Raw genomic sequence first — 57,422 nt, forward strand, 5'->3', positions numbered from 1 at the left:
CGCCGCCCCGACGCTCGGGGCAGCGGCGTGTCGTGCACCCACAGCGAAAGGCGAGGTGGGAAGGGTCAGTGGGTGGCGTGGCCGGCGGCGCCCTGGAGCGGCCCGGGCGTGGCGTCGGAGCCCGGTTCGACCACCACGAACTGGCCCATCATGCCCTCGTCCTCGTGCCGCAGCATGTGGCAGTGGTACATGTACGGCACCGTGCCATCGGTGTAGTCCTCGAAGCGCATGAGGAGCCGGTACGTGCGCCGCGGCTCCAGGTAGACGGTGTCCTTCCGGCCGGCCAGCTCCTCCGGCGGCGGCCCGCCGTCGATCGACAGCACGCGGAACTGCACGTCGTGGACGTGGAAGCTGTGCGGCATCGGGACGGTGCTGCGGACCTCCCAGATCTCGGTGTCGCCGACGGTCGCGACCTCGTCGATGCGTCCGGGGTCCATCCGCTCACCGTTGATCCGGCGCTCGTCGAGCTCGAAGGTGCGGGTCACCGTCGCGTCGGCCGCGTCGAGGGCGTCGCCGTCCGCGTGCTGCGACGGCTCCCACGCGGGCTCCGGCGACGGCGTCAGCTCGTCGGCCGCCCGGAGCTCGAGGACGTCGAACGCGTCGTCGCCACCCATCGCGAACGGCACGGCCACGCTCCCGAGGTCCGTCTCGGTGGAGGCCAGGCGCGTCGTCTCCCCCGCCGCCATGGTCACGACGATCTCGGCCCGCTCGCCGGGTGCGAGCCGCACCTGGTCGAGCTCCAGCGGCGCCTCGAGCAGGCCACCGTCGCTCGCCACGAGGTCGAACGACCGGTCGGGGAACCCGAAGGTGTAGGTCCGCGCCGTCGACCCGTTGAGCAAGCGCAGGCGCACGCGCTCGGTGGTCACCTCGTGGTAGGCGCCCACGGTGCCGTTCGCCATGACCACGCCACCGAGCGTCCCGGGCTCCCCGCCGTCGTCGGTCAGGTCGAGCTGCCCTGCGTCGTCGAACACCTTGTCCTGGACGATCACCGGGACGTCGTCGACGCCGTACCCGGACGGCAGGTCGGCGGCGCGGGTCGCGTCGTCGTCGAGGATGAACATCCCGGCCAGCCCGCGGTAGACGTGCTCCTCGGTCTCGCCGTGCGGGTGCGGGTGGTACCAGAGCGTGGCGGCGGGCTGGTCGACCTCCCACGTCGGGCGCCAGGTGCCGCCGGGCTCGATCTCCTGGTGCGGTCCGCCGTCCATCGCGGGCGGCAGGTGCATGCCGTGCCAGTGCACGCTGGTGGCCTCGTCCAGGTCGTTGGCGACGTCGACGGCGACGCGCTCGCCACGCTCGGCGCGGAGCGTCGGGCCGAGATGCGCCCCGTCGAACCCCCATGTCTCGGTCTGGGTGCCGGGCTCCGTGGCCGGCGCGAACGACGTCGTGCCCTCCTGCGCCGTCAGGGAGAAGGTGCGCACGCCGTCGACCACCTCGGACTCCGCGAGCGGCGGGATCGCCAGCTCCTGGTCGAACGTGACGGCGTCCACGGACGTCACCGAGCCGGGCAGCGCCCCGCACGCCGCGGTGAGCAGCACCACGGTCGCGACGCCGGCGACGACGGCGCGGTTCCGCGCCCCCGCCCCGACGTTGTGGGTGCACGACGCGCCGTGGCCCCGGGCGACGTCACGGCGTGTCGTGCACCCACAGCGACGGGCGGTCATCGGTCCGTCCCGGCCAGCCCGCGCTGGACAGCGAGCGCCAGCAAGCCGGCGACGAACCCCCAGAAGGCGTCCATCGCGAGCGCCGGGACCACCATCCACGGCGCGGCGCCGTCGCCGAGCAGGCCGGGGTCGCCGAGGAACATCGACGTCACGGTCGCGACGATGCCGAAGGCCACCCCGGTGAGGGTCAGCGTCAGCACCGGGCGGGGGACGCGGCCGAACCCGACCACGCCGACCCACACGACGGCGGTGATGCCGATGATCGCGAACGCCCGGCCGGGACCGCCGCCGCCGACGCCGGTGAGCCCGGTCAGCGGCCACAGGAGCGCCATCGCGGCGAGGCCGGCCACGAGGGGCCATCGGACACCGGCCGACTGGTGCGACGCCGGCCGAGGAGAGTGCTGAGAAGGATGCTGTGCTGTCATGGCTCCCACGCTCCCCGGTGCCCCCGGCCGGCCACATCGGCCCCGGAGCGTCACCTGGTGTCGCCCCGGGGCGACATCTCACCCCGACCGACCCCGAGAGACCCCCGGCGGGAAGGGCGAGGCGCACGACGCAGCCCTACGCTGGGGCTCGTGCCCAGGACCGCCCCTGCCGTCGACGACGACGCCGGTGCCCACGCCGCGACGCCGTCGCCCTGGGTGACCGACGTCGTCCTCGCGCTCGCGATGGCCCTCGTCCTCGCGGTCGTGGTGGCGGCCGACGCCGCCGGGACGGAAGGCTCCGGGACGGCCGTCGGCGGGCTCGACCCCCACGGGCCGGGCGCGTACCTCTTCGCCGCCGGGTTCGGGGCGCTGGTGCTGCTGCGCCGTCGTGCACCCGTGGTGATGCTCGTGGCGACGGTGCTGGCGATCTTCGCGTACTACGCGCTCGGCTTCGCCCCGATCGGGATGGCGCTGCCCGCCGTGGCCGCCCTCTACGCGGCGGCGGAGCGCGACCGCACGCGCTGGGCCGTCGGGGCCGGGGCCGTCCTCATCGTGGTGGCCACGTTCTTCCGTGTGACGGACGAGGCCGACCCGTCCGCCGACCTGACGGTCTACGACCTGGTCACCAACATCGCGCTGGTGGCTGCGGCGGTCGCGCTCGGGGTGGCGGTGCGGCTGGCGCGGGTCGCGCGCGGCCACACCGAGGTGGTGCGCGCCCTGACGGCGGCCGAGCAGGCCCGCGCCGCCGACCAACGGCTCCAGGCCGAGCGCATGCGCATCGCCCGCGACCTGCACGACGTCGTGGGGCACAACCTCTCCGTCGTCGCCCTGCACACCAGCGTCGCGACCGAGGCCGTCGGTCGCGACGACGACGCCGCCCGGACGGCGTTGCGGCACGTCCGCGACGCGACGTCGGGCACCCTGCACGAGCTGCGCGCCACGGTGAAGGTGCTGCGGCGACCGCTGCGGCCGGGCGGTGGGCCCGGCGGCGAGCGCGACGAACGGCCGGGCACCCACCACCGGGACGTCCTGCCCGCGGCGACCGGGCCCGCGGGGCTGGCCGCGCTCGTGGAGCCGGCGCGGGCGAGCGGCCTGGCCGTGTCGACGCGCGTCGAGGTCCCCGCCGGTTCGATCGACGCCACCGTGGACGCCGCCGCCTACCGGATCGTGCAGGAGGCGCTGACGAACGTGCTGCGGCACTCCGGGGCGCGGTCGGCGCACGTGCGGCTCGTCGTCACCGACGGGCGCCTGCGGATCACGGTGTCCGACGACGGCACGGGCTCGGGCGCGGCGGCCGGGGCCGGCCGGGGCACCGGCGCCGGGATCGCCGGGATGGCCGAGCGGGCGGCGCTCCTCGGCGGTACCTTCAGCGCCGGTGACACGCCGACGGGCGGGTTCCGGGTGCTGGCAGAGCTCCCCGCCCGCCTGGAGGGCTAGGCCGCTGCCCGTCCAGGTGCGTCGCGGTAGGTCCACCGTCCTGACAGCCTCACACGGCGGGGCCGGAGGTCCCGGTGAGCAGCACGAGCAGGGGCAGTGCGGCGTTGTTGACCGCGTGGACGATCACCGCGGGCCAGATGGACCCGCTACGGCGCATGACCTCGGCGGCGATGACGCCCACCACGAACGCCGAGGGCAGCGCGATGTTGATGCCGTGGACGAGGGCGAAGAAGACCGAGCTGGACAGGACGCCGACGACCGGCCCGTAGCGCAGCAGTGCGTTGGTCACGACGCCGCGGAAGAAGAACTCCTCGCCGACGGGGGTGAGCACGGTCAGGAAGACGAAGGTCAGGATCAGGGGCAGCACACCGCCGCCGGCCGCGTCGTAGTAGTCGCCCTGCGGGTCGGCGCTGAACCCGGTCACCGCGATGATCCCGGTGTTGACCAGGCCCTTGAGCACGAGCGCGGCGACGCCGGCCGCCACGCCGAGCAGCACCCAGCGCCCGCTGGTGCGACGCACGCTGAAGGCACCCCAGGACCGGATCCGGACGAGGGCCGCGACCGTGAAGCCGACCAGGCCGGCGACTCCCGACCACGCGGTCAGGACCAGTCCGTGGACCACCGGGTCCTCGTCGATGCCGAGGAGGCCGAACAGCCGGATCGCCAGCAGGGCGACGACCGCGGCGAGCGTGCCGACGATGATCTCGGGCCAGCCTGGTCGAGCAGGTGACGCGAGACCGGTCGAGGTCGGCTTCGAGCGGTCATCGTGATCGATCGACATGCGAGGGAACTCCCTGAACTGGTTGGTCGGCGCTGCCCGACCAGTGGACACGGTGTTCCTGGGACAGGCTCAAGGAGGCGTCCGCCACACTGGATACGTGATCCGCATCGTGCTCGTCGACGACCAGGAGCTCGTGCGCGCCGGGCTGCGCCCGCTCGCGGAGCGCGACGGCGACATCGAGGTGGTCGGCGAGGCGGCGGACGGTCGCGCCGGGCTCGCCCTCGTGCGTGGGGAGCGCCCGGACGTGGTGCTCATGGACGTCCGCATGCCGCACGTGGACGGCATCGAGGCCACCCGCGAGATCGTGGCCGACCCGGCGCTGCGGGACGTGCGGGTCCTCGTGCTGACCACCTTCGACGAGGACGACCACGTGTTCGCGGCGATCCGCGCCGGGGCCGCCGGCTACCTGCTCAAGGACGTGACGCCGTCGGACCTGCGTGCCGCGGTGCGGACGGTGCACGCCGGTGACTCGCTGCTCTCGCCGGCGGTGACGGCGAGCGTCCTGCGGGCGGTCGCGGTCGGGGCACCGCCGTCGGACGGCGGAGCGCTCGACGCCCTGACGGGGCGCGAGCGCGAGGTGCTCGGCGCCGTCGGGCGGGGGCTGACGAACGCCGAGATCGCTGCGGAGCTGTTCCTGTCGCCGGCCACGGCGCGGACCTACGTGAGCCGGTTGCTGACCAAGCTCGACGCCCGCGACCGGGCCGCGCTGGTGGTGCTCGCGTACGAGACGGGGCTGGTGCGCCCCGGGACCTGAGCGTCCCGGGGCGCACCGGTGCCTCAGGCCCGGACGAAGCGGAGCAGCGCCTCGTTCACCTCGGCGGCGTGGGTCCACAGCAGCCCGTGGGGCGCACCGTCGACCTCGACGTACTCGGCCTCCGGGAAGGCCTCGTGGAACGGCCGTCCCGTCGCGTCGATCGGCAGGATCTTGTCGGCCGTCCCGTGCAGGATCAGCGACGGCTTGCCCGCGGCGCGGACCGACCGCACGTCCTCACGGAAGTCCTCGATCCACGCCGGGACGACGGCGTAGGCGGCGACGGGCGCGCTGCCCGTCGCGGTGTTCCAGCTGGCCGTGACGACCTCCTGGCTGATGCGCGACCCGAGCGTCTCGTCGAGGTTGTAGAAGTCCTGGTAGAACTGCGTGAACCAGGCGTACCGGTCCTCGCGGGCGGCGGTGGCGATGCCGTCGAACACGGACTGCGGGACACCGTCGGGGTTGTCGTCGGCCGCGACGAGGAACGGCTCGAGCGAGGCGAGGAACGCGAGCTTGGCGACGCGCTCGTGCCCGTGGTTGCGCACGTAGCGGGCCAGCTCGCCGGTGCCCATGGAGAAGCCGACGAGGATGACGTCACGCAGGTCGAGGGTCTCGAGGACGGCGTCCAGGTCCGCGGCGAAGGTGTCGTAGTCGTAGCCGGTGCCGACCTTGCTGGACCTGCCGAAGCCGCGGCGGTCGTAGGTGATGACGCGGTACCCCGCGTCGAGGAGCTCACGGGCCTGCAGCTCCCAGCTGTTGCCGTCGAGCGGGTAGCCGTGGATCAGGACGACGGGCTGCCCGCTGCCGTGGTCCTCGTAGTAGATCTCGATGTCGGTGGTGTTCTCGCGGCCGACGTTGACGTAGCCCATGGTCCGAACCTTTCGACGGTGGGAGAACGGTCGTTCTCCCGCTGTCCGCTACAGTAGAGAACGATCGTTCTCCGCGCAAGTGGTGCGGAGCGAACTGTGGGAGGCGTTGACATGACCGACGAGCGAACGGCGCGCGAGCGCGTGGTGACCGCGGCGGACGAGCTGTTCTACGCCCGTGGGGTCCGGGCCGTGGGCATGGACGCCGTGCGCGCGGCGGCGGGGGTCCCGCTCAAGCGCATCTACGCGATGTTCGCCTCCAAGGAGGACCTGCTCGTCGCCGTCCTCGAGCAGCGCCGCACGACGTGGGACGCGGGCATCGCCTCCGTGACCGATCCGGCGGCCACGGCCCGCGAGCAGCTCCTCGCGATCTTCGACTTCCTCGACGACTGGTTCCGCGAGCCCACCTTCCGCGGCTGCGCCTTCATCAACACCTACGGCGAGATGGGCCCCGGCTCGGCCGCGGCGTCCGCCGTCGTCCGCGAGCAGAAGACGGCGTTCGGCGAGCACGTCGCCCGCCTGGTGGCCGACGCCGGCGCCCCGGCCTGGCTGGCACCGCAGATCGTCCTCCTCGCCGAGGGCGCGCAGACGGTGGCCGCCGTCTCGGGCGACGCGGACGCGGCCCGGCACGCGCGGGCGGCGGCCGAGACCCTGCTGGACGCCGCGACGCGCACGACCGTCCCGGCCTGAGCGTCCGGCCGGCGCACGGCCCGGCGGCCGGCCGGCGCGAACCGATCCGCGCCGGCCGGACATCCGTGAGCATGGGGAACTGGCGAGAGGTCGCACCGTGAGCGCGCCGGAGGGTGGCGCGACGGCGGCCGGCGGCATCCAGGTGGGGGGCCCGACGGCGGCCGGCACAGACAGGTGGCACCTGCCGGTGCGGATCCTGGCGAGACCGGGACCACCGCCCGGCGTCACCGCCCCGTTCCTCACGGGCCTCGAGGTGGTGCGGCAGGTCGGCGTGGTCCTGGCGCGGCAGGGCCTCGAGGTGCCGCCGGACCACCACCTGAGCATGCGCCGGGTCGCGTTCCGGTGGAGCGGCCGGCCACCGCGGCTCCCGGACACCGGGGCGCTCGCGGCCACCGCGTTCGCCCAGGTGCACGCTCGGCGTCGGCGACGCGGCGCGACCGGCGCCTTCGAGGCCTCCCTCACGCTGCGCGTGGGCTCCCGGGAGATCGCCCACGGCAGCGGTGCCGTGCAGTGCATCGACCCCGAGACCTACCCCGTGGTGCGGGGCGAGGCCCCCGCGCCGGGATCCGCGCCGGTCCGCCACGACGCGTCGCCGCTCGACGTGCTGCAGCAGCGCGGGGACCGCCTGCTCGGCCGGATCGGCTGGGACTCGGACGACCCGGCGCAGGTGGACCCCACCCTGGACCGGGTGTCGGGCCACACGCTGGTCGCGGCGGCGCTGCGGGCGGCCGCGCTGCTGCGCCCGGGGCGGACGGCGGTCGGGGCCTCGATGGCGATCGACCGGTTCGTCGAGTACACACCGCGTCCGGAGGTCTATGCCACGGCCGACGGCGACACCGTCGAGGTCTCCGTCCTGCAGGACCGCCTGGTCGCGGCCCGCGGCGAGATCCACCTCGGTGATTGACTGACCTTCTGTTGGGTCAGTGAATTCTGCCCATTCACCCCGGTAGGTCCGACAATGCGGGACCGGCGGCCGGGCGTTCCGCGAAATCGTCCCGCGCGCCACGAGGAGCGACCATTCCGATCGCGCTACGGTCCGGGGAGGAACGCCGCCATTCCAGGCGTCCCCGCACCGGCCGGCAGCGAAGGAAATATCGGTGGCCGCAACATCACGACAACGACAGAAGGCAGCGACCCGCGCGGCGATCTTGCAGACCGCCGCGGAGGAGTTCGACGCCCACGGCTATTCCGCGACCTCTGTCGCTCGCATTGCCGACCGCTTGCGGCTCACCAAGGGATCGGTCTACTTCCACTTCGCGTCGAAGGCGGAGCTGGCCGCCGAGGTGGCACGTGCCGGCGCCGACGTCTGGGAGCCCATCCTGCGGTCGCTCGACGAGGACGGCTTGACCGGCCTGGACGCCCTGCAGCAGCTCTCCGTGGAGGTGGTGGGCCGGTTCCGCGACGACGTCGTGCTGCGGGCGGCCGTCCGGCTGACCCGCCAGGGCCCGGAGACCGAGCTCCCGGACCCCTTCACGAGCTGGATCGCCGTGGTCCGCCGCTGCCTCGACCGTGCGGTCGGGGCGGGCGAGGTCCGCGCCGGGATCGACGTCGACGCCCTCGCCTGGCAGCTCGTCGCCACGTTCCTGGGCATGCAGGAGCTCGCGCGGCGCGTGGCCGACCCGGTCGACCCGGTCGACCGGCTCGACGACCTCTGGCGCACCCTGCTCGACGGCGTCCGGGCGCGGTGAGCCCGCCGCGTCGGACTGACTGACCTACCGGAAGGTCAGCGAGACCCTTGCGGTCCGGCGCCGAGCGCTGCACGCTGGGTGTGCGCGCCGCACCGGGCGGCCGCCGCGACATCCCCGCAGGAGGCCCGCCATGCGCCCCGACGCGACGGACCCCGAGCTCTGGGCACGGGTGCGCGCCGACGACCAGCACGCCTTCTCCCTGCTCTTCCGCCGCTACCACGAGCGGGTCCTGCGCACCGCTGCTGCCCGTCTGCGGGGCGTCGCGCGGGCAGACCCCGGCGGTGTCGCCGCCGACGTCTTCGCCATCCTGTGGCGACGGCGCGCGAGCGTGCGGGTCGAGACCACCGTGTGGCCCTGGCTCCGGGGCGTCGCGAGCCGGCTCTGCGCGAACGAGCGGCGCCGCTGCCTGCGTCAGGACCGCCTCGTCGTGCACGCCGCGTCCACCGCCTCGGCTGACGTGCACGTGGTGCCCGACCACGCACCAGGGGTCGCGGACCGGCTGGCGCTCGTCGACGCGCTGGCCCGCCTCGGCCCTGTCGAGAGCCAGGTGGCGCACCTCGCCCTGGTCGACGACCTGCCCGAGGCCGAGGTCGCCGCGGCGCTGCGGGTCCCTGTCGGCACCGTCAAGTCGCGCCTGCACCGCGCCCGCCGGGAGCTGCGCCACCACCTGCAGCGTCACGGTAGCGTCGGGCCGTGACCATCGACGCTCCACCGCCCACCGTCGCCGACGTCGCCTACGCCGCCGACTCCCCCAGCCAGCGGCTCGACCTGTGGCTGCCCGACGCGCCCACCGGGCCCGCACCGGTGGTCGTGTTCGTGCACGGTGGCGGCTGGTACTACGGCTCGCGCGAGATGGTGGCCCCCAAGGTCGCGGCGCTGCTCGCCGCCGGGTTCGCCGTCGCGAGCATCGACTACCGGATGTCCGGCGAGGCGCCGTTCCCGGCCGCCGTCGACGACACCCGTGCCGCCGTCGGCCACCTGCGGCGGCACGCTGCCGAGGCGCGGATCGACCCGGACCGGATCGTGCTCTGGGGCGAGTCCGCCGGGGCGAACATCGCCTGCGTCGTCGGGGCGCTCTCCGGACGCCTCGCACCCTGGGACGCCCCGGCCGCTCCGGACGCGCCCGGGCCGACGGCGCCGATCGCCGCGGTGGTCGACTGGTTCGGCCCGACCGACTTCCTGGCGATGGACGACCAGGCGGCCCAGATCGGCTGCGCCCCGTCGTCGCACTCCGCCGACGACTCGCCCGAGTCGCGCTACGTGGGCTCGCCCGTGCGCACCGCGCCCGACCTCGCCGCGCTCGCCGGTCCGCTGCCGCACCTCGCCGCGGACGGCGACGGCGACGGCGACGGCGACGGCGACGGCGACGGCGACGGCGGTGCCGGAGGTGACGACGGCGCCCCGCCGTTGCCTGCGGTGGCGATCGCGCACGGCACGGCCGACTGCACCGTCGCGCCCGGGCAGTCGCACCTGCTCGTCGACGCGCTGCGCGCCCGCGGGGTCGAGCCGTGGGTGACGTGGCTGGAGGGCGCGGAGCACTCCGACCCGCGGTTCGACGCCGAGCTCCTGGCGCCCACGATCGACTGGCTGGCCGAGGTGCTCGCTCGATAGCTGTGCGGTACACGCTTCCCTGAATACATGAGTGGCTGTACTGTCGTCCTCATGGAGACCGTGACGCTGACCCACACCGCTGCGCTCGCCCGCCTCGGGCACGCGCTCGGCGACCCGACCCGGACGCGCATCCTCCTCGCGCTCCGTGACGGACCGGGCTACCCCGCCGACCTCGCCGACGGGCTCGGCGTGTCGCGTCAGGTGATGTCCAACCAGCTCGCCTGCCTGCGCGGCTGCGGGCTCGTCACCACCCGGCGCGACGGCCGCCGGACCGAGTACCGGCTGTGCGACCCGGCCCTCGCCCACGCGCTCGGCGACCTCCTGCGCCTCACCCTCGCCGTCGACCCCGACTGCTGCGGGCCGGACTGCACCTGTGCGAGCGGGGCGCCGTCGCACGAGGAGCGCGAGACCGCGGCATGAGCGCCACCGCCACGCCGACGACGACGGCCCTCACCCGGCGCGGCCTGCGCCTGGCACGTCTGACCATCGCCTACAACGTGGTCGAGGGCGTCGTCGCGATCGGCGCCGGCGTCGCGACCGGTCTGGTCTCCGTCATCGGGTTCGGCATCGACTCCGGGATCGAGACCGCCGCCGCCGTGCTCGTCGCGATGCGGCTGGCCGCGCGGCTCCGGCGCGGCGCTGCCGGGCGGGACTCCGCCGGGGCCGGCGAGCCCGACCCGAGCGAGCCCGACCCGGCCGAGCTCCGCCGCGAGCACCGCACGCTGCGCGCCGTCGCCGCCACGTTCTTCCTGCTCGCGGCCTGGGTCACCGCCGAGGGCATCCGCGCGCTCGTCACCGGGGCCGTGCCGGAGACCTCGCCGCTCGCGCTCGGCGTGCTCGTCGCCTCGCTCGTGATCATGCCGGTGCTGGCTGCCGCCAAGTACCGCGTCGGCCGGGCGCTCGGCGATCCGCTCGTGCTCGCGGACGCCGCCGAGACCCGCGTCTGCGTCTGGCTGTCGGTGGCGACGCTGGCCGGCCTGCTCGCGTTCTGGTGGACGGGTCAGGCCTGGTTCGACCCGCTCGCCGGGTTCGTCGTGGCCGCGTTCGCGGTGCACGAGGGCCTGGAGGCCTGGGAGGGCGAGCTCGTCGAGGACCACGACTGATGGGGCACGCGGGTCACAGCCACGCGCCACCCGAGGGCGGCCACCGCGGCCGGCTCGCCGTCGCGTTCGGCATCACCGCCGCGATCGTCGTCGCCCAGGTCGTCGGCGCCGTCCTGACCGGCAGCCTGGCGCTGCTCGTCGACACGGCGCACCTGCTCGTCGACGCGGGCGGGCTGGGCATCGCGCTCTTCGCCGCGCACGTCGCCCTGCGCCCGCCGACGCCGCGGCGCACCTGGGGCTACCGGCGTGCGGAGGCGCTGGCGGCCCTCGCGCAGGCGGCGGTGCTGCTCGCCGTCGGCGTCTTCGTGCTCGTCGAGGCGGTGCAGCGGCTGCAGGACCCGCCCGAGATCCCCGGCGACGAGCTCGTGGTCTTCGGTGTGATCGGGCTGCTCGGCAACGTCGCGGCGCTCGCCGTGCTGGCCTCGCGCCGCAACGCCAACCTCAACCTGCGGGCCGCGTTCCTGGAGGTGCTCAACGACGCCCTCGGCTCGCTGGCGGTCATCGTCGCCGCCGTCGTCATCACCACGACCGGCTGGCTGTACGCCGACACCGTGGCGGCGCTCGTGATCGGTGCGCTCATCGTGCCGCGCGCCGTGCGCCTGCTGCGCGAGACCGGGGCCGTGCTGCTGGAGTCCACCCCGGCGGGGCTCGACCTCGACGAGGTGCGGACCCACCTGCTGCGGGTCGACCACGTCCGCGAGATCCACGACGTGCACGCCTCCCTCATCGCGACGGGGCTGCCCCAGCTCTCGGCGCACGTGGTGGTGGACACGGGGTGCTTCCGCGACGGGCACGCCGGGCGCATCCTCGACGAGCTGCAGGACTGCGTCCGCGACCACTTCGGCGTGGAGCACACGACGTTCCAGGTGGAGCCGGACACGCACCCGGACCACGAGCACCCCACCCACGCGTGAGAAGACACCCGCGAGGCGGCGGCGCAGCGAAGGGTGGCGCCGCAGCGGGGCCGCAGACTCAGGGCGCCGAGCCGCGGACCACCAGCTCCGGCGGGAAGACGACGTCGCGGGGCTCGCGGCCGGGCTCGGCGATCTCGTCGAGCAGCAACCGCGCCGCGGCCCGGCCCATCGCGGCGATCGGCTGCCGCACCGTCGTCAGCGGGACGGCCGCGCGCGCAGCGAACGGGATGTCGTCGTAGCCGACCACCGCGACGTCGTCGGGCACGCGCACCCCGCCGCCGACCAGGGCGTTCACCAGGCCGATGGCGTGCAGGTCGTTGCCGGCGAACACCGCGTCCGGGCGCTCCGCCGGCTCGAGCCCTGCGATCCACCGGCCCATCTCCTCACCGTCGGTGAGGTCGAGGTCCGCCGACCGGGCGACCTCGAGATGGGTGCCCGCGATGCCGGTGACCACCTCGCGGCAGCCCTCGAGGCGGCGGGCGACCTGGCGCACGCCCTCCGGCCCGCCCGCGAACAGCAGCCGCGTGCGCCCGGCCGTGACCAGGTGCTCGGCGGCGATCCGCCCGCCCTCTCGGTGGTCCAGGGACACCGAGGACAACCGTCCGTCCGGGTCCTCGTGGTCCACCAGCACCACCGGGGTGCCGCGGTCGCGGCGCTGTCGCAGCGGTTCCAGCTCGTCGTCCGACGGCGCCACCACCACGCCGTCGAACCGGAGCTGCTCGAACAGGGTCAGGAACTTCTCCTGGCGGTCCGCCGACTCGTGGGAGGAGCCCACCACCACGGAGAGGCCGGCCTCCTCCGCGACCTGCTCCACCGCCGTCGCGATCCCCGCGAAGAAGGGGTTGGAGGCGTTGACGACGCTCAGGCCGACGATCCCGCTGCGCTGCCGGCGCAGCTGGCGCGCAGGCATGTTGGGCACGAACCCGAGCTGGGTGACGGCGTCGTCGACGCGGGCCTTCATCCGCTCCGACAGCTTGTCCGGCCAGTTGAAGAAGTTCGAGACCGTCGCGGCCGAGACGCCCGCGTGCCGTGCGACGTCGTGGATCGTCACCGTCGACTCACGCATGGCTCATCACACCCGGAGATTATCAGCGCCGGTCAGCCCGGGGACCTGTCTCCCGTGCGCCGTGCCCGGGACCCGACGGCGCGGACGAGCAGCAGGATGCCCGCGGCCGACCCCGCACCGACGAGGGTGAGTCCCACCCGCGCCTCCGCCCCCGCCACCGGCGCCCCGCCGGCCGAGAGGCCGACCACGGTGAGCGTGAGAAAGGCGGTGTAGACCCAGTACGGCGCCACCAGATAGGCCACGACGCCCCCGACGGCACCGGCGACGACGGCGACCGTCAGCGCCTCCCCGGACGCGTCCAGGGCGACCAGCGTCACGATCACCAGCCCGCCGAGCACCGTGCCCGCGGCGCGGGCGAGAGCGCGCGCCGTGATGTCTGCCGTGCGCGGCACCATCACCATGTAGAAGGTCAGCAGCAGCCACCAGGAGTGGGTGCCGGGGAAGTACGTCATGGCCCACCAGGTCCCCACGGCGGTGAAGCCCACGAGCGCGGCGGTGTACCAGGCGGTCTCCGGCCCGCTCATCGGCGCCCGCGGACGCCGCTCCACGGAGCGGGTCAGGACCGTGGTCGTCGCCACCGTCCACAGCCCGCCGGCGAGGACCAGCGCGGCGATCGGCAGCGCGCCCTCCAGGGTGCGAGGGTCTGCCGTCGTGAGGGCGGGGGGCGCGACGGTCAGCGCGGCCAGCGTCGCGGCTGCCGGCGCCCCACCGGACGACCATCCCCGACCCGCCGCCAGCCCGAGGCCCGCAGCGACCACGGACATGAGGACCGTCGCCGACCACACCTGCGACCCGGCCAGCGGCGCCACCAGCGCGAGCGTCCCCGTCAGGGTGGCGACCACCGCGGCACGCCGCAGGGAGGCGATGCCCGCCACGAGGGCCGGCAGCATCCCCAGGAACCAGGGCATCACCGTGGCCGGGGCGACGATCGCCAGGACCACGACCGGCGCGACCCCGACGAGCGCCGCGACGACGAGACGGCGACGTGCCGCACTCGTGCGCGACGCACCGGCCCCGTCCACGGCAGGACCCGGCGCGGGGTCGTCCACAGCCCGTGACATGGCGCCACCTTGCCGTGTCGGGGGCGGATCTGCACGGCGACGGGGCGGCGGGAGCCAGGCTCAAGCCTCCGGTCAGAGATACATGCGGTCGACCACGTGCTCCGCGATCGCCAGGCTCGAGGTCGCGGCGGGCGACGGTGCGTTACGCACGCTCGTGACGCCGTCGGACGTCTCGATGACGAAGTCGTCCACGAGGGAACCGTCGCGCTCGACGGCCTGGGCGCGCAGGCCGGTCCGCCCCCGCACGACGTCGGCGCTGCCGATCGCGGGGACGTACCGCTGCGCGGTCCGCAGGTAGGCGGACGCCACGGCGGAGCCGTACATCTCCCGCACGCCGGTGCGCCAGTGCCGGGCCGCCATCCGCCAGAAGCCGGGCCACCCCAGCACGGCTGCCGTGTCCCGCGGGCTCATCGCGAGCCGTCGGTAGGCGCCCCGGTCCAGGGCGAGGACGGCGTTGGGACCGACCTCCAGCTCGCCGGCCACGGTGCGGGTGAAGTGCACGCCCAGGAACGGGTAGCGCGGGTCGGGCACCGGGTAGACCATGCCGCGCACCAGGTCGCGCTTGGCCGGGCGGACCGTCATGTACTCGCCGCGGAACGGGACGATCACCGGGCCCCGCGCGCCGCCGACCAGCCCGGCCAGGCGGTCGGACTGCAAGCCACCGCACACCACGAGGCGGTCCACCGGGTGGCGGGCGTCCCCGCAGGAGACGACGACGCGGGGCCCCTCGCGCCGGACGCCGGTCACCCGCGCACCGAGCAGCACCTGTCCGCCGGCCGCTTCCACGTCCCGGGCGAGCCGGGCGCACACGGCCACGAAGTCCGTGATCGCGGTCCGGGGCGAGTGCAGGGCCGCGGCGCCGACGGCGTGCGGCTCGACGTCAGCGATCTCCGCCGCCTCGAGGCGGCGCAGGCCGGGCACCTCGTTCTCCCGGGCGGTCCGCTCCAGGGCGTCGAACCGGCCGCGCTCCGCGGCGTCGACCGCCACGACGAGCTTGCCGACCTCGTCGTACGGCAGGTCGTGCTCGGTGCAGTACTCCCGCAGCAGGTCACGGCCCCGCGTGCACAGGCGCGCCTTGAGGCTGCCCGGCCGGTAGTAGATCCCGGCGTGCACGACGCCGGAGTTGTGGCCCGTCTGGTGCGCGCCCAGGCGGTCCTCGGCCTCCAGGACGACCACCCGGGTGCCGGGCCGCCGCCGCAGGAGCTCCCGGGCGACGGCGAGACCCACGATGCCGCCACCCACGACCCCGACGGTCTCGTCAGCACTCATCGCTACCCTCCGGCCGCCGTCGTCCCGCCCCGCGGGAACGTGCGGCCCACGCTAGCGCCGCGCCGGGCGCGGGGTCGTGCCGAACGCGCCGAGGTAGCCCTACCTCGGCGCGTTCGGCCCTACCTCGGCGGGTTCGGCACTACCTCGGCGCCCAGGGGCCGTGCGGGTCGCCGGGCTCCTGGTTGCGGGTCCACCACTGCGCGACGTACGTCTCGCCGTCGTGCACGACGACGTCGCCGGCGATGAAGACGCGTGACGGCGTCCACAGGGCCTCGCCCGACGCGGCGCGGACCGTCTCCTGCCACGAGCCCCAGACGCTGCTGCCCGGCTCGTCGCGGGTCCACCACTGCGCCGCGTGGTACGAGCCGTCGTGGAACACCGCGTCGCCGGCGGTGTAGGTCGCGTCGGCGTCCCACACGGGTGACGGGTCCCCGGGCACCTTGGCCAGCACCTCGATCTCGCTGACCACCAGGTGCGTGGCCTCGTGGGCCGTCATGACCACCCGCACGGCATCGGTGCGCACGTCGGCGTCGACCGCCACCGGCTCCGCGCCGGACGCCGGTTCGGCCGGGTCCCCGACGGCCTGCCACGCGCCGTCGACACGGGCCTCGACCTGGACGGTCCGTGCCCAGCTCCGGTGCGAGCCGTCGACGTAGAAGTGCACGTCCACGCCGGTGACGTCGCGCGGCTCGGGCAGGGTCAACGTCAGGGTGTCGGTCGGGTTCTTGTCGCCCGAGCGCCAGTTGGACCAGCCCTTGTCGTCCACGTCGCCGTTCACCACGCGCTCGGCCGGGTAGCCCGGCTCGGTGTACGTCGCCTCGACCGTGGTGCCGTCCGCCGTCGCGGCGTTGGCCTCGCCCGGCTCGGTGACCAGCACGCGCACCGTGGCGGGCAGGGTGTCGCCCGCCCCGGCGTCGGCGGTCCCGGAGAGCTGCACGACGCCGATCTCGTCGTACACGCCGTCGGCCGCCTGCTCCCAGGTGACCGCGCGCTCCACGTCGACACCGCCGGCCGTCACGGCCGTCACCGTGGCGGGCAGCTCCGGCACGCCACCGGCGTACGTGGACGCCGAGGCCGTGCGGGTGGAGGCGAGCACGTCGACGGTGACCGTCGCGGTCGCGGCGACCGTGCCACCGGCCGGGTTCGTCACCGTGCCGGTGACCTCCACGGTGCCAGGCTCGGCCCACGCGGAGTCCTCCGGGACGTCCCACGTGACGGGCAGGGCGTCGCCCGCGCCGCCCGGGTACACCGGCGTCACCGACTCCGGCAGCTCCGGGGCCGCGCCCGGCGTGGTGAAGGCGTCGACGGGCTCGGTCCCGAGCAGCGTCTCGTCGAGGATCTCCCAGCGCTGGTTCGCGCCGGAGTTCGCCAGGTAGGTGCCCACCGGCGAGCCGTCGGCGGTGGCCTGGCCACCCACCTCGAGCAGCGTGCCCGACGACGCGTTGACCAGCGTGTACGTGCCGTCGCCCGTGGTCGACAGGATCCAGCGTGCGGCCTCCGGAGTGTCGGCCGGGTCCGCCGGCGCCTCGACCAGCACGGCGGAGGTGTCGGCGTCCACGGCGAGCTGCTCGCCGGTGGCCGTGTTCGTCACGGCGTACCGCGTGCGGTGCGAGCCCGAGCCCTCCGGGGCGCCCAGGTCCGTGAGCGTCCACAGCTGGTCGGCCGCGGCGGGGTCGTCGGTGACGATCTGCACGCCGTCGCCGGCCGGGGCCAGCGAGCGGTCGGACTGCACGCCGTCGATCCGGTAGACGTGCCCGTCCTGAGCCAGCGGGGCGTCGTCGGCCACGCCGGAGACGCCGTCGACGACGAACGTCGTCACGGACTCGGCCGGCACGGTGAGCGTGGCGCGCGCCGCGCCGTCGGTCTCGACCGGGACGGGGTCGCCCTCGACGAGGTAGCCGCCGGAGTCGGTGACCACCGGCGTGACGGTGGCGCCGTCGGCCAGCTCACCGAAGCCGGAGAGGTCCAGAGCGACCGTGCGCGCGGACGTCTCGTCGTTGACGTGCACGACGACGGCCTGGTCGCCGGAGGCGGAGACGGCGGCGGTGCTGCTCGGGTCGTCCACCCCGACCAGGCGGTCGCCGGGCGCGATGAAGTGCGTGAAGTTCTGGGTGACCCAGTACTTCGTGTTGGTGTAGATCGGGCAGGTCTCCAGCGTGTCCTCGGCCGTGCAGGAGAACGGGATCTGGATCTCGCCCCAGTTGCCGCCCTCGGGGCTCTCGCCGCCGGGCGCCATGTTGTCGTAGTCCTCGACCGGCTGCCAGAACACCCAGGCGGACGGCTCGAGCTCACGCAGGTCGTCGACGATGTGCTGGGCGCTGCCCAGGCCGGACTCCATGGACTCGAAGTCCTGGCCCGTGCTGCTCCACGACCCGCCGACCTCGCTCATCCACAGCGGCTTGTCCTCGCCCTTGGCGATGTCGCGCACGGTGGTGCGCTGGCCGGTGCCGTACGTGTGGACGTTGAGCTGGTCCACCAGGTCCCGGACCTCGGGCGCGTAGGCGTTCCAGTTGCTCGCGAACCGGCCGGGGTTGGTCTCGTCCATCGCCGAGATCACGGCGTCCGTCCCGGAGCCCTGCAGGGCCGAGGCCAGCGCCGGGAGCACCTGCTGCTGCAGCGCGGGGCCCATGTGGGCGCCCTCCTGCCGGCCGCCGGTGGGGTTGCCGTCCGCGCCGAGCTGGGTGCCCCAGTAGTCGGTGTTGGGTTCGTTGAACGGGTCGATCGTGTCCACGTCGATGCCGTGCGCGTCTTCGAGCCGCTCGGTGACGCCCACCAGGTACCGCGCGAAGTCGTCGATGCTCTCCGGCTTGAGCTGGTCCTCGTCCGCGTCGAAGTTGCCCGAGACGTAGCCGGACTCCGTCATGAACCACGGCGGGGAGTTGGAGAACGTCTCCCAGTGCGTCACGTCGTCCTTGATGCGGTCCACCCACCAGCGCTGCGTGGCGTCGGCGTCGGGGTCCCAGTCGGCGGGGTCCTCGGCGTCCCACCAGTCGACGTCCTCGCGGGTGGTGCCCTCAGGGGCGTTCCACCAGCCGTCGACGGCGCCGCCCGCCCGCAGATAGTCCGGCACGTCCGGGGCGTTGCCGCCGCCCACGTTGTACCGGGCGATGTTGAGGTTCAGCCCCTCGTCGCCGAACACCATGTCCGCGAGCCGGTCCCGGATCTCGTCCGGGTAGTCACCGGTGGCGTTCGCGAACCAGACGAGGCTGGTCCCCCAGCCCTCGAACGGTTGGCCCGCGTACGACGGGTCCGGACGGACGGTGACGTCCGCAGCCGGAGCCGCGGTCGTCGCGCTCGGGACCGCCGTCGTCGCGGCCGTGCCGGGAGCGGCCAGGGCCGTGCCGGGAGCGGCCAGGGCCGTGCCGGGAGCGGCCGTCGCGGGCGCCGTCGCCAGACCGGCGACCAGGAGGCCGCCGGTCAGCGACGCGACCGCGCGCCGGGTGCGGACCGCTCGCAGCGGTGGTGTCGTGTCCTGCCAGGTGCTCATCGGTGAGCCTTCCTCTCGCGTCGGTGCGATGGTCCGAGATCCTGCGGTCGTGCGGTCGGGTGGACGGGTGGTTGTCAGGCGCGGGGACGGCGCAGCACCACGACGCCGCGGGGCGCCAGCGTGTCGGCCGGGACCTCGCCGGACGGACGAGCGTCCGCGACCTCGCCGTCGTGCGGCGTGGTGCTGACGAGGGCCTTGCCGTCGAGGCCGGCGAGGCCCAGCGCCTCGTCGGTCCGGTTCACGAGGAACCAGAACTCCTCGTCGGCGGTGCGGCGCACGGTCAGCTCCACCCGGCCGCGCAGCGGCTCGGGCAGCTCGGAGCGCACGCCGGCGGCGTCGAGGAGCCGCTCGAGCAGCGGGCGGAGGCCCGCGGCACCGAGCCGGGTCGACACGTAGGCGGCCGACCCGCGTTCCACCGCCCGCCGGGTGACGGCCGGGCGCCCGGCCTGCTGCCCGTCGAGGTAGGTCGCCAGCACGTCCGTGCCCGGCAGCACGTCGATGCGGTCCGTCCACAGCGTGCCCGTCGAGCCGTCGTCGAGCCGCACGCGCTCGCCGTCGCGCAACGGGTTGAGCTCCTCGATGCGGAGCCCGAGCAGGTCGCGCAGGGCGCCCGGGTAGCCGCCGAGCCACACGTGGTCGTCGGCGTCGACGATGCCGGAGAAGTACGTGGTGACGAGGTGGCCGCCGGCCTCCACCCAACGGGTCAGCCGGTCCGCGAGCGCCGCCGGGACGACGTGCAGCACCGGCGCGACGACGACGTCGTAGTCGGCGAGGTCCGTGCGGCCGTCGTCGAGGCCGGCCACGGGGACGACGTCGGCGCGCACGCCCGCGTCGAGGAACGCGTGGTACCAGTCCAGCGCCTCGGCGCGGTAGCGCAGCGCCTCGGTGGGGTGCGAGTCCAGCTCGGAGGCCCACCAGGAGTCCCAGTCGAACAGGATCGCGGCGCGGGCCGGTGCCCGCTCCGCCCCGACGACGGGGGCGAGGTCGGCGAGCGTCCGGCCGAGGGCGACGACGTCGCGGAACAGCGCCGAGTCCTCCCCGGCGTGGGGCACCATCGCCGAGTGGTACTTCTCCGCGCCCGCGGCGGACTGGCGCCACTGGAAGAAGCAGACGGCGTCGGCGCCGTGGGCCACGTGCGTCAGCGAGTCCCGGGCGAGCTCGCCCGGCCGCTTCGGCACGTTGACCGGCTGCCAGTTCACGGCGCTGGTGGAGTGCTCCATGAGGAACCAGGGGCGGCCGCCCGCGACGCCGCTGGTCAGGTTCGCGGAGAACGACATCTCCTCGCGGCCCTGCGGACCGGGCTGCAGGTAGTGGTCGTTGGAGACGAAGTCGATCTCGGGAGCCCAGGCGGCGTAGTCCATGCCCTTGGTCTCACCCATGACCATGAAGTTCGTGGTGACCGGGACGTCCGGCGTGATGCGGCGCAGCACGTCCCGCTCGGCGCGCAGGTGCTCCACCAGGGCGTCCGAGGAGAACCGCTTGAAGTCGAGCTGCTGCGTCGGGTTCGGGTACGACGCCGCGAGCCGCGGCGGCAGGATCTGCTCCCAGTCGGTGTAGCGCTGCGACCAGAACGCCGTGCCCCACGCCTCGTTGAGCCGGTCGAGCGTGCCGTAGCGCGCCGTGAGCCAGGTACGGAACGCCCGTGCGGCGTCGTCGGAGTAGTCCTCGACGTTGTGGCAGCCGAGCTCGTTGCTGACGTGCCAGGCCGCGAGCGCCGGGTGCGCGGCGTACCGCTCGGCCATCTTCTCGACCAGGGCGAGCGCGTGCTCGCGGAAGACGGGCGAGGTGGGCCGCCACTGCTGGCGGCCGCCGGGCCACAGGGTCTCCCCCGTGCGGGTCACCGGCAGGATCTCCGGGTGCGCGGTGGTGAGCCACGGCGGCGGGGACGCGGTGGCGGTGGCGAGGTCCACGGAGATGCCGTGCGCGTGCATGAGGTCCATGACCTCGTCGAGCCAGCCGAAGTCCCAGCGGTCGGGTGCCGGCTGGATCCGGGCCCAGGAGAAGATCGCGACGGAGACGACGGTGACGCCCGCGGCCTGCATGAGCCGCGCGTCCTCGGCCCACACCTCGCGCGGCCACTGGTCCGGGTTGTAGTCGGCGCCGTACCCGAGGCGTGCGGGGCGGGTCGTCTCGGGGCCCGCGAGCAGGCGGGGGACGTCGGTCATGGAGGCTCCTGGACGTGCGGGGTGTGCGGGGTCTGCGGGGAGGGCGCCGTGGCGGCGCCGGTGGGGACGGCGGCTCGCCGTCCCCACCGGCGCTCACGGGCGGGCCGTCACTGGTTGACGGTGAAGCCCTGGTCGTTGCCGTAGGTGGTCGACTGCTCCTGCCAGGTGGCCAGGCCGTCGGTCAGGGTGGTGTCGGAGACGTACGCCTGGCCCACCGTGTCGTTGAAGATCGAGTTGGCGTACACCTGGAACGGCAGGTACTGCCAGCCCTCGGCGACGTTCGCCGACGAGTCGGCCAGGACCTCGTTGACCTGCTGGCCGCCGAAGTACTCAAACTCCTGCTCGCGGAACGCGGGGTCCTCCAGCTCGGCGACGGTCGCCGGGAAGGCGCCCTCGTCGACGCGCGTGGCGATGCCGTCCCCGACGGTCGCGTACTCGAGGAACGCCCAGGCGAGGTCGGCGTTCTCGCTCGCGGCCGGGATCGCCAGCGAGCTGCCGCCGTTCTCCGAGGTGACCTCCTCGCCGCTCTCCCACTGCGGCATCGGTGCGACGGCCCAGTCGCCGGACGCGTCCGGCACCGAGGACTCCAGGTTGCCGCGCATCCAGGCGCCGATGACGAGCGAGGCGATGGAGCCGTCGGACAGGCCCTGGTACCACTCGTCGCTCCAGGAGCCGACCGGGGCCACGAGCTCCTCGTCGAGCATGGTCTGCCACGTGGAGGTGAACTGCTGGGTGCCCTCGTCGGTGAAGTCGATCGTGACGTCGGTGCCCTCGACCTGGTAGGGGCGCCCCCCGGCCTGCCAGATCATCGAGGTGGTGAAGCCGGCGTCGCCGACGTCGTTGGTGAGGTAGGCGTCCGGGTCGGCCTCGTGCAGGGTGCGGGCCGCCTCGACGTACTCCTCCCACGTGGTGGGGACCTCGATGCCGTGCTCGTCGAAGACGCGCTTGTTGTAGAACAGCGCCATCGGCCCGGAGTCGGTGGGCAGGGCGTAGACGCCGCCCTCCTGCTGCACCGCACCCCACGGGCCGGGCGTGAAGGTGCCGTCGAGCTCGTCGGCCCCGTAGGCCGTGAGGTCCGCGAGGGCCTCGGAGAGCGCGAACTGCGGCAGCGCGTAGAACTCGATCTGCGCGACGTCGGGCACGCCGTCACCGGCGGCGATCGCGTTCTGCAGCGCCGTGTACTGGTCGTTGCCGGTCCCGACGTTCTCCAGGTTCACGGTGACGTTCGGGTGCTCCGCCTCGAAGTCGGCGGCCACCGACTCGAGCGTGGGGTCCCAGGCCCAGACGGTGATCTCGCCGCCCTCCTCCAGCGCCGAGTCGGCGTCCTGGGTGGCCTCGCCGGAGTCGGTCTCGCCGCTCGCGCAGGCCGTCAGGCCCAGGGCCAGGACGCCGGCGACGGCGGTGCCGCGCAGCCACCGGGTGGTCCGGGTGGTCGTTCGTGCAGTCATGTCGGTCCTCACTTCGTTGTCGGAACAGTCGGTCGGGCGGTCGGCGGCGCCATCGGTGGCGCCGCCGGCCCGGCGTCGGTCAGGTCATTCCTTGACGCTCCCGGCGGCGAGCCCGGACTGCCAGTAGCGCTGCAGCACCAGGAACGCCGCGACGAGCGGCAGGATCGTCAGGAGGGAGCCGGTGATGACGAGGTGGAAGATCGCCTCGCCGCCGGCGGTGGCGGCCTGCGCGTTCCACGCGTTCAGGCCGAGGGTCAGCGGGTACCAGTCGCTGTCGCGCAGCATGATCAGCGGCAGGAAGTAGTTGTTCCAGGTGGCCACCATGGTGAACAGCAGCACGGTGACGATCCCCGGCGCGAGCAGCGGCAGGCTGACCCGGAAGAAGGTGCGGAACTCCCCCGCCCCGTCGATCCGGGCGGCCTCGAGCAGCTCGGTGGGGATCGCCTCGGCCGCGAACGTCCACATGAGGTAGAGGCCGAACGGAGAGATCAGGGACGGGATGATCACGGCCCAGGGCGTGTTGGTCAGCCCCATCTGGCTGAACATGAGGAACGTCGGCACGGCGAGGGCGGTGCCGGGCACCGCCACGGCCCCGATGACGACGGCGAACACGCCGCGCTTGCCGGGGAAGTCGAACTTGGCCAGGGCGTACCCGCCCAGGATGGCGAGGAACGTGGCCCCGCCGGCGCCCAGCACGACGTAGAGCACGGTGTTGCCGAGCCACCGGACGAACACGCCGTCGTCGTAGGTGAGCGTGGCGACGACGTTGTCCCAGAGGGCGAACGAGTCGCCGAACCAGAGCCCGAACGAGGAGAACAGGTCTCCCTGGGTCTTGGTGGAGTTGACGAGCAGCCACACGAGCGGCACGAGCGAGTACACGAGCACGACGGCGGTGAGCACCGTGAGCAGCGGGCTGCGGCGGGGCCGGTCGACGCTGTGCTTGTTGACGGTCCGGGTCCGCAGGCGCGGCCCCCGGGAGGACGGGGCGGTCGCGGTGAGGGCGGTGGTCACGTCACGCCTCCTTGCGCATGCCGCGCAGCTGCACCACGTAGGCGATCACCATGGTGATCAGGCCCATGATGATGGCGACGGTCGCGGAGTAGTTGTACTGCTGGCCGGAGAAGGACAGCGAGTAGGCGTACAGGTTCGGGGTGTAGGACGTGGTGATGGCGTTGGGCGCCAGCGACTGCAGGATGCTGGGCTCGTTGAAGAGCTGGAAGCTGCCGATGATCGAGAAGATCGTCGCGATCACCAGGGCACCGCGGATCGCGGGGATCTTGATCGACCGGACCACCTGCCACTGCGTCGCCCCGTCGATCTCCGCGGCCTCGTAGAGCGAGTGCGGGACGACGCGCAGCGCCGCGTAGAAGATCAGCATGTTGTAGCCCACGAACTCCCAGGTGACGATGTTGCCGATCGACGCCAGCACGAGGTCGGGAGACAGCGGGTCGGGCAGGGAGACGCCGAGCGCGTCGTTGAGGTTGCCGACCAGGCCGAACCGGGTGCCGTACATGAAGCCCCACATGAGCGAGGCGACGACGGCGGGGACCGCGTACGGCATGAAGATCGAGATGCGGAAGAAGCTCTTGCCGTAGAGCCGGCCGGAGTCGATGGCCAGCGCCACGAGCAGGGCGATGCCGAGCATGATCGGCACCTGCACCACGAGGAACAGGCTCACGCGGGCCAGGCCCTCCCAGAACTGGGGGTCCTGCATGGCGCGGGCGTAGTTGTCCAGGCCCACGAACGTGGTGCCGCCGACCATCTGGGTGCGGAACACCGACAGGTACAGCGAGTAGACGATGGGCGCCAGGAACACCAGCGCGAACACGAGCATGAAGGGGCCGACGAACATCCAGCCGGTCCATCGCCGTCGGCTGGGTCGCCGGGTGGCCGGAGCGGGCGGTGCGGCCGCCACCGGTGGGGACGTCGTCGTCATGCGGGTCTTCCTCGGGGTCACGGGGATGTTCACGTCAACATCAGGCGCCACGAGGACGGATGTTTACGTAAACATGGACTAAGGTGATCGTGCATCGCGGGACGCGGTACGTCAACCCCGACGGCCGGCGAGACCGAACTGTGACCGAGCGGAGGACCCTTGCCCGACCCGAGCCCGACCGGGCGACCTCAGCGCGTCTCGATGGCCGACGTCGCGCGGCGCGCCGGCGTCTCGTCGCAGACCGTCTCGCGCGTCTCGAACGGCCACCCCGGCGTGGTCGACCGCACGCGCGAGCAGGTGCTGGCGGCCATGCGTGAGCTCGGCTACCGGCCCAACAGCGCGGCCCGCGCCCTGCGCTCCGGCCGGTTCCGCACCATCGGGGTCATCCTGTTCTCGCTGTCCACCACCGGCAACGTCCGCACCCTGGACGCGATCGCGACGTCGGCCGCGGCCGAGGGCTACGCCATCACCGTGATCCCCGTCGAGGCCCCCACGCAGGACGGGGTCAACGGCGCCTTCACCCGCATGGGCGAGCTCGCCGTCGACGCCGTGATCCTCCTGATGGAGGTCCACCTGCTCGACGCCGCCAGCATCTCCCTGCCCACCGACGTGCCGGTCGTCGTCGCCGACTCCGACGCCGGGGACCGCTACCCCGTGGTGGACACCGACCAGGCCGCCGGGTCGCGCACCGCGGTGGAGCACCTGCTCGGTCTCGGGCACCGGACCGTGGTGCACCTGGCCGGACCGTCCGAGTCCTTCTCCGCCCAGCGACGCGAGGACGCCTGGCGCCGGACGCTGCACGAGGCCGGCCGGGACGTCCCCCCGGTGTACCGCGGGGACTGGTCCGCGGCCTCCGGGTACGCGGCCGGGCAGGAGATCGCCCGCACCGACGCGACCGCCGTCTTCGCGGCCAACGACCAGATGGCGCTCGGGCTGCTGCGCGCCCTGGCCGAGGCCGGGCGCAAGGTGCCGCAGGACGTCAGCGTGGTCGGGTTCGACGACCTCCCCGACGCCGTCGCCTACCTCCCGCCGCTGACCACGGTGCACCAGGACTTCGCGGAGGTCGGACGGCGCTGCGTCGCCGGGGTGCTGCGTCAGATGGCCGACCGCACCATCCCGCACGGACGCACGCTCGTGCCGACGCGCCTGGTCGAGCGGGCGAGCACCGCGGCGCCCTGACCTGGCCCGGCGCCCCCGCCGTTGTGGGGCACCACGAGATCGTGTTGTGTGATCCGATGAGCGAACCTTCCGCACCGCGCGACCGGCAGAGCGAACAGCTGCAGATGACGCGCATCGTGCTGCGCCCGAGCGGCAACCCCCTCCCCCTGGGCTTCATGGCGCTGGCCCTGGGCACGGTCGGCTTCAGCTGCCTCCAGCTCGGCCTGCTCCCCACCGCGGAGGAGAACACCGTGGCGCTGGCGGTGCTGGTGCTCACCGTGCCGCTGCAGTCCCTCGCCGCCGTCGTCGGGTTCGGCGCCCGCGACCCGATCGCCGGGACCGGGATGGCCATGGTCGCCGGGGTGTGGGCCATGCTCGCGGTCGCGACGCTCACCTCGCCGCCCGGCACGGCGAGCCCCGCCGTGGGCGTGCTCCTGCTGACGGCCGCCGTCGCCCTGCTCCTCCCGGCGGCCGCGGCGCACGGCAAGCTGCTCGCCGCCGGGATCATGGTCGGGTCCGCGGCACGGTTCGCCCTGACCGGGGTCGCCGAGCTCACCGGATCCGCCGGGTGGGACGCCGCCGCGGGCGTGCTCGGGCTGGTGCTGGCCCTCGCGGCGCTCTACGCCGCCCTGGGCTTCGTGCTCGAGGAGGTCGACCACCCGGTCCAGCTCCCCGTGCTGCGCCGCGGCGACGGGATCAAGCCGCTGCGCGACGACCTGGAGGAGCAGGTCGAGGGCATCGCCCGGGCCGCCGGCGTGCGCCAGCAGCTCTGAGCCGTCCGCGCAGGGTCACTCCCCGTCGCGACGCTTCTCCACGGCGTTCTTGAGCAGCAGCGCCGGCAGCAGGAAGTTCGCGAGCAGCGTCACGATCCACACGATGATCGGGCCGACGAGCCAGCCCAGCCACCCGGAGATGTCCAGCCCGTCGGGCGCGACCAGGACGGCGATGAGGAGCGCCACGTAGGTGGTGATGAGGCCGACGGCGCTGAGCATCGCCGGCGCGTTGTTGCGGGCCAGCTTGACGAAGAACGGCGTGAGCACGGCTTGGGCCACCGCGAACACGACGACGGCGACCACGAACGCCAGCGGGTTGCTCCAGTCGATGTCGAACGTCTGCCAGTCGAGGGCGGCGAACACCCAGTCGGTCAGGAGCAGGCCGACGGCGACGGCGAGCAGCAGGACCGCGGTGCGGGCCAGAAGTCTCAGCATGGCAGCAGCGTGGCACACGTCACACGAATTTGCCTGGGATGCTCTTGACTACCTCAACTCCCCTGTTGCCGCCCCTCACGGCGCCACCATCATGGCCCCACGTCAGCAAACGTGGTGCGAGGTGTGTCAGATGCGGGTCCTGGTCACCGGCGGCGCCGGCTATCTCGGGTCCCACGTGGTGCTGGCACTGGTGCAGGCGGGCCACCAGGTCGACGTCGTGGACGACTTCTCCCGCGGCACCCCGGCGTCGCTGGCCCGTGGTGAGGCGATCTCCCGGCGCCGGGTGCGCACGCACGCCGCGGACGTCGCCGACATCGACTCCATGGAGCGGATCTTCGCGGGCGCGGCCGTCGACGCCGTCGTCCACCTCGCCGGGCTGCGGTCCGCGTCGGAGTGCGTCGACCGCCCCCTGGACGCCTACGAGACCAACCTGACCACCACCTTCACGCTGCTGCGGTGCATGACCTGGTACGGGGTCGACCGGCTCGTGCTGTCCTCCTCCGCCGCGGTCTACGGCGACGCGACGGCCCACGGCACGGCGGGCTCGCCCGACGGCGGCACGCGGTTCGCCGAGGACGCCCCGCTCGCGCCCGCCTCGCCCCTGGGCCGCACCATGGTCACCAACGAGCAGCTCCTGCAGGACGTCACCCGGGCCGGTGCCGCGCTGCGCGTCGCCGTGCTGCGCTGCTTCAACACCGTGGGCGCCGACCCGTCGGGACGCATCGGCGAGGACCGCAACGGCGCGCCCTCCAGCCTGCTGACCCGGCTCGGCGAGGTGGCCCTGGGCCTGCGCGGCCACGTCGAGGTGCACGGCGGCAACCACCCCACCCCCGACGGCACGGCCCTGCGCGACTACGTCCACGTGTCCGACGTCGCCGCGGGCCACGTCGCCGCGCTGGCGGCTCTGGAGCGGCCGGGCGAGGACGCCGTGCGGACGTGGAACCTCGGGACCGGGCACGGGAGCAGCGTGCGCGAGGTCCTGCGCACCTTCGAGCAGGTCACCGGCCGGGAGGTGTCCTCCCGCGTGCTGCCGGCACCGGCCGGCACGATCGCGTCGTCGGTCGCGGACGTCACGCGGTCGGCGGCCGACCTGGGCTGGACGGCCCGCCGGGACCTCGCCGAGATCTGCCGCGACCACTGGCGGTGGCAGCGGGAGCACCCCCGGGGCTACCCGTCGACGCTCGTCCCGGAGACGCCGTGGCGCGGCGGCGTCGGCCACCGGCTGCGGCTGGTGCCACCGCTGTCCACGGCGGTCAGCCGCTAGGTGGACCCGGCGAACTCCTCCTCCGTGGGCCAGGTCTCCGCGGCCCGCCCGGACAGACCTCAGGGCTTGACGTCCTGGTAGTACCGCAGCGCGCCGGCCTGCAGCTCGGCGGGCTCGGTGTAGATCGCCCGTGACCGGTCGAGGAGCGCTGCCGAGGGGACGAGCACGGAGATCTCGCTGCGCGTGTCGAAGAGCGTCTGCACCAGCCCGTGCGCGACGCCCTCGGGCATGTCGGGGCTCACCACCAGGACGTTGGGGACCGCGAGCGTCTCGACGTCCTCGGTCATGCCGTACACACCCTCGGGCACCACACCGTGCCGGTACCCGTGCCCGTACTCCGCGCGGAGCTCGTCGACCACGTCCACCAGCGGGATCAGCCGGACGGGCAGCTCCTCGGCCAGGCCGACGATGCCGGGCGTGCGCAGCCCGCCGGACCAGAAGACCGCGTCGAGGCGCCCGTCCTCCAGCGCGTCGATCGACTCGGTGATCCCCAGCTCGGAGACCCGGAGGTCGGCGATCGGCACGTCCGCCGCCTCGAGCACGCGGCCCGCGATGAGCGACGTCCCGGACCGTGGCGCGCCGACGGACACCCGTAGGCCCCGCAGGTCCGCGATCTCCTCGACCTCCGAGTCCGCGGGCACCACCAGGTGGGCGAAGTCGTCGTACACGCGGGCGAGCGCCCGGACCTCCACCGGCTCGGCGAAGCCTCCCTCGCCGTCGACGGCGTCCGCCACGGCGTCCGCCGCGCTGAAGGCCAGGTCCGCCGTCCCGTCGGCGAGCAGCTGCAGGTTGTCGACGGACCCGCCGGTGCTCAGGACCTCCACCTCGATCCCGTACTCGTCCGCGAGCTGCGACGCGAACGCCTGGCCGTAGCCGTGGTAGATGCCGCTGGTCCCGCCGGTCGCGATGGTGAGCCGCTCGGGCTGCCGGCCTTCCCACGGGTCGCTGTCCGGGGCGCACGCGGCCAGGAGAGCACCCGCCACGAGCAGCGACGACACGGCCGCGACGATCCTCCTCACGTCCCCTCCTCCCAGGCCGGGACCTGCAGGCACACCCGCAGGCCGCCGTCGTCGGGCAGCTCGAGCCGCAGCCCGCCGCCGAGCTCGGCGAGGAGCTCCGAGGCGATCGCGAGGCCCAGGCCGGAACCGCGCACCGAGCTGTGGCCCGGGCTCCGCCAGAAGCGCTCCGTGAGGCGCTCGAGCTGGTCGGCCGGCACGCCCGGGCCGTGGTCGCGCACCACGACCTCGATCGAGCCGGCCGCGCGGACCACGGAGACGTCGATCGGCTCGGACTCCGGCGCGAACTTGATCGCGTTCTCGACCACGGTGTCGAACGCGCTCTCGAGCGCGGTGGGGTCGACGGTCCCGAGGACCTCACCCCCGGGAGTGGTCAGCCGGAGCTCGCGGTCCGGGTCGAGGATCCTGCGCCCCTCCACGCGCCGCGCCACCAGGTCGGCGACGTCGACGGGCTGCGCGGCCGACATGCTCGAGCCGTCGGCCAGCAGGAGGAGGGCGTCGAGGATCTGCGCCATCCGTTCGGCCTCCGCCCGCACGTGCGCGACGTCGTCGGCACCCTCGGGCGGGACGCTCAGCGCGAGCGACTCGACGCGGAGCATCAGGGCGCTGAGCGGGTTGCGGAGCTCGTGCGAGGCGTTGGCCACGAACTCCTGCTGACGGCGCATCAGGTGCTCGACGCGCTCCGCCATCTCGTTGAAGCGGCTCACCACCTGACGGAGCTCGGGAGGCCCCGTCGACGGCGGGATGCGCTCGTCGAGCCGCCCGTCGCCCATCTTCTCCATCGCCTGGTCGACGGCGCGGACCGGTCGCAGCACCCAGCCCGCGGTTCGGTCGGCCAGGACGAGCGCGAGCAGCGCGATCACGGCGCCCGCCGCGGCGAGCAGCGCCCAGCTGTTCCAGATGGCGCGCTGGACCTTCCCGCCGTCCGACGACGTCACGAGCGCGCCGACCAGGTCGCCACCGTCGAAGATGGGCTCGGCCACCACGGTGCGCTGGGCGTCCCAGGGCCAGAACGTCTCGCGCATCTCCGCCCGGCGGCCCGCGAGCGCGGCGTGCCGCTCGGCGTATTCCTGGACCTCGATCCCTTCCGCCGCGACCGTGGCCCCGGCCTGGTCGACGACGGCGGCGCCGATGCCGTACACCTGCCGGTACCGCTCCAGGTCGCCCGCGACGAGGGAGGGGTCGTCGGCGACGATCGCCTGCCGGGCCGGCAGGACGAGGTAGCTCGTGTCGCGCAGCCGGTCCAGGAAGACCTCCTGCTGGTGGGCGCGCGTCACGCTCGACGCGTAGAGCATGCCGAGCAGCAGGATGACCAGGGCGAGCGGCACGTAGACGACGGCGGCGAGTCTGCTCCGCACGTCACTGCTGCCCGACCCGGTACCCCACGCCGCGCACCGTCTCCACCACCGAGGGCTCGCCGAGCTTGCGGCGCAGGGAGGCGACGTGGACCTCGAGGGTGCGGCCGAGCCCCTTCCAGCTGGAACCCCACACCTCCCGCAGGATGCGCTCGCGGGCGAGCGCCGTGCCGCGGTGCCGGACCAGCAGCGCCAGGAGGTCGTACTCCTTGCGGGTCAGGGAGACGACGGCGCCGCCGGTGCGGCGCACCACGCGGGCGGCGAGGTCGACCTGGACCTCGCCGACGTCGATCTGGGCGACGTGAGCCCGCCCGTCCCACTCGCGGGACCGGCCACGGCGCAGCACCGCGTCGATGCGGGCGAGGACCTCGCGGATGTCGTACGGCTTGGTCACGTAGTCGTCGGCGCCGAGCTCCAGGCCGCGCACCCTCGACTCGAGCTGGGTGCGCGCGGTCACCATGATGATCGGGGTGTCGGAGACCTTGCGGATCCGGCGGCAGACCTCGAACCCGTCCATGTCCGGCAGGGCCAGGTCGAGCAGCACGAGGTCGGTCCGCGGGCTCAGCGCCGCGAGCGCGCTCGCGCCGTCGGCCGCCCGGATCGCCTCGTACCCGTGCTTGCCCAGGACGGAGACGAGCGCACCGGCGACATGCTCGTTGTCCTCCACGACCAGCAGCTGCACGGTCCGACCGTAGCCGAGCACGGGCGCGACGGATAGATGACGCCAGGACGCGGGCGCCCCGGGGCCGGGTGAGATCGTCAGCCGGCCAGGCCTGCGACGAACTGCACGCTCGCCGCCGCGATCCGCTCCCGCGCCGCGTCGTCGGTGAGGGTCGGTACGCCGTCGCCGGGCTGCGGACCGTAGTCGCCGAACTGGGCGTGGGAGGCGCCGTCCACGACGGTGAACCCGGCGTCGGGCGGCAGGTCGGCGCGCGACGCCTCGATCTTCGGCGGGGTGGCGAGCCCGTCCCGGGTGCCGGAGACGGACTCGACGGCGGCCGTGAGGGACCCGCTGACGTCGCCCGCCGGGTAGGAGGCGTACAGCAGCAGCCCGACGGCGGGTGCGCTCGCGTCGTCGTCGGCCTCGTCCGCCTCCATCGCGGCGACCGTGCCGCCGAGCGAGTGCCCGCCCACCACCCACCTGTCGACCTGCGGGTGCCCGGACCGGGCGTCGTCGAGCGCCCCGACGGCCAGGAAGGCGATACCCAGCGGCTGCTTCGCCACGACGACGGTGTGCCCGGCCTCCGCGAGCGGGTGCAGCACGGCGGCATAGGCGCGCGGGTCGACGCGCGCCCCGGGCTGGAAGAGCACACCCGTCCCGCTCGCGCCGTCCGTCGGTGCCAGCACGATCTGCGTGGACGTCTCGGCGACGGTGACCGCGCCGTCGGACCGCATCGCGTCCAGCGCCGGTTCCACCGCGCCGAACGGTCGCAGCCAGCCGACGACGGCGATCCACCCGGCCGCGGCGACGAGCAGGACCACCCCCGCGACCCGGCGCCACCCCCGCCGCGGCGCAGCGGGGCGGAAGGAGCGCCAGCCGACGGCGACGCTCACCATCGCGGTGAGCGCCAGGAGCACCGCGTAGGCGGGGTGGCCGTGCACGACGGCGCCCCAGGCCGTCACGCAGACCCAGGCGACCACGAGGAGCCCGGCGGCGGCGACGGCCCGGACCACCCACGGGTGGCGGTCGGAGCTGCCAGGGTTTCCGGGGCGGCCGGCGTCAGTCGACAACCGAGATCCCCAGGTTGGCGGCCAGGAGCGGAGCGAGCTCGCCGAGCTGGGCCGCGTTGATCGTGGTGCCGCGCAGGGCGTCCGTGCCGACCAGCTCGGCGAGCTCGGCGCCGCGCAGGTCCACGTCCTGCAGGGTGGAGGCCTGGACGTCCAGCCGGCGCACCCGCGTGCCCTCGAACGCGACCCGGGTGGCCCGGGCCTGGACCAGGTCCAGCTCGTCGACGGTGCAGTCGGTGAAGAGGACGTCCTGCAGGGTGGCCCCGCGCAGGTTGACGAAGCCCAGCTTGCAGCCCACGAGGTGCACGGACTGCCAGGTGGACTCGTACAGCTCGGCCGAACCGATGCGCGCGTCGCGCACCTCGACGTCGCGCCACCGGCTCCGCACGCCCTGCACGACCGGGACGTCGACGCGCGCCAGGACGACCTCGGTGAGCGTCAGGTGGCGCAGGTCGGCCTCCCGGGCGCGCAGCCCGTCGAGACGCGATCCGTCGGCGCGGGCCCCGCGCAGCTCGACCCGGTCGAGGTCGACGTCGGTGAGCCGGACGCCGTCGAGGTCCGCCGCCGGGGCGAGGTCGTCGGCGCTCCCCGCCACCAGGTCGGCGAGCACGACGGGGTCGATCACGGGCCGGGAGGGCTGGCTGGGACGGCGCGGCACGGCACCCAGGCTACGTGGTGCCCTCGGACGCGCTGGAGCGGCACGCATCACAGGCACGGGCGCCGGTCCGTCCCTCCCGCGACGGTAGGGTACGGACGTCGAACGGAGAGTCATGGGTCAGGACCACAAGCAGATCGGCGAGGTGTCGGAACGCACCGGCCTCTCCCTGCGCACGATCCGCTACTACGAGGAGGTCGGCCTCGTCATCCCGTCCGCGCGCTCGCACGGCGGCTTCCGGCTGTACACCGAGTCGGACATCGCGCGGCTCATGGTCGTCAAGCGCATGAAGCCGCTCGACTTCACGCTCGAGGAGATGCGCGACCTGCTGACCACCCTCGACGACCTGGAGCGCGACGACGTCGACGCGGCGAACCGCGAGGCGACGCTCGAGCGCCTCACCGCGTTCGAGTCGGCGGCCGAGGAGCGCTGCCGGAGCCTGCGCGCCCAGCTCGAGAGCGCCGAGGAGTTCGCCGGCGACCTGCGCCGCGAGCTGAGCCGGCGCGGGGCGGTGACCGAGTCCTGATGACCACGCTCACCACCGAGAACCCGTCGGTCGCGGCCGAGGCCGCCCGACGCCGCAGCATCGCCGTCATCTCGCACCCCGACGCCGGCAAGTCGACCCTCACCGAGGCCCTCGCCCTGCACGCCCGCGCCATCGACGAGGCGGGCGCGGTGCACGGCAAGGGCAACCGTTCCGGCGTCGTCTCCGACTGGCTCGAGATGGAGCAGAAGCGCGGCATCTCCATCACCTCCGCCGCGCTGCAGTTCGTCTACCGCGACGTCGTGATCAACCTGCTCGACACCCCGGGGCACGCGGACTTCTCCGAGGACACGTACCGCGTGCTCACCGCGGTGGACGCCGCCGTCATGCTGCTGGACTCCGCGAAGGGCCTGGAGCCGCAGACCCTCAAGCTCTTCGAGGTCTGCCGGCGTCGCGGCGTGCCGGTCATCACGTTCGTCAACAAGTGGGACCGCCCCGGCCGCGAGGTCCTCGACCTCTGCGACGAGCTCGAGGAACGGATCGGCCTGCGGCCCACCCCGGTGACGTGGCCCGTCGGCGAGGCGGGCCGGTTCCTCGGCCTGCTCGACCGGCAGGACGGGCACGTGACGAGATACCGCCGGACCCCGGGTGGCGCCTCGCTCGCGGAGGAGGAGACCCTCGACGCGTCGCGGGCGGCCGACGAGCTCGACGACGACTACACCGAGGCCGTCGAGGGGGCGCAGCTCCTCGACACGGTCGACGTCGCGACGTTCCGCAGCGGCGAGACGACGCCCCTGCTGTTCGGGGCGGCGCTGGCCAACATCGGCGTGCGGCAGCTCCTCGACGCCGTGGTCGACCTGGCCCCGGCGCCCGGCGCCCGCCCGACCGCCGACGGCGGCGACCGCCCCGTCGAGGCGCCGTTCAGCGGGTTCGTCTTCAAGATGCAGGCCGGCATGGACCCGAAGCACCGCGACCACGTCGCCTACATCCGGGTGTGCTCGGGACGGTTCGAGCGCGGCATGAACGTCACGCACGAGCGCTCCGGGCGGCCGTTCGCGACGAAGTACGCCCTGTCGGTGTTCGGCCGGGAGCGTTCGACCGTGGAGGACGCCTACCCCGGGGACGTCGTCGGGCTGGTCAACGCCGGCGCGCTGGCCGTCGGGGACACCGTGCACGAGCCGTCCGGGCCGCCCGTCCGGTTCCCCCCGATGCCGGCGTTCGAGCCGGAGCACTTCGCCGTCGCGCGGTCCTCCGACCCGGGCCGTTCCAAGCAGTTCCGCAAAGGCATGTCGCAGCTCGAGCAGGAGGGCGTCGTCCAGGTGCTCGTCTCCGACCTGCGCGGCGACGCGAGCCCCGTCCTGGCGGCCGTGGGCCCCCTGCAGTTCGAGGTCGCCGCGTTCCGCATGGAGCACGAGTTCTCGGCGCCGATGGTCCTCGAGACGCTCTCGCTCTCGGTGGCCCGCTACGTCGACCCCGCGCACGCGGCCGCCGTCGCGGCCTACCCCGGCGCCGAGGTCGCCCGCCGCCGGGACGGCGCGACGCTGGCCCTCCTGCGAGACGTGTGGCACGCCCGTGCGTTCGAGCGCGGGCACCCGGACATCGCCCTGGACCCGCTGACACCAAACCTGCCTTCACGTTAGGGTAGAGTCAGACCCGGCCCGGCTCCCGCGCGTCCCCGACCCTGCGGGCCGAGCACCCCACACTCTCCGTACGCAGCGTCGCGTGCCTCCGTCTTGTCCATCCCGACCGGGTCTCGCGACCTGGTCCGCGGGCGCGCGCGCCCACCGAGCCCGAAGGAAGCTGCGTGCCGAACGACGCCCGCCCCTCCCTGCCTGATCCCGCTCCCGTGCCGCAGCCGGTCACCGGCGCACCCGAGGCCGGCGAGGCCTACTCCGTGCTGAAGGCCCTGAGGTCGCCCCGCATCCTCAAGACGGAGGTGCTCGCCGGGCTGGTCGTGGCCCTCGCGCTCATCCCCGAGGCGATCGCGTTCTCGATCATCGCGGGCGTCGACCCGCGGCTCGGGCTGTTCGCGTCCTTCACGATGGCCGTCTCCATCGCGTTCCTCGGCGGCCGGCCGGCCATGATCTCCGCCGCCACGGGTGCGGTCGCCCTGGTCATCGCCCCGGTCGCGCGGGACCACGGCATCGACTACCTGATCGCCACCGTCATCCTGGCGGGCGTCCTCCAGGTGGCTCTCGGCGTGCTCGGCGTGGCCAAGCTCATGCGGTTCATCCCGCGCTCCGTGATGGTCGGCTTCGTCAACGCCCTGGCGATCCTCATCTTCACCTCCCAGCTCCCGCACCTGTTCGGCGACAAGGTGAACGCCGACAACCGCTGGTGGATCTACGGGCTGGTCGTCGTCGGCCTGGTCATCATGGTGCTGATGCCCCGGTGGACCAAGATCGTCCCGGCGCCTCTCGTGGCGATCGTCCTGCTCACCGCCGCGACGGTCCTCGCCGTCATCAACGTCCCGACCGTCGGCGACGAGGGCGACCTGCCCGAGTCCCTGCCGTCGCTGCTGATCCCGGACGTGCCGCTGAACCTCGAGACGCTCCAGATCATCGCGCCGTTCGCGCTGGCCATGGCGCTCGTGGGCATCCTCGAGTCGCTGCTGACCGCCAAGCTGGTCGACGACGTCACGGACACCCACTCCAACAAGACCCGCGAGGCCTGGGGCCAGGGTGCGGCGAACGTCATCACCGGGTTCTTCGGCGGCATGGGCGGCTGCGCGATGATCGGCCAGACCATGATCAACGTCAAGGCCTCGGGCGCCCGCACCCGCATCTCCACGTTCCTGGCCGGCGTGTTCCTGCTGATCCTCGTCGTCGGCCTGGGCGACGTCGTCGCGATCATCCCCATGGCCGCGCTCGTCGCCGTCATGATCATGGTGGCCGTCGGCACCTTCGACTGGCACTCGGTCCGGCTCGACACGCTGCGTCGCATGCCCCGGTCCGAGACCGCCGTCATGCTGTCGACGGTGGTCGTCACGGTCTGGACCCACAACCTGGCGTACGGCGTCCTGGTCGGTGTGGTCGTCGCGATGGTGCTCTTCGCCCGCCGCGTGGCACACTTCACCACCGTGACCCGCCTCGACGACAGCGCTGGACCCGGAGGCGACGACGACGCCGTCCGCACCTACGCTGTGGAGGGCGAGCTGTTCTTCGCCTCCTCGAACGACCTGGTCTACCAGTTCGACTACTCGGGCGACCCGGACGAGATCGTCATCGACATGACCAAGGCACACGTGTGGGACGCCTCCACCGTCGCCAGCCTCGACGCCGTACGCACCAAGTACGAGGCCAAGGGCAAGCGCGTGACGATCGTCGGCGCCAACGCGGACACCACCGCGCGGCTGGACCTGCTCGCCGGACGGCTCGGCGGGGCACACTGATCTCAGGGGCCCCTCACGAGGGGCCCGCACCTCACCGGTCGACCGCAGCGCGCACGCCGCGACGCGGAGGACCGGACCATCGACACGGATGACCGTGCGGAAGGACGACATGCACACTGCGCCCCGCGACCTCGGACGCCCCCCACGACTCCCGCGCGGTGCCCTGCGCATCACGCCGCTGGGCGGCATCGGGGAGATCGGCCGCAACATGACGGTCTTCGAGCAGGCGGGCCGCCTGCTCGTCGTCGACTGCGGAGTCCTCTTCCCCGAGGACCACCAGCCCGGCGTGGACGTCATCCTCCCGGACTTCGCGAGCATCCTCGACCGGCTCGACGACATCGAGGCGATCGTCCTCACCCACGGGCACGAGGACCACATCGGCGGCGTGCCGTACCTGCTCAAGCACCGCCCCGACATCCCCGTGGTCGGCTCCGAGCTGACGCTGGCCTTCGTCGCCGAGAAGCTCAAGGAGCACGGCATCAAGCCGGTGCTCAAGCGTGTCGAGGCGACGGACCGGTACTCGGCGGGTCCGTTCGACCTCGAGTTCGTCGCGGTCAACCACTCGATCCCCGACGGCCTGGCCGTCGTCATCCGGACCGCCGGCGGCACCGTGCTCCACACCGGCGACTTCCGGATGGACCAGTTCCCCCTCGACGGACGGCTGACGGACCTGCGGGCCTTCGGCCGGATCGGCGAGGAGGGCCTGGACCTGCTGCTGGTGGACTCCACCAACGCCGAGGTCCCCGGCTTCTCGATCTCCGAGAGCGACCTGGTCCCCGCCATCGAGCAGGTCTTCGGCTCGACGCCGGGGCGCGTCATCGTCTCCAGCTTCGCGAGCCACGTCCACCGGATCCAGCAGGTGCTGGACGCCTCCCACGCGGCCGGCCGCAAGGTCGCGTTCGTGGGCCGCTCGATGGTGCGCAACATGCGGATCGCGCGCGAGCTCGGCTACCTGACGGTCCCCCGCGGCCTGGTGATCGACTACAAGAAGACGCGCGGCATGGCGCCCGAGCAGGTCACGCTGGTCTGCACCGGCTCCCAGGGCGAGCCGCTGGCCGCGCTGTCCCGCATGGCCAACGAGTCCCACGAGGTCCGCGTCAGCGAGGGCGACACCGTCCTGCTGGCCAGCTCGCTGATCCCGGGCAACGAGAACGCCATCTACGGGATCATCAACAAGCTGACCGACCTCGGCGCGAACGTCGTGCACAAGGGCAACGCCCGGGTGCACGTCTCGGGCCACGCCAGCGCCGGCGAGCTCGTCTACTGCTACAACATCCTCAAGCCGCGCAACGTCATGCCGGTCCACGGCGAGCCCAAGCACCTGCACGCCAACGGGGCGCTCGCCGAGCGCACGGGCGTCGACCCCGACAAGGTGCTGATCACCCGCGACGGCGTCGTGGTCGACCTCGTCGACGGCACCGCGCGCATCGTCGGCCAGGTCCAGGCGGACCTGGTGTTCGTCGACGGGCAGACGGTGGGGCACGCGACCGAGGACACCTTGGCCGAGCGCCGCCAGCTCAGCGCCGGCGGCGTGCTGACCGTGCTCGTCCTGCTGAAGCCCGGCACGACCGAGCTCGCCGAGCCCCCGGAGTACCTGCACCGCGGGTTCGTCCAGAGCCCGGAGAGCCTCGAGGCCGCCACGGTCGCCCTCAAGAAGGCGCTGGCCACCGCGGCCGACCGCGGCGTGACCGAGGGCGAGGAGCTCGAGAACCTGCTCGCGGGCGCCGTCGGCCGGTCGCTGGCCCGGACGTCGCGCCGGGAGCCCGTCGTCATCGCGCTGGTGCTCGACGCCTGACGGCGGGCGGTACTCCCGGAGGGAGCCCGCCGGGCGTGCCGGCACCCCCGACGGGCGAGCATCTGAGCCGCCGCCCAGACTGGAGGGCAACCCACGAGAGGGGGCTCCATGGTCGACCCGAACCTGCTCTCGCGCCTCGTCGGCATGCTCACGACCCTGGAGCGGGAGATACCGCTCGCGGAGGGCGTCTGCCGGGCCTGCGCGCGGGCCTTCGGAGCGCGGGGCGGTGCGCTGACGTTCGCCCCGATGACCCTCGAGCAGATGACCGTGACGACGGGCGACGAGACCACGCAGCGGATGGAAGACCTGCAAGAGGTGCTGGGCGAGGGTCCGGGGCTGCTGGCGTTCACCCAGGAGCGTGCGGTCGCGACGGTCGTGGGCAGCCAGGCCAGCAGCATCGAGTTCCCCGACTTCCCCGCCTTCGCGTCCGGCGCGGCGACGTCCGGGCTCTCGGCCGCCGTCGTCGCCGCTCCCCTGCGCCTCGAGCGGCGGCCCCTGGGCGTCCTGACGCTGTACCAGGAGGCCGACCAGGTCCCGCTGCGCCCCGACGCGGCGCAACAGCTCGCGGACACCGCCTCGACCATCCTGCTGTCGTCGAGCACACCGGTGGAGCAGTGGTGGCCCGACGACGGCCGCCGGCATCGGGCCATCGGGATGGTGATGGCCCAGCTCGGGGCCACGGCCGGCGACGCGCTGGCCGTCCTGCGCGCGCGAGCCCTCGCGGGCTCGACCACCCTCCGGTCGGTGATCGACGACGTGCTGCACCGCCGCACGGACTTCGGCTCGGACGACGACTCCTGACGCGAGCCAGGGCGCGCGGGCCACGACGAGGCGAGGCTCACAGCGGACGGTGGTGCACCGGCCTGCCGCCTCGACCCATCATGGGTCCATGCCGCTCCCCCCGTTGCCTCGCCCGGACCAGGTCCGCCTCGTCGTCACCGACATGGACGGCACCCTGCTCGACCCCGACGGTGCCGTCCCCGACGGACTGTGGCCGCTGCTGCGCCGGATGCACGACGCCGGCATCGCGTTCGTGCCCGCCTCCGGACGGCAGCACGCCACGATCGCCGCGTCGTTCCCGGCCGGGGTGACTCCGGGCCACGACGAGCTGGTGATCATCGCCGAGAACGGCACGCTCGTCACCCGCGGTGGCGTCGAGGTCTCGTCCGAGACGCTCGATCGCGACGCCGTCACCGCCGTCGTCCACGCCGTGCGCGGACTGGGCACCAGCAGGGACGGAGGCGCCGTCCTCGCCGGCAAGCGAGGCGCCTACGTCGAGCGCGCCGACGCGCGGTTCGTCGACCACGTCCGCACCTACTACCGCGAGCTCGAGGTCGTCGAGGACCTGCTCGCCGTCGACGACGAGACCCTCAAGGTCGCCGTGTACGACGACGTGGACTCGGCCACCGGCACGCTCCCGGCGCTGGTGCACCTGCGTGCCGACCACCAGGTCGTCGTCTCCAGCCCCCACTGGATCGACGTGATGCCCACCGGCGTCACCAAGGGCCGCGGCCTGCGCCGGCTCCAGGCCGAGCTCGGCGTGACGCCCGCCCAGACGATGGTGTTCGGCGACTACCTCAACGACATCGAGATGCTCGACGCCGCCGAGTGGTCGTTCGCGATGGCCGGCGCCCACCCGGACGTCCTGGCGCACGCCCGCCACACCGCGCCGAGCAACGCCGAGCACGGGGTGGTCCAGGTGCTCGAGGCCCTGTTCGCGGCCTGACGGCACCGGGCGGCAGCCGGATCAGCCCAGCATCCCCCGACGGCGGAGCATCACCAGGAGCGTCCCGACGAGCAGGCTGGCGGCCGCCACGAGCAGGATCCCGACGACGGCTTCCGGGCCCGTGACCGGCAGCTCGCCGCCGTCGTCGGGCGCCGGGCTCGGCGTGGGGGCCGGGCTCGGCGTGGGTGACGGCGTCGGGCTCGGGCCCGGCGTCGGGCTCGCGAACCGGAAGGTCTGCGCCACCGCCGCGAAGTCGTCGTGGCTCGCCACCAGCTCGTCCTCGAGGAACACCGCCTGGAACGCCACCACGGTGGTGCCGGCGTACTCGGCCGCCTGCGCCGCGGTGATCTCGAACTCCACGTCGACGGTGCCGTCGGGCGCGTCGGGCGTGAACGCCGTCGCACCTACCACGCCGGTCGTGGACAGGCCCGCGAGGATGACGGCGCCGGCCACGGTGTACTCGCGTCCCGGCGTGAGGCCGGTGTAGGAGATCGTGTCGACCACGGTGCCGCCGGAGAGCGGGACGGTCTTGTCGTCCGAGCCGAGCACCGTGACCTCCGAGGAGAGGGTCGGGGCCGGGCCCGCCACGCTGACGGTCTGCGCCGGGTCGCCCGGGTCGGCGTGCACGGCGACCGGCTCGCCGTCGAGCCACACGGCCTGGAGGGCCACCAGGTCCTGGCCCGCGTAGGTGATCGCGTCCTGGACCGTGACCTCGAACTCCACGTCGACGCTGCCGTCCGGGGACGTCGGCACGAACGCGACGGGACCACCGGTGATGCCGGTCGACCCGCCGTCGGGCGTCACCAGCAGGCCGCCCACCGTGTACTCCGTGCCGGGGACGAGGTTCTCGTAGGAGACGGTGTCCACGACCGTGCCGCCGGCGCCGGGCACCGTCGTCGTGCTCGCGCCCGCGACCGCCACCTGCGAGCTGAGCGCCGGCACCCCTGCCGCCGTGTTGGTGACGGTCACGTCGACCGGGCCGGTCGCGGAGTCGAGGACGATCGTCTCCGGGTCGATCGCCACGTCGCCCCAGACCACGCCGTCGACCACCGGCGGGGTGGCCTCGGTGAACGTCACGGTGTCACCGTGGCGGAGCGTCGGGCCGTCGACCACCGTCCCGTCCGCGGGCAGCGTGAGCGTGCCGGTCGCCCCGGCCGACTCGCCGTCGGTGACCTCGTAGTGCAGGGCGAACTCGGCGTCGTCGGGCACCAGGTCCGCGGCCGGCCCGGTGATCTCCTTGTGCGCGGTGAACGTCGCCTCGTCGAGGTCGTAGGTGTTGGTCACGTCGACGGTCACGGTCTCCGCCGGGCCGGGCACGATGAGGACGCTGGCGGGGTCGAACGTCACGCCGGTCAGCTCGGCCCCGTCCGTGCCCGGTCCCTCCGGCTCGTCGAACTCGACGACGTCGCCGGCCTGGAACGGTTCCTCGCCCTCGGCGGGGACCGGGGAGACCGCTCCGTCGCCGGTGACGACCACCTCTCCGGTGCGGCCGGCCGACGGTCCGTCGGTCACGGTCCAGCCGATGGTGTACGACGGCGGCTCCGCGCAGTCCGGGTCGTTGCCGCCGCCCTGGTTGCCGTCCGGCCCGCAGTCCGGGTCGTCGAAGTCCGGATACACCAGACCGGCGCCGTCGCCGTCGAGCGTCTTGGCGATCTCGATGGCGCCGCCCTCGAGCTGCTCCGGGACGGCCTCGTTGTCGACGACCACCTCGGCCGGCTCCCCGGCGTCCAGCACGAGCGGGTCCGGGGTAATGGTCGGCGTCCCCCACACGACGCCCTCCACCTCCGGGAGCTCGGGCTCGCTGAAGGTCACGGCGTCGCCGTGGGACAGCGTAGGGCCGTCGACGGGGGTCCCGTCCGCCGGCACCGTCAGCGTCCCCGACTCGCCGACGTCGGCGCCGGCGGTGACCTCCCAGGCCACCGTGAACTCCGTCCCGGGCGGCACCAGACCGGCGGCGTCGCCGCTGATCTCCTTGCGGAGGCTGAAGGTGGCGTCGGCCTTGTCGTAGGTGTTGGTCACCGTGACGACCGGGGTGGTCGGCGCCGCGGGGTCGATCGTCAGCGTCTCCGGCGAGACGGCGACCTCGGCCGGCGCGGTGCCCTCCACGACCGGGGGCGTGACCTCGGTGAACGTCACGACGTCGCCCTCGGCGAGGTCGTCCGGGCCCTCGACGACGGCCCCGTCGCCCAGCACCTCGAGCGTGCCGGACCGGCCGGTCGAGGGGCCGTCAGTCACCTCCCACGCCACGGTGAAGCTGGTGCCGGGGTCGACGAGCGCCGCGCCGTCCCCCTCGACCGCCTTGACGACGTCGAACCCACCCGTCGCGGGGATCGCCGCGACCGTGAACGTCTGGTCGGGGTCGTCGAGGTCCTCGTGGGTGGCGACCTCGGTCCCGCCCGCCGTCAGGGACTGGAAGATCACCAGGTCCTGCCCGGCGTACGCGGCGGCCTGCGCGGCGGTGACCTCGATCTCGACCTCGACGCTGCCGCTCGCCGCCGCGGGCGTGAACGTCGTGGATCCGGTGATGCCGGTGTCGGTGCCGTCGGCCGTCACCACGGACGCCGTGACCACATACTCGGTGCCCGGCTCCAGGCCGGTGTAGGACACGGTGTCGACCACGGTGCCGCCGTCGGTCGGCAGCAGCCTGTCGGCAGAGTCCGCGACGGCCGCCTGCGAGGTGATCACCGGTGCGGCGTCCTCGACCTCGCAGAGCAGCTGACCGAGGAACGCGTGGTGGTGCAGCTCGCCGCCGCCGGTCCCGTCCGCGCCTCCGGTGGTGAAGTCGTCGGCGAACCACTGCCCGTTCGTCGTGCGCGACGAGGTGTAGGTGAGGTCGATCCCCGGCGCCCACACCGCGCCGTACTCGAGCCCGTCGACCGTCACGGGGCTGGTCACCTCGGACAGGTCGAGCATGATGTAGCGGGCCAGGTCCTGGTCGTTCCAGCCCTCGAAGTTGAGCGGGCCGACGGTGTTCGTCGGGTCCGAGACGCGCACCACGAGCGGCGCCTGCGCCGTCGGGGTGTACCCGCCGGCGTCGTCGAGCTTGATGACCTGGCCGGCCACGTCCTCGTAGTCGATCCAGTTGGGCACCGACGAGCTGAACCCCGAGACGAACACCTGGTTGCCGTCACCGGTGACCGTGACCTCGTTGCCGAGCGCGGGGTCGGTGTACATCGCGGCCAGGCACTGGTTGGTCTGCGCGACGTGCGCGTCGAGGTCCGGGAAGTAGTCGGCGACCGTGGGCTCCTGCGTCTGGACGCTGCTCTGCCAGGTCGCCGGGTCGTAGGGCAGCTCCTCGAGGTCGAGCGTGCCGCCCTCGGTGTTCGTGAGCCGCGTGTAGTTGCTGCCGCGCGCCGAGGCGGTGAGGTTCGAGGTGTCGGCGAGCTTGGCGACGGCCGTGGCCTCCGGGGAGGCGGGGTCGATCGTGCCGGAGTCGTCGCGGTTGGTGACGGCGGCTCCGCCGGTCCCGACGTACGCGTCGGCGAGGAGGCGGACCGGGTCGCCGTCGACCAGCGGGACCGTGTAGTCGGGGTCCCCGGCGGCCTGGTGGATGAACGGGTAGTTCGACCGGGTGGTCGACACCGTGCCGAACGCCGCGACCGATCCCTCGAGCTCGCCGTTGTCGAGCATCGCGTCGCCGGTGGCCAGGACCGAGAAGCCCTGGTTGACGTCGAACGGGTCGTACGGTTCGACCGCGGCACGCGCCGGCGCGGTGGCCGACACACCCACGAGGCCGACGGCGACCGCGACCGCGGTGGCTCGTGCGAGGCCGCGCCGACCTGCGGTACGGCCCGTCAGGCCGTGCTTTCCCATGCTCAACTACGCCCCCCAGCGTCATCCCCGTCCCGCGCAGGCTAGCGCCCGGCGCGCGTGCGTGCCCGGCGAGAATGCCCCCTCGCCGGTCGGCGACCCGTTGCCAGTCGTTCTACATCGATGTACATTCGCGTTGCCAGCGGCCACCCTCAACGTGGAGGAACCATGGAAGCCCGCACCCTCGCCCGACGGCACCACCCCCGGCGCACCGTCGCCGCACTCCTCGCCGCGTTCGTCACGGCGCTGGCGCTCGCCGCCGGCTGGACCGTCGCCGTCGGCTCCCCCGCCCGCGCCGCCACCGTCGATCCGGACGCCTGGTACGTGCTCGTCAACCAGCACAGCGGCAAGGCGCTCGACGTCTACGAGGCCTCGACCGCGGACGGCGCCGGGATCGTCCAGTGGGAACGCAACGACGGCGCCTGGCAGCAGTGGCGCTTCCTCGACTCCGGGAACGGCTACCACCGCCTCCAGTCGCGGCACAGCGGCAAGGTCGTCGACGTCTCCGGCCGGTCGACCGCCGACGGCGCCGAGGTGATCCAGTGGGCCGACACCGGCGGGACCAACCAGCAGTTCCGGCTCGCCGACTCCGCCGACGGCACCGTGCGGCTGCTCAACCGCCACAGCGGCAAGGCGCTCGAGGTCTGGGAGTGGTCCACCGACGACGGCGCCCGCATCTCGCAGTTCGCGGACCTCGACGGCGCGAACCAGCGCTGGCGCCTCGTCCGTGTCGACGGTGGGGCCGACGGCGGCACCGGCGGCGGGACGAGCTACCCCGACCCGGGCCCCGTCACCGGCGACACCGGCGTGCACGACCCCGAGGTGACGAGGACGCCGTCGGGCGGCTACCTCCTCGCGAGCACGGGACCGGGCGTGCCGCTCAAGACGTCGAGCGACCGCACGCGCTGGACCGACGCCGGGTCGGCGTTCCCCGGCGGCACGCCGTGGGCCGACCCCTACACCGGTGGCAGCACCCACCTGTGGGCACCCGAGATCCACTCCGCGAACGGGCAGTACTACCTCTGGTACTCGGCGTCGTCGTTCGGGGAGAACACCTCGGCGATCTTCCTGGCCACCAGCCCGTCGGGAGCCGCCGGGACCTGGACGCACCAGGGGAAGGTGGTCGAGTCCGGGGCCGGTGACGACTTCAACGCCATCGACCCGGACGTGTTCGTCGACACCGACGGATCCTGGTGGATGAGCTTCGGCTCGTTCTGGTCCGGCATCAAGATGATCCGCCTCGACCCCGCCACCGGGCAGCGGTCCGGGAGCGAGCTCCACTCGCTCGCCGGCCGAGGCGGCGGCGCGATCGAGGCGCCCAGCATCCACCAGCGCGACGGCTACTACTACCTGTACGTGTCGTTCGACTCCTGCTGCCAGGGCGCCGACAGCACCTACCGGGTCATGGTGGGCCGTTCCGCCTCGGTCACCGGCCCCTACGTGGACCGGGCCGGCGTGCCGATGACGGACGGCGGCGGCACGGAGGTCCTGGCGAGCCACGGGTCGATCAACGGCCCGGGGCACCAGACCGTGTTCGCCGACAGCGACGCCGACGTGCTGATGTACCACTACTACGCGGCGTCGGGGGCGTCGTTCCTCGGCATCAACCTGCTCCGGTACGACGACGGCTGGCCGTCCGTGTACTGACGCTCAGCGCCGGGTGAGGCGCACCACGGGGATCGTGCGCGACGTCTTGGCCTCGTACCTCGCGAAGCCTTCCGACATCTCCGTGAACCGCGCCCACCCGGCGTCCCGCTCCGCCCCCGCCAGGTCCGTGGCGTGCACGGCGACGGTCCCGTCGTCGGGCGTCTCGATCTCCACGTCCGGGTGGGCGAGGACGTTGCGGTACCAGGCCGGGTGGCGGTCCGCCCCACCGGCCGACGCCGCCACCAGCCACGCGTCGTCGGACTCGCGGATCGCCGCGAGCGGGTTGACGCGCTCCGCGCCCGACCGGGCCCCGCGGCTGTGCAGCAGCACGAGCCGGCGGCCGAACCCCATGGTCGTGACCGTCCCGCCGTGGCGGCGGAACTCCTCGATGATCTGCTGGTTCCAGTCGCTCATGCGCCCAGTGTCGCGTGCGCTCGTGCACTCCCGCGAGCGCCGGACGTAGGCTGCCGGTCAACTGCTCTGGACAGGGGTGACGATGGCCGGACGACCGCTCGCAGCCCGGCTGCGCACCGACTCGGGCGCCGCGCTGCTGCTCCTGGCCGTCACGGCGTTGGCACTGGTCTGGGCCAACTCCCCGCTGTCCGGCGTGTACGAGCAGCTGTGGGAGACCCCGGTCAACGTCGAGATCGGCGAGCTCGCGTTCGACATGGACCTGCACCACTGGGTCAACGACGGCCTGATGGTGCTGTTCTTCTTCGTCGTCGGCCTCGAGGTCCGCCAGGAGCTCTCCGTCGGCTCCCTGCGCCGGCGCAGCCAGCGCCTGGTCCCGCTGGTCGCCGGCACCGTCGGCGTCGCGGTCCCCGCGCTGGTCTACCTGGCGGTGGCCGGCCGCGAGGCGCCCGAGGGGTGGGGCGTCGTCGTCGGCACGGACACCGCGTTCCTCCTCGGCGTCCTGGCGCTGGTCGGCCCCGCCATGTCGAACCAGCTCCGCGTCTTCCTGCTGACCCTGTCGGTGGTGGACGACTTCCTCGCGGTGGCGATCATCGGCGTCGTCTACTCCGACGAGGTCCGCGTCGGCCCGCTGCTCCTCGCGCTCGCGTGCCTCGGCGCGCTGTGGCTGCTGGGCCGGATGCGCGAGTGGCGCAGCACGCCCTACGTGCTCGTGGTCGTCGTGCTGTGGGGCGCCACCGTGCAGGCCGGCGTGCACCCGTCCATCGCCGGCATGCTCGCCGGCCTGCTGGTGCCGGCGGCGCTCACCCGGCGGGACGACGTCGTGCGGACCAAGAGCCTCTACCGCGCGTACTGGCAGTCGCCCAGCGCGAGCGTGGCCCGCGACGTCCACCTCGGCCTCGCGCGGTCCATCTCGGTGAACCACCGGCTGCACCAGGTGCTGAGCACCCCGGTCGCGCTGGTCGTGGTGCCGCTGTTCGCCCTCGCGAACGCGGGGATCGACCTGCGGGGCGGTGCCCTCGGCGAGGCGCTCGGCTCGTCGGTCACGTGGGGCGTGGTCGCCGGGCTGGTCGTCGGCAAGCTGGTGGGCATCAGCGTCGGCACGTGGGCGGCCGTCCGGCTCCGCCTCGGCACGCTGCCCGACGGCGTGGGGCCCGGCAGCGTGCTCGGCGGCGCGGCCCTGTCCGGGATCGGCTTCACCGTGTCGCTGCTGGTCGTCGGCCTCGCGTTCACCGACGAGTCGCAGGCGCAGGCGGCCACCGTGGGCGTGCTCCTGTCCCTGGTGGTGGCCTCGCTGCTGGCCTGGGGGCTCTTCGCGATGGCGCGGGTGCGCTGGGGCGAGGAGAGCGCCGACCTGCCGACGGCGCTGGACCCGCCGGTGGACCTGCGCCACGACCACGTGCGCGGCGACCCGGACGCCCCGCACACCGTGGTGGAGTACCTCGACTTCGAGTGCCCGTTCTGCGCCCGGGCGACCGGGATGTGGCGGGACCTGCGCGACCACTTCGGCGACCGCATCCGGTACGTGGTGCGGCACCTGCCGCTCGACGACGTGCACCCGCGGGCCCACCTGGCCGCCGTCGCCGCCGAGGCCGCCGACCGCCAGGGCCGATTCTGGGAGATGCACGACCTGCTGTTCGCCCACCAGTCGCGGCTGGAGCCAGAGGACCTGCGCGGCTACGCCGAGGAGCTGGGCCTGGACCTGGAGCAGTTCGACGCCGACCTCGCCGACGGCGCCCTGCACGCCCGCGTGCAGGACCACGCCGTCAGCGCGGCGGCCAGCGGCGCCCGCGGGACGCCCACGTTCTTCCTCGACGGCACCCGCCACCAGGGCTCCCACGACGCCCAGACGCTCATCGCCGCGCTCGAGGCCCTGGAGGCGGTCGACCGGTGAGACTCTCGGACGCCGCCCTCGGCCGCGCGACCCTCGCCCGCCAGCTCCTGCTCGGCCGCGAGGACGTCGCGGTGCCCGAGGCCGTACGACGGGTCGGTGCGCTCCAGGCCCAGGAGCCCGCGTCCCCGTACCTCGCGCTCTGGAACCGGGTGGCCGGGTTCGACCCCGCCGACCTGGACCACGCCCTCGCGTCGGGCGAGGTCGTGCGCGCCACGCTGATGCGCATCACGCTGCACGCGGTGCACCGCGACGACTGGGCCCCGTTCCACCGCGCGATGACGCACCCGCTGCGCGCGTCGCGGCTGAACGACCGCCGCTTCGCCCCGGCCCGCCTCACCCCGGCCGAGGCGGACGGCGTGCGCGACGCGCTGCTGGCGTTCTGCGCGGAGCCGCGCACGCAGGACGAGATCCTTGGCGAGCTCGAGCGGCTCCTCGGTGCCGACCGGGCACCGGCGGCCTGGTTCGCGCTGCGCACCCTCGCGCCGCTGCACCACGTGCCCACCGGGCCGCCCTGGTCCTTCTCGCCGCGGGCCCGGCGCTACCGGGCAGGGGCGGCGACGGCCGCGGACGACCCGCCGCCCGGCGACGACCCGGCGGTCGTGCACCTGCTGCGGCGCTACCTCGCGGCGTTCGGCCCGGCGTCGGAGGCCGACTTCGCCCGGTTCACGATGCTGCGGCGGCCGTTCACCCGGCCCGCCGTCGCGGCGCTGCGCGACGAGCTCGTCGTCGTCGAGGGACCGGACGGGAGGGAGCTGCTCGACCTCCCCGACGCTCCACGGCCCGACCCGGCGACGCCGGCACCCCCGCGCCTGCTCGGCATGTGGGAGAGCGTCGTCCTCGCTCACGAGGACCGGAACCGCGTCGTCGCCGACGCGCACCGCCCGCACGTCGTCCGCCGCAACGGGGACACCCTGCCGACCGTGCTGGTGGACGGCCGCGTGGCCGGAGTGTGGCGGGCCACGGAGGACGGCGTGGACGTGGCGGTGTTCGAGCCGCTCGACCGTGCCGCCTGGTCGGCGCTGGAGGTCGAGGCCCACGGGCTGCAGGCGTTCCTGGCGGACCGGGAGCCGACGGTCTACCGCCGGTACCGCCGCTGGTGGGACGCGGTCCCGGCCGCCGACGTCCGCCGGGTCGCCGGCTGAGGGCTCAGCAGGTCGGGCAGGGCACCTCGCCGGCGCGCGCCTCACCGCGCACCGGGCGGACCCGGTCCCACCACGCCTGCCCGCGGTCCAGCAGGGGCGCCGTGCGCTCCCACAACGACGGCCGGCGGGTGCTGACGCGGAACGTCGTGGCCGCCGCGACGTCGGAGACCCGGTCCGGGGTGCAGTGCCCGTACTTGGCCCGGTAGGCGTCGTCGAGCAGGCCGTGCACCTCGGGCGCCACCTCGGCGAGCGTCACGTGGTGCACGACGTCGGCCACCCGGACGCGTGCGCGGCCGCCGCCCGGTCGCAGCCGTTCCCCGCCGGGGGCGGACCGCATGTAGAGGTCGCGACCGAGCGACACCAGCCAGGCCGGGCTGCCCGGCCCTGCACCGTCGCTCGTCAGCAGCTGGGCGGTGGGCAGGGAGGCGAGGTCCTCCAGGGCGGCGGTGGGCATGGCGGTCTCCTCGCGGCGGGGCGGCAGGGTGGTACGGGGCTGGCTCGGGTGGATGCGGGTGTCCTCGGGGTCGGGTGCTCTTCCGGCTGTTCGAACCCGGGAACGGCTGCTGCTATTCCCCGACGCGCAGGAACCGCCGGACGGGGCGGGGCCGTGCGGCCCCGCCCCGTCGACGGCTCAGCCCCGCTGCGCGACGAGCGCCTCGGCGTCGCGGACGAGCACCTCCTCGTCGGTCGCGTCGACGAACCGCTGCAGCGCGGACGCCGCCTGGCGGTCCCGGCCGGCGTCGGCGTGCCGCTCGGCCTGGCCGAGGAACGCCGAGAGGCGGGCGGCCTCGGACGACGAGAGCTCGCCGCCCTCCTGGAGCCGCTCGAGGTGGGCAGCCAGGTCGCCGAACGAGGTCGTGACGGTGAACGACACGGTCACCTCCGTCGTGTTCCCGGCCTCGTCGGTGGCGGTCGCGGTGACCTCGTGCTCGCCCAGGTCGAGCGTCCACAGGTCGATCGCCCCGGCCTCGACGGTCTCGCCGTCGAGCGTCAGGGCCGACGACGCCACACCGGACGTCGCGTCCGTCGCCTCGGTCCCGAGCTCGACGGTCTGCGACGAGCCGGGCTCGTCCCCGTCGGCGACGCCGGTGACGGCCACCTCGGGGGCCGTGGCGTCGACGGACACCGTCACCGAGCCGGTCTCGGAGACGTTGCCGCCGGTGTCGGAGACCCGGTAGAGGACCTCGTGGACGCCGTCCTCGTCGAGCGTGAACGGCTGGAGCGTGCCGAACCACGGGTGCCGGACGCTCTGCCAGGTCTGCCCACCGTCGGTGGAGACCTCGCCGTCGCCGATCTGCCCGTCGTCGGTGGCCTCGAGCTGCACCTCGACCGGTCCGGTGTACCAGCCGCTGTCGCCGGTGGGCTCGGCCGGGTCGAGCGTGACCGTGGCCTCCGGCGCCGTGACGTCGGTGACGCCCGGCCCCTGGAAGGTCAGGGTGTCGAGCTCGACGCCCCCGGTGGAGGTGACGAACAGCTCACCCGTGCCCTCGGGGAACGCGGCGACGTCGGCCGCGACCGTGGACCATCCTGCGGCGTCGAGGTCCGCCGTCGCGAACGGCTCGGCGTCGGCCGCACCCCAGCGCAGCTCGACGGTGCCGGTCCCGGCACCCCGGACGTCGACGCCGTCGATCCCGGTGAAGTTCACCGGGTCCCAGGCGAGGTGGTCGCCGGCGCCGAACGACGTGACCTTGGACAGCCCGCCGGCCGAGTCGTCGGCCACGACCTCGACACCCTCGAGCACGTCGGCGTGCTCCGCCTCCTGCGTGAAGGTGTTGAGCAGCAGCGACACCTCGTCCTGGGCGGGCGGGATGTCGCCGTTGCCCTGGTCGGTGTAGTTCGCGACGACCACGCCGTAGAGCTTCTCCGTCGCCCCGTGCTCCGGGGCGTCGGCGGGCGTCGCCCAGGCGCCGGAGCACCCGCTGCCGAGGACCTCGGGGTGCGCGTGCGTGTCGTGCCCCAGCCCGAAGGTCCAGGACAGCTCGGAGCAGACCGTCTCGTCGCCGTCCTCCGGGTCCGAGGTGCTGAACGCGTACGGCACGGCGTCGCCCCAGGCGAAGAACCCGCCGTCGGCCGGGTGGTCGGCCGACAGGGTCGGGGCGACGTTGCCGACGGTGACGAGCTGGGACGTGAGCCCCTGCCGCCCGGCCGGGTCGGTCACGCGCAGCCGGACGGTGTACTGGCCCAGCTCCGTGTAGGTCGTGGTGACCTGCGCGCCGGTCTCGTCGAAGGTGCCGTCACCGTCGAGGTCCCACTCGTAGGTGAGCTCGGCGCCCTCCGGGTCCGAGGAGCCCGACCCGTCGAGGGTGACGGTCAGGGGCGCCTGGGACGAGGAGACCGGGTCGGCGGAGATCTGCGCCGTCGGCGACTTGTTCCCCTCGGCGTAGTCGATGCGGTACAGGCCTGCCTCGGGGTTCTGGCGGAAGAACCCGTTGCCGTAGTCGAGGACGTACAGCGAGCCGTCCGGCCCGAACTCCATGTCGATCGGCCCGTCGGTGATCGCCTGGACGTTGTCCGTCAGTGCGTCGTTGGGCAGCACGTGCTCGACGTGGGTCACCGGGCCGTCCTGGTCCGGGATGGTCAGGCCGGCGATGTAGTCCTGGGAGAACTCGTACATGAAGGCCTTGCCGTCCCAGTACTCCGGCCACTGCGAGTCCGGACCCTCCGGGTCGTGGTGGAACGTGGGCCCGCCCATCGGTCCCTGACCGCCCTGGGCGTCGAACTCCACGAACTCGTCGAACGGCTGGTCGCCCGGGTTGTCGCCGTAGTAGACCTGCGGCGCGGTCGCCGGCGGCAGGACGTCGAGCCCGGTGTTCCAGGTGGAGCTGTTCTCGGCCCCGGCCTCGCAGTCGAACCACTCTCCGGGCGTGGCCGTGGCGTAGTCCCACTCGTTGTAGTTGGTGTTCGGCCCGTGGCAGTACGGCCAGCCGCCGTTGAGCGGCGTCGTCGTGCTCTGCCACTCGACGTAGCCCATCGGCCCGCGCTCGTCGCTCGCGACGCCGGAGTCGGGACCGTAGTCGCCCCAGCTCACGGCGCCCGTGACGTCGTCGACGTCGATGCGGAACGGGTTGCGCAGCCCCATGACGAACAGCTCGGGGCGCGTGCCCTCGGTGCCGGGCTCGAACAGGTTCCCCTCGGGGATGGTGTAGCTGCCGTCCTCCTCGACGTGCACGCGCAGGATCGCGCCGCGCAGGTCGTTCGTGCTGCCGGCACCGCGCCGGGCGTCGAACCCGGGGTTCATGCCGGGGGCGTTGTTGATGGGGGTGAACCCGTTGGCGCCGGGCGTGCTCGCCGGGGTGTTGTCGCCCGTGGAGAGGTAGACGTTGCCCTCGGCGTCGAAGTCGATGTCGCCGCCCACGTGGCAGCACTGACCGCGCTGGACCTCGACCTGCAGGATCTTCTGCTCGGTGCTCAGGTCCAGGGCGTGCGCCTCGGCGTCCCACTGGAAGCGCGAGAGCTGGTTGTAGCCCTTCCACTGGTCCCAGTAGGACTCGTCCTCGCCCTCGGGCAGCGAGTTCGGGGCGGAGCCCGACGGCGTCGTGGTCGGGTAGTCGTCGCCCTCCATGACCCGCGGGGCGTAGTAGAGGTACACCCAGCCGGACTCGGCGAAGTCGGGCGCGAGGGCGATGCCCTGCATGCCGTCCTCGGAGTTGGCGTACACGTCGACGGTGTTGACCACCTCGGTGACGCCGGTCGACGGGTCGGTGTGCCGGACCGCGCCGTCCCGGGCCGTGTGCAGCACGCTGCCGTCCGGCATCACGGCCATGCCGATGGGCTCGCCGGTGTTCTTGCTGAGCAGGACCTTCTCGTAGTTGGACCAGTCGAGCGCCGCCTCGGCGCCCGGCTCCGCGCCGTGGTCGACGCCGTCGTGCGCCGCGGCCGCTGCCGGCACCGCCAGCGCGAGCATCGTGGCCAGCGCCACGGAGACCCGTGAACGTCTAGAATTGACCATCGCACTACCTTCCTGTGGATGAGGTGCGTGAGTGCCCCGCCGCGGACCCCCGTCGCTGGCACGACGGACCCGGGTCCTCGGCGGGGTGCGCTCACGTCCGGTGGCTGCAGCGTCGGTTCTGCCGTCCTGCGCTGCGAGGGGTGGTGACGGGCTCGGAGCCCTGGCACCCGTCACCGCGGTGCGCCGTGCGCTCCGACGGGCTCGTCGCGTCGCGGGCGGGGCCCGTCCGCCCACGCTGAGTCACGAGGCCCGTCCCGCGGGCTCGCGATGTCTGTTCGGCAGCGGCAGTGCTGCGCGGTCCTCCCTGACCATGGCACGACTCTAACCCACTTATGCCAGCGGTCAAGCAAAAGATGACTTCCCGAAGCACAACTTCCCTTACAGCACACCGACAATGTGGTTGACTTTGCCCATGGCGACCGTTTCGGCACCCGAGCTCGGTGCCGTCCTGCGGCTGCTCCGCGACGGGCGATACCGCACCCGCGCCGAGCTCGCACGCACGGCCGGGCTCTCCCGCTCCACGATGTCCGCGCGCATCGACGAGCTCCTGCGCCTCGGCCTCGTGGCGCCGGTCGGCGACGCGGGCTCGACCGGAGGGAGGCCCGCGGCGACGTTCGCCCTCGCCCCCGCCGCGCGGCTCGTCGTCGGGGTGGACCTGGGGGCCACCCATGCCCGGGTCTCCGTCACCGACCTCACCGGCCGCGAGCTCGCCGAGCACATGGAGCAGCTCCACATCGCCGACGGCCCGGACGTCGTGCTCGACCGGGTGGCCGAGGTCGTCACGGGCCTGGTCGCCCGCCTCGACCGCCCGCTCCGCGACGTGGTGGGCCTGGGCGTCGGCCTGCCGGGACCGGTCGACCACACCACGGGGCGCCCCACCAAGCCGCCGATCATGCCCGGCTGGGACGGCAGCGATGTCGTGGGAGCGCTCCGACACCGGCTGGGCGACCTCGCCGTGCTCGTCGACAACGACGTCAACCTCATGGCCCTGGGCGAGCACGCCACCGCCCTGCCCGCCGTCGGGCACCTGCTCTACGTCAAGGTGGCCACGGGCATCGGCTCCGGCATCGTCGCCGACGGCAGGATCCACCGCGGCGCGCAGGGCAGCGCCGGCGACCTCGGCCACATCGCCGTGCCCGGCGCGGACCCTGTCCCGTGCACGTGCGGCAACACCGGCTGCCTCGAGGCGATCGCCGGCGGCGGCGCCGTGGCCGCCCGCCTCGCCGCGCAGGGGCTCACGGCCGAGACCACCAACGACGTCGTCGAGCTCGTCCGGCACGGCGACCTCCGGGCCGCTGCGGCCGTGCGGGAGGCCGGCCGGTCCATCGGCGCCGTGCTCGCCGGCTGCGTCAGCCTGCTCAACCCGTCCGCCGTCGTGGTCGGCGGGTCCATGTCCCGCGCCGGGGAGCACCTCATCGCCGGCATCCGCGAGATCGTCTACGCGCGGTCGCTGCCGCTCGCGACGCAGCACCTGCGGGTCGTCACCAGCATCGCCGGGCCGCGGGCCGGCGTGCTCGGCGGCGCGCACTCCGCCGCCGAGCACGCCTTCGCCCACCCGGAGCTGCTCACCGGGGAGGCCGTCAGCCCACCGGACTCCGCCGCCGCGACAGCCTGAGCAGCAGGTCCCGCACCTCGGTCGCCTCCAGCCGCTCCGTGCCGTCGAGGGGCACCGAGGACAGCAGCACCGGACCGTCCGCCGGATCGGCGGGCAGGCGGCCGTGCGTGCCGCGCACCGGCGCCGGGTCGAGCGGCACCACCCGCATCGACGAGCGCAGGCCGAGCTTCTTGCGGGCCACGTGCATCGCCGCCCGCACCTTCGCCCAGGGGCCGTCCCAGAACAGCTCGGCCGGGTCGAAGCCCGGCTTCTTGTGGATCTCCACCGACCGCGCGAAGTCCGGCGCCCGCTCGTCGTCCAGCCAGTAGTAGTACGTGAACCACGCGTCCGGCTCCGCGACGAGGACGAGGTCCCCGGCCCGCTCGTGGTCCAGGCCGTACGCCGCGCGGCCTGCGGCGTCCAGCACCTCGGCCACGCCCGGCAGGGCCGCCAGCAGCTCGGACACCTCGGCCAGGTCGTCCGCGTCGGGCACGTAGACGTGCGCCACCTGGTGGTCCGCGACGGCGAACGCCCGCGACGTCCACGGGTCCAGCAGCTCGCCGGTGGGGTTCGTGTGCACGTGCAGCAGCCCGGCCCGGCGCAGGGCCCGGTTCACGTCCACCGGACGGCGCGCCGCCGTGATCCCGTACTCGCTGAGCGCGACGACGGTGGTCCCGGTCCGCTCGGCGTCGTCCAGCAGCGGTGCCAGCACCTCGTCCACCGCCTGCGCGGCCGCCACCGCCTCGGGGCCGTCCGGCCCGAACCGCTGCAGGTCGTAGTCGAGGTGCGGCACGTACACCAGCGTCATGTCGTGGTCCGGCAGCAGCCTGCGGGCCGCCGCGACGATCCACCGCGAGGACGCGATGCCCGCCGTCGGCCCCCAGTAGGTGAACAGCGGGAACGGCCCCAGCTCGGCCTCGAGCTCGTCGTGCAGCTCCGGCGGCCACGTCCAGCAGTCCGGCTCCTTGCGCCCGTCCGCCCGGTAGACGGGGCGCGGCGTGACCGTCGTGTCCGCCGTCGACCCCATCGCGTACCACCAGCACACGTTGGCGACCCGGTAGCCCGGCTGCTCGCGACGGATCGTCTCCCAGACCTTCTCTCCCTGCACCAGCCGGTGGTGCTGACGCCACAGCAGCGGCTCGCCGAGGTCGCGGAAGTACCACCCGTTGCCGACGATCCCGTGGTCCCGCGGCAGCCGGCCCGTCAGGAACGTCGACTGCACCGAGCACGTGACGGCCGGGAGCACCGTGCCCAGCTCGGCCCGGCCGCCCCCCTCGGCCAGCGCCCGCAGGCGCGGCATGTGCTCCAGCAGGCGCGGCGTCAGCCCGACCACGTCGAGCACCAGCATCCGGTTCACAGGACCTCCATCCCCCGGTCGACGAGCTGCGCGCGCGTCCAGTCCAGCTCCGCCGCGATGCCGGCCACCAGGCCGTCGTCGTCGCGGGGCCGCAGGTGCGCGGGCAGCACCGACCACGTGTACGTCTCGGTCTCCAGGTGGTCCACGAGCGGGTGGGCGCCCCCGACCAGGAGCCCCAGCGCGTCCGTGAGCACGTCTCGCGTGCTCCGCAGCGGCGGGCGCGGGTCCGCGTGGAGCGGCACGTGGACGTGCACCCGCCACGGCCCCTCCCCCGTTAGAGCGTCCGCGGGACCGGTCCGGCCCAGCGCGTCCGGCAGGTCGTCGCGGCGTTGCACGGACGCGTCCCGCTGCTCGCGCACCTGGTGCAGGAACCGGGCCTCGACGAACTCCTCCAGCGCGGCCAGCGCCTCGGGGTCCGTCGGGTCGTCGCAGTGCAGCGCGGCGGAGACCTGCGTCTTGACCACGGCCAGCCCCGCGCCGTGCAGGTTCGCGAGCGCCTCGGCCGGGTCCTCGAACTCCGTGGCCAGGTGGCACAGGTCCACACAGGCACCGAGGCGCTCGGTATCGACCCCGTCCAGGTGCTCGGCGAGCCCCTCGGTGGTCTCGGCGACGCAGCCGGGCTCGGGCTCGAACGCGACCCGCACCGTCCGGCCCGTCCGGTCCTCGAGCGCGCCGAGGCCTTCGGCCAGCCGGTCGACGCGCTCGCGGGCCGCCCGCGCCCGGGCGGCGTCCCACGGCTCGCGCCAGCCCAGCGGCAGGGTGCTGATGCTGCCCCGCGCGACGTCGTCGGGCAGCAGGTCGCCGAGCACCTGCGCGCAGTCGAGGGTGTAGTGCAGCCGGTCGTCCTCGGTCCAGTCCGGGCGGTAGACCGCCTTCTTGACCACGGGCGCGTGGAAGTTGCCGTACGGGAACGCGTTGACGGTGACGACCTCCAGGCCCTCCCGGTCGAGCGCCTTGCGGAGCAGACCGACGGCGGCGGGGTCGGCCGCGAGCCGACGCGTCGCCTCGGCGGGGAGCCACAGGCCGAGGCCCAGGCGGTCGACGCCGAGCCGGCGCCGGACCGGACCTGCGAACCGGCGGACCTGCTCGACGAGCCCGTCGACGTCCTGCGCCGGGTGGACGTTGGTGCCGTAGGACACGTGCAGGACGGTCCCGTCGGGGTGACGCAGGCGCACGGCTCAGCCCTCCGAACCCGCGGTGGACGCGCCACCCGGCGCCAGCGGCTCCCCGCGCTGGAGCGTGTTGCCCGCGAAGTCCCCGGCGTCGTCCGTGACGTCGTCGAGCAGCAGCCGCCCGCTCTGGCCGTAGAACGCGACCGGGTTGCGCCAGAGCACGCGGTCCACGTCGTCGTCGGAGTAGCCGCCCGCGAGCATGGCCTGCCCCGTGCGGTAGGTCTTCAGCGGGTCCGAGCGGCCCCAGTCAGCGGCGGAGTTGACCAGCACCCGGTCGAGGCCACGGCGGTCCAGGATCGCGACCATG

48 protein-coding genes (1 of these 48 running past the window's edge) are annotated in these 57,422 nt (G+C 73.8%); 23 read left to right on the plus strand and 25 right to left on the minus strand.

Annotation, left to right across the window (positions count from 1 at the left end):
* Positions 1–65: 65 nt before the first annotated feature.
* Positions 66–1,661, minus strand: coding sequence for a multicopper oxidase family protein (locus MWU57_RS06515; protein WP_246908150.1), 1,596 nt, complete (start codon positions 1,659–1,661; stop codon positions 66–68).
* Positions 1,658–2,011, minus strand: coding sequence for a hypothetical protein (locus MWU57_RS06520; protein WP_246908152.1), 354 nt, complete (start codon positions 2,009–2,011; stop codon positions 1,658–1,660). Before MWU57_RS06520 ends, MWU57_RS06515 begins: the two co-directional genes overlap by 4 nt.
* A gap of 225 nt (positions 2,012–2,236) precedes the next feature.
* Here MWU57_RS06520 and MWU57_RS18365 point away from each other — a divergent pair, with 225 nt between their 5' ends.
* The gene (locus tag MWU57_RS18365) at positions 2,237–3,523 is read left to right on the plus strand and encodes a sensor histidine kinase (RefSeq protein ID WP_246908155.1); all 1,287 of its coding nucleotides are present in this window, start codon (positions 2,237–2,239) and stop codon (positions 3,521–3,523) included.
* A gap of 49 nt (positions 3,524–3,572) precedes the next feature.
* Here MWU57_RS18365 and MWU57_RS06530 read toward each other — a convergent pair whose 3' ends face one another.
* A complete protein-coding gene (locus tag MWU57_RS06530; protein WP_246908157.1) occupies positions 3,573–4,304 on the minus strand; it encodes a CPBP family intramembrane glutamic endopeptidase in 732 nt (243 codons plus the stop codon).
* 97 nt (positions 4,305–4,401) lie between these two features.
* Between MWU57_RS06530 and MWU57_RS06535 the strand changes: the two genes are divergently transcribed.
* Positions 4,402–5,058, plus strand: coding sequence for a response regulator transcription factor (locus MWU57_RS06535; RefSeq protein ID WP_246908160.1), 657 nt, complete (start codon positions 4,402–4,404; stop codon positions 5,056–5,058).
* Between the two features lie 23 nt (positions 5,059–5,081).
* On the opposite strand, the gene MWU57_RS06540 is transcribed toward MWU57_RS06535, so the two are convergent.
* Positions 5,082–5,924, minus strand: a complete 843-nt coding sequence (locus MWU57_RS06540) for an alpha/beta fold hydrolase (protein WP_246908162.1) — start codon at positions 5,922–5,924, stop codon at positions 5,082–5,084.
* Between the two features lie 111 nt (positions 5,925–6,035).
* Here MWU57_RS06540 and MWU57_RS06545 point away from each other — a divergent pair, with 111 nt between their 5' ends.
* The 8 genes from MWU57_RS06545 (at position 6,036) to MWU57_RS06580 (ending at position 11,927) form a co-directional block, all read left to right on the plus strand.
* Positions 6,036–6,611 carry a TetR/AcrR family transcriptional regulator gene (locus MWU57_RS06545; RefSeq protein WP_246908165.1) on the plus strand — a complete coding sequence of 192 codons (576 nt, stop codon included), beginning with the start codon at positions 6,036–6,038 and terminating at the stop codon, positions 6,609–6,611.
* Between the two features lie 97 nt (positions 6,612–6,708).
* Complete coding sequence (locus MWU57_RS06550; RefSeq protein ID WP_106264254.1) at positions 6,709–7,515, plus strand: hypothetical protein; 807 nt, start codon at positions 6,709–6,711, stop codon at positions 7,513–7,515.
* Positions 7,516–7,708: 193 nt separating this feature from the next.
* Positions 7,709–8,299 (plus strand): ScbR family autoregulator-binding transcription factor, encoded by a 591-nt coding sequence (locus tag MWU57_RS06555; RefSeq protein WP_165800041.1) that lies wholly within the window; start codon positions 7,709–7,711, stop codon positions 8,297–8,299.
* A gap of 130 nt (positions 8,300–8,429) precedes the next feature.
* Positions 8,430–8,996 (plus strand): RNA polymerase sigma factor, encoded by a 567-nt coding sequence (locus tag MWU57_RS06560; RefSeq protein WP_246908168.1) that lies wholly within the window; start codon positions 8,430–8,432, stop codon positions 8,994–8,996.
* Positions 8,993–9,910 carry an alpha/beta hydrolase gene (locus MWU57_RS06565; RefSeq protein ID WP_246908170.1) on the plus strand — a complete coding sequence of 306 codons (918 nt, stop codon included), beginning with the start codon at positions 8,993–8,995 and terminating at the stop codon, positions 9,908–9,910. Before MWU57_RS06560 ends, MWU57_RS06565 begins: the two co-directional genes overlap by 4 nt.
* Before the next feature lie 51 nt (positions 9,911–9,961).
* Positions 9,962–10,330, plus strand: coding sequence for a helix-turn-helix transcriptional regulator (locus MWU57_RS06570; protein WP_246908171.1), 369 nt, complete (start codon positions 9,962–9,964; stop codon positions 10,328–10,330).
* Entirely contained in the window at positions 10,327–11,013 is a 687-nt protein-coding gene (locus MWU57_RS06575; protein WP_246908172.1) for a cation diffusion facilitator family transporter, read from the plus strand. The genes MWU57_RS06570 and MWU57_RS06575 overlap by 4 nt, the downstream gene beginning before the upstream one ends.
* Positions 11,013–11,927, plus strand: a complete 915-nt coding sequence (locus tag MWU57_RS06580; RefSeq protein WP_246908174.1) for a cation diffusion facilitator family transporter — start codon at positions 11,013–11,015, stop codon at positions 11,925–11,927. Before MWU57_RS06575 ends, MWU57_RS06580 begins: the two co-directional genes overlap by 1 nt.
* Positions 11,928–11,985: 58 nt before the next feature.
* Here the strand turns inward: MWU57_RS06580 and MWU57_RS06585 are convergent, their stop codons facing one another.
* The 8 genes from MWU57_RS06585 to MWU57_RS06620 form a co-directional block, all read right to left on the minus strand.
* Positions 11,986–12,993 carry a LacI family DNA-binding transcriptional regulator gene (locus MWU57_RS06585; RefSeq protein ID WP_106264241.1) on the minus strand — a complete coding sequence of 336 codons (1,008 nt, stop codon included), beginning with the start codon at positions 12,991–12,993 and terminating at the stop codon, positions 11,986–11,988.
* Positions 12,994–13,025: 32 nt separating this feature from the next.
* The gene (locus MWU57_RS06590) at positions 13,026–14,054 is read right to left on the minus strand and encodes an FUSC family protein (RefSeq protein ID WP_246908176.1); all 1,029 of its coding nucleotides are present in this window, start codon (positions 14,052–14,054) and stop codon (positions 13,026–13,028) included.
* Between the two features lie 72 nt (positions 14,055–14,126).
* The gene (gene lhgO / locus MWU57_RS06595; protein ID WP_246908177.1) at positions 14,127–15,323 is read right to left on the minus strand and encodes an L-2-hydroxyglutarate oxidase; all 1,197 of its coding nucleotides are present in this window, start codon (positions 15,321–15,323) and stop codon (positions 14,127–14,129) included.
* A gap of 139 nt (positions 15,324–15,462) precedes the next feature.
* Entirely contained in the window at positions 15,463–18,810 is a 3,348-nt protein-coding gene (locus MWU57_RS06600; RefSeq protein WP_246908179.1) for an RICIN domain-containing protein, read from the minus strand.
* A 74-nt stretch (positions 18,811–18,884) separates the two neighbouring features.
* Positions 18,885–20,975, minus strand: coding sequence for a beta-galactosidase (locus MWU57_RS06605; RefSeq protein ID WP_106264236.1), 2,091 nt, complete (start codon positions 20,973–20,975; stop codon positions 18,885–18,887).
* A gap of 107 nt (positions 20,976–21,082) precedes the next feature.
* Positions 21,083–22,423 carry an ABC transporter substrate-binding protein gene (locus MWU57_RS06610; RefSeq protein WP_246908181.1) on the minus strand — a complete coding sequence of 447 codons (1,341 nt, stop codon included), beginning with the start codon at positions 22,421–22,423 and terminating at the stop codon, positions 21,083–21,085.
* 84 nt (positions 22,424–22,507) lie between these two features.
* A complete protein-coding gene (locus MWU57_RS06615; RefSeq protein WP_106264233.1) occupies positions 22,508–23,434 on the minus strand; it encodes a carbohydrate ABC transporter permease in 927 nt (308 codons plus the stop codon).
* 1 nt (position 23,435) lies between these two features.
* Complete coding sequence (locus MWU57_RS06620) at positions 23,436–24,359, minus strand: carbohydrate ABC transporter permease (protein WP_106264231.1); 924 nt, start codon at positions 24,357–24,359, stop codon at positions 23,436–23,438.
* Between the two features lie 159 nt (positions 24,360–24,518).
* On the opposite strand from MWU57_RS06620, the gene MWU57_RS06625 reads away from it, so the two are divergent.
* On the plus strand, positions 24,519–25,538 hold the full coding sequence (locus tag MWU57_RS06625) for a LacI family DNA-binding transcriptional regulator (protein WP_308221148.1): 1,020 nt from the start codon (positions 24,519–24,521) through the stop codon (positions 25,536–25,538).
* Between the two features lie 56 nt (positions 25,539–25,594).
* Complete coding sequence (locus MWU57_RS06630; RefSeq protein ID WP_246908182.1) at positions 25,595–26,290, plus strand: GPR1/FUN34/YaaH family transporter; 696 nt, start codon at positions 25,595–25,597, stop codon at positions 26,288–26,290.
* Between the two features lie 15 nt (positions 26,291–26,305).
* Here the strand turns inward: MWU57_RS06630 and MWU57_RS06635 are convergent, their stop codons facing one another.
* Entirely contained in the window at positions 26,306–26,725 is a 420-nt protein-coding gene (locus MWU57_RS06635) for a phage holin family protein (RefSeq protein WP_106264226.1), read from the minus strand.
* A 130-nt stretch (positions 26,726–26,855) separates the two neighbouring features.
* Between MWU57_RS06635 and galE the strand changes: the two genes are divergently transcribed.
* On the plus strand, positions 26,856–27,989 hold the full coding sequence (gene galE, locus MWU57_RS06640; protein WP_246908184.1) for a UDP-glucose 4-epimerase GalE: 1,134 nt from the start codon (positions 26,856–26,858) through the stop codon (positions 27,987–27,989).
* A gap of 59 nt (positions 27,990–28,048) precedes the next feature.
* On the opposite strand, the gene MWU57_RS06645 is transcribed toward galE, so the two are convergent.
* The 5 genes from MWU57_RS06645 to MWU57_RS06665 form a co-directional block, all read right to left on the minus strand.
* On the minus strand, positions 28,049–29,008 hold the full coding sequence (locus MWU57_RS06645; RefSeq protein ID WP_246908186.1) for a TAXI family TRAP transporter solute-binding subunit: 960 nt from the start codon (positions 29,006–29,008) through the stop codon (positions 28,049–28,051).
* Entirely contained in the window at positions 29,005–30,363 is a 1,359-nt protein-coding gene (locus MWU57_RS06650; RefSeq protein WP_246908189.1) for a HAMP domain-containing sensor histidine kinase, read from the minus strand. Before MWU57_RS06650 ends, MWU57_RS06645 begins: the two co-directional genes overlap by 4 nt.
* Position 30,364: 1 nt before the next feature.
* A complete protein-coding gene (locus tag MWU57_RS06655) occupies positions 30,365–31,042 on the minus strand; it encodes a response regulator transcription factor (RefSeq protein WP_106265116.1) in 678 nt (225 codons plus the stop codon).
* A 77-nt stretch (positions 31,043–31,119) separates the two neighbouring features.
* Positions 31,120–32,091, minus strand: a complete 972-nt coding sequence (locus MWU57_RS06660; protein ID WP_246908191.1) for an alpha/beta hydrolase — start codon at positions 32,089–32,091, stop codon at positions 31,120–31,122.
* Positions 32,081–32,746 carry a pentapeptide repeat-containing protein gene (locus MWU57_RS06665; protein ID WP_246908193.1) on the minus strand — a complete coding sequence of 222 codons (666 nt, stop codon included), beginning with the start codon at positions 32,744–32,746 and terminating at the stop codon, positions 32,081–32,083. The genes MWU57_RS06660 and MWU57_RS06665 overlap by 11 nt, the downstream gene beginning before the upstream one ends.
* A gap of 112 nt (positions 32,747–32,858) precedes the next feature.
* Between MWU57_RS06665 and MWU57_RS06670 the strand changes: the two genes are divergently transcribed.
* From MWU57_RS06670 to MWU57_RS06695, 6 genes are all read left to right on the plus strand, one after another.
* Positions 32,859–33,269 (plus strand): MerR family transcriptional regulator, encoded by a 411-nt coding sequence (locus MWU57_RS06670; RefSeq protein WP_246908195.1) that lies wholly within the window; start codon positions 32,859–32,861, stop codon positions 33,267–33,269.
* Entirely contained in the window at positions 33,269–34,867 is a 1,599-nt protein-coding gene (locus MWU57_RS06675) for a peptide chain release factor 3 (protein WP_246908197.1), read from the plus strand. The genes MWU57_RS06670 and MWU57_RS06675 overlap by 1 nt, the downstream gene beginning before the upstream one ends.
* Before the next feature lie 164 nt (positions 34,868–35,031).
* Complete coding sequence (locus tag MWU57_RS06680) at positions 35,032–36,618, plus strand: SulP family inorganic anion transporter (RefSeq protein WP_374108532.1); 1,587 nt, start codon at positions 35,032–35,034, stop codon at positions 36,616–36,618.
* 109 nt (positions 36,619–36,727) lie between these two features.
* A complete protein-coding gene (locus MWU57_RS06685) occupies positions 36,728–38,413 on the plus strand; it encodes a ribonuclease J (RefSeq protein WP_106265112.1) in 1,686 nt (561 codons plus the stop codon).
* Between the two features lie 108 nt (positions 38,414–38,521).
* A complete protein-coding gene (locus MWU57_RS06690) occupies positions 38,522–39,214 on the plus strand; it encodes an ANTAR domain-containing protein (protein ID WP_246908199.1) in 693 nt (230 codons plus the stop codon).
* Between the two features lie 88 nt (positions 39,215–39,302).
* On the plus strand, positions 39,303–40,139 hold the full coding sequence (locus MWU57_RS06695) for a Cof-type HAD-IIB family hydrolase (RefSeq protein WP_246908201.1): 837 nt from the start codon (positions 39,303–39,305) through the stop codon (positions 40,137–40,139).
* 21 nt (positions 40,140–40,160) lie between these two features.
* Here the strand turns inward: MWU57_RS06695 and MWU57_RS06700 are convergent, their stop codons facing one another.
* Positions 40,161–43,952 (minus strand): VaFE repeat-containing surface-anchored protein, encoded by a 3,792-nt coding sequence (locus MWU57_RS06700; RefSeq protein WP_246908202.1) that lies wholly within the window; start codon positions 43,950–43,952, stop codon positions 40,161–40,163.
* Positions 43,953–44,117: 165 nt separating this feature from the next.
* On the opposite strand from MWU57_RS06700, the gene MWU57_RS06705 reads away from it, so the two are divergent.
* The gene (locus MWU57_RS06705; protein ID WP_246908204.1) at positions 44,118–45,596 is read left to right on the plus strand and encodes an RICIN domain-containing protein; all 1,479 of its coding nucleotides are present in this window, start codon (positions 44,118–44,120) and stop codon (positions 45,594–45,596) included.
* Positions 45,597–45,599: 3 nt separating this feature from the next.
* Here MWU57_RS06705 and MWU57_RS06710 read toward each other — a convergent pair whose 3' ends face one another.
* Positions 45,600–46,010, minus strand: coding sequence for a nitroreductase/quinone reductase family protein (locus MWU57_RS06710; RefSeq protein ID WP_246908205.1), 411 nt, complete (start codon positions 46,008–46,010; stop codon positions 45,600–45,602).
* Between the two features lie 82 nt (positions 46,011–46,092).
* Here MWU57_RS06710 and nhaA point away from each other — a divergent pair, with 82 nt between their 5' ends.
* Positions 46,093–47,901 carry a Na+/H+ antiporter NhaA gene (gene nhaA / locus MWU57_RS06715; protein WP_246908206.1) on the plus strand — a complete coding sequence of 603 codons (1,809 nt, stop codon included), beginning with the start codon at positions 46,093–46,095 and terminating at the stop codon, positions 47,899–47,901.
* Positions 47,898–49,043: a winged helix DNA-binding domain-containing protein gene (locus MWU57_RS06720; protein WP_246908208.1), complete on the plus strand. Its 1,146-nt coding sequence runs from the start codon at positions 47,898–47,900 to the stop codon at positions 49,041–49,043. Before nhaA ends, MWU57_RS06720 begins: the two co-directional genes overlap by 4 nt.
* Before the next feature lie 4 nt (positions 49,044–49,047).
* Here the strand turns inward: MWU57_RS06720 and MWU57_RS06725 are convergent, their stop codons facing one another.
* Positions 49,048–49,497: a DUF2255 family protein gene (locus tag MWU57_RS06725; RefSeq protein WP_246908210.1), complete on the minus strand. Its 450-nt coding sequence runs from the start codon at positions 49,495–49,497 to the stop codon at positions 49,048–49,050.
* Positions 49,498–49,674: 177 nt separating this feature from the next.
* Positions 49,675–52,992, minus strand: a complete 3,318-nt coding sequence (locus MWU57_RS06730) for a PQQ-dependent sugar dehydrogenase (RefSeq protein ID WP_246908212.1) — start codon at positions 52,990–52,992, stop codon at positions 49,675–49,677.
* Between the two features lie 412 nt (positions 52,993–53,404).
* On the opposite strand from MWU57_RS06730, the gene MWU57_RS06735 reads away from it, so the two are divergent.
* Positions 53,405–54,607 carry an ROK family transcriptional regulator gene (locus tag MWU57_RS06735; protein ID WP_243401095.1) on the plus strand — a complete coding sequence of 401 codons (1,203 nt, stop codon included), beginning with the start codon at positions 53,405–53,407 and terminating at the stop codon, positions 54,605–54,607.
* On the opposite strand, the gene MWU57_RS06740 is transcribed toward MWU57_RS06735, so the two are convergent.
* The 3 genes in view from MWU57_RS06740 to MWU57_RS06750 are tightly spaced (at most 5 nt apart) and all read right to left on the minus strand, a layout consistent with a single transcriptional unit that may run on beyond the window.
* A complete protein-coding gene (locus MWU57_RS06740) occupies positions 54,573–55,934 on the minus strand; it encodes an alkaline phosphatase family protein (RefSeq protein WP_246908361.1) in 1,362 nt (453 codons plus the stop codon). The genes MWU57_RS06735 and MWU57_RS06740 overlap by 35 nt on opposite strands.
* A 5-nt stretch (positions 55,935–55,939) precedes the next feature.
* Positions 55,940–57,118: a metabolite traffic protein EboE gene (eboE, locus tag MWU57_RS06745; protein ID WP_246908214.1), complete on the minus strand. Its 1,179-nt coding sequence runs from the start codon at positions 57,116–57,118 to the stop codon at positions 55,940–55,942.
* A 3-nt stretch (positions 57,119–57,121) separates the two neighbouring features.
* Positions 57,122–57,422, minus strand: partial view of a TatD family hydrolase gene (locus tag MWU57_RS06750; RefSeq protein ID WP_246908216.1) — the end only. 590 nt of this gene lie beyond the right edge of the window; the window shows 301 of its 891 coding nt (coding positions 591–891); its start codon lies beyond the right edge, outside the window; its stop codon occupies positions 57,122–57,124.

Origin of the sequence: Isoptericola sp. S6320L, assembly GCF_023015685.1 — a bacterium.
GTDB classification, from domain to species: domain Bacteria; phylum Actinomycetota; class Actinomycetes; order Actinomycetales; family Cellulomonadaceae; genus Isoptericola; species Isoptericola halotolerans_A.

Excerpts from the sequence above, each read along its gene's own strand:
- MWU57_RS06515 (WP_246908150.1), bottom strand. The coding sequence starts at position 1,661 with ATGACCGCCCGTCGCTGTGGGTGCACGACACGCCGTGACGTCGCCCGG.
- MWU57_RS06530 (WP_246908157.1), bottom strand. The coding sequence starts at position 4,304 with ATGTCGATCGATCACGATGACCGCTCGAAGCCGACCTCGACCGGTCTC.
- MWU57_RS06540 (WP_246908162.1), bottom strand. The coding sequence starts at position 5,924 with ATGGGCTACGTCAACGTCGGCCGCGAGAACACCACCGACATCGAGATC.
- MWU57_RS06545 (WP_246908165.1), top strand. The coding sequence starts at position 6,036 with ATGACCGACGAGCGAACGGCGCGCGAGCGCGTGGTGACCGCGGCGGAC.
- MWU57_RS06560 (WP_246908168.1), top strand. The coding sequence starts at position 8,430 with ATGCGCCCCGACGCGACGGACCCCGAGCTCTGGGCACGGGTGCGCGCC.
- MWU57_RS06570 (WP_246908171.1), top strand. The coding sequence starts at position 9,962 with ATGGAGACCGTGACGCTGACCCACACCGCTGCGCTCGCCCGCCTCGGG.
- MWU57_RS06575 (WP_246908172.1), top strand. The coding sequence starts at position 10,327 with ATGAGCGCCACCGCCACGCCGACGACGACGGCCCTCACCCGGCGCGGC.
- MWU57_RS06580 (WP_246908174.1), top strand. The coding sequence starts at position 11,013 with ATGGGGCACGCGGGTCACAGCCACGCGCCACCCGAGGGCGGCCACCGC.
- MWU57_RS06585 (WP_106264241.1), bottom strand. The coding sequence starts at position 12,993 with ATGCGTGAGTCGACGGTGACGATCCACGACGTCGCACGGCACGCGGGC.
- MWU57_RS06590 (WP_246908176.1), bottom strand. The coding sequence starts at position 14,054 with ATGTCACGGGCTGTGGACGACCCCGCGCCGGGTCCTGCCGTGGACGGG.
- lhgO (WP_246908177.1), bottom strand. The coding sequence starts at position 15,323 with ATGAGTGCTGACGAGACCGTCGGGGTCGTGGGTGGCGGCATCGTGGGT.
- MWU57_RS06600 (WP_246908179.1), bottom strand. The coding sequence starts at position 18,810 with ATGAGCACCTGGCAGGACACGACACCACCGCTGCGAGCGGTCCGCACC.
- MWU57_RS06605 (WP_106264236.1), bottom strand. The coding sequence starts at position 20,975 with ATGACCGACGTCCCCCGCCTGCTCGCGGGCCCCGAGACGACCCGCCCC.
- MWU57_RS06610 (WP_246908181.1), bottom strand. The coding sequence starts at position 22,423 with ATGACTGCACGAACGACCACCCGGACCACCCGGTGGCTGCGCGGCACC.
- MWU57_RS06620 (WP_106264231.1), bottom strand. The coding sequence starts at position 24,359 with ATGACGACGACGTCCCCACCGGTGGCGGCCGCACCGCCCGCTCCGGCC.
- MWU57_RS06630 (WP_246908182.1), top strand. The coding sequence starts at position 25,595 with ATGAGCGAACCTTCCGCACCGCGCGACCGGCAGAGCGAACAGCTGCAG.
- MWU57_RS06635 (WP_106264226.1), bottom strand. The coding sequence starts at position 26,725 with ATGCTGAGACTTCTGGCCCGCACCGCGGTCCTGCTGCTCGCCGTCGCC.
- galE (WP_246908184.1), top strand. The coding sequence starts at position 26,856 with ATGCGGGTCCTGGTCACCGGCGGCGCCGGCTATCTCGGGTCCCACGTG.
- MWU57_RS06670 (WP_246908195.1), top strand. The coding sequence starts at position 32,859 with ATGGGTCAGGACCACAAGCAGATCGGCGAGGTGTCGGAACGCACCGGC.
- MWU57_RS06675 (WP_246908197.1), top strand. The coding sequence starts at position 33,269 with ATGACCACGCTCACCACCGAGAACCCGTCGGTCGCGGCCGAGGCCGCC.
- MWU57_RS06685 (WP_106265112.1), top strand. The coding sequence starts at position 36,728 with ATGCACACTGCGCCCCGCGACCTCGGACGCCCCCCACGACTCCCGCGC.
- MWU57_RS06690 (WP_246908199.1), top strand. The coding sequence starts at position 38,522 with ATGGTCGACCCGAACCTGCTCTCGCGCCTCGTCGGCATGCTCACGACC.
- MWU57_RS06695 (WP_246908201.1), top strand. The coding sequence starts at position 39,303 with ATGCCGCTCCCCCCGTTGCCTCGCCCGGACCAGGTCCGCCTCGTCGTC.
- MWU57_RS06700 (WP_246908202.1), bottom strand. The coding sequence starts at position 43,952 with ATGGGAAAGCACGGCCTGACGGGCCGTACCGCAGGTCGGCGCGGCCTC.
- MWU57_RS06705 (WP_246908204.1), top strand. The coding sequence starts at position 44,118 with ATGGAAGCCCGCACCCTCGCCCGACGGCACCACCCCCGGCGCACCGTC.
- MWU57_RS06710 (WP_246908205.1), bottom strand. The coding sequence starts at position 46,010 with ATGAGCGACTGGAACCAGCAGATCATCGAGGAGTTCCGCCGCCACGGC.
- nhaA (WP_246908206.1), top strand. The coding sequence starts at position 46,093 with ATGGCCGGACGACCGCTCGCAGCCCGGCTGCGCACCGACTCGGGCGCC.
- MWU57_RS06725 (WP_246908210.1), bottom strand. The coding sequence starts at position 49,497 with ATGCCCACCGCCGCCCTGGAGGACCTCGCCTCCCTGCCCACCGCCCAG.
- MWU57_RS06730 (WP_246908212.1), bottom strand. The coding sequence starts at position 52,992 with ATGGTCAATTCTAGACGTTCACGGGTCTCCGTGGCGCTGGCCACGATG.
- MWU57_RS06735 (WP_243401095.1), top strand. The coding sequence starts at position 53,405 with ATGGCGACCGTTTCGGCACCCGAGCTCGGTGCCGTCCTGCGGCTGCTC.
- MWU57_RS06740 (WP_246908361.1), bottom strand. The coding sequence starts at position 55,934 with ATGCTGGTGCTCGACGTGGTCGGGCTGACGCCGCGCCTGCTGGAGCAC.